This window comes from Hymenobacter qilianensis, from assembly GCF_014638675.1.
Taxonomy (GTDB): Bacteria; Bacteroidota; Bacteroidia; order Cytophagales; family Hymenobacteraceae; genus Hymenobacter; species Hymenobacter qilianensis.
Genome location: NZ_BMFN01000006.1, coordinates 1 through 55,876, shown reverse-complemented (window position 1 = coordinate 55,876; position 55,876 = coordinate 1). Strand labels below are relative to the sequence as shown.

Genomic DNA, 55,876 nt, shown 5'->3' with positions numbered 1-55,876 from the left:
GGTCAGCTGCTCTTTCATGGCCGGCGTGATCTCCTTGCCTAGAATCTGCTCGGGAATGACTAGTTGCTGTTTGGGCAAATCAAATTGCAGGCTAGGCGCGCCCGCCGCGTCGCGCCGCATGATCAGCTTGGCGGCAAAGGGTACGGGTTCCCCGTGCGCATCGTGCAGGGAGAAGGACGAGAGTAGGTCGGTTTTCTGCCCACTCAGCAGCTTCTGCAACTGCCCTGACTGCTCCAACTCCTCTACCTTCACCCCCATTTTCTCCAGCAGCGGCAGCGGTAAATCCTCCCTCGTGAAACCTGCCCGGACAGGAGCCATTCCTAGCTGGTTTTCCTGGTAGAGGGCCTTAGCTTTTTGCAGGACTTCCGGCGCGAGTAGCGAGGTAGGCTTTGCCGCTGGCGACTGCTCTCCGGCCGCGGGCTTAGCCGTGGGTACCGGTATCTGAGCTGGGGCCGGCTGCTGCGCTCCAGCAGCGGCAGTGAGAGACGGCCGTACTAGGTTTACAGGGGGCCTCTCGCCGGGCTTCCCTACGGCCTTCTGGGCCTGGCTGAAGTTGTCGGCAAAGTTGCTGACGAAGCTCACGATTACGCCATCGCGAAGGGTGATGCTGAGCAGCCCCGCCCCGGCCAGCGCCAGGCCCGCCTTCCGCAGGTTCTGGGCCTGGGGCAGCTTCTGCAATGTAGGGTCTTTGTCCATAACGTCCCAGATGTTCTGGAGTACCTGGCTTACTGATTCGCCCTTCAGGGCATCGCCCGGGGTGGCCTGCCGCGGGGCCCCGACGGCTAGGGCAATCACGTGGGCGGCCTGCTCGAGCTGGGTGGCCTCGGCTTCTTTGCCCCGCTGCCGGAGGGCAGCGGCCACGGGCTGGGCGTTTTTGATGAATTCATCCCGCGTTTCCTCGACGTTGAGAACGGCGGGTTTTTTCGGGACCGCTGCTGGCCCTACGGCTTGGGGAACGGGCTGCTCTCCAGCACCGGACTTTGGTTCGGCTTGCTCAGACATATCGCTGTTTGTTAATGAGTTACACCACCTGACGCCACCCTGGGGCCAGCCTTAGCAAATATAACAATTCACGCCTGCGATATTGGTATTTTAGATATTGCTTTCTAAAATAACTGATTATCTTACTAAAGCAAAGTTACAAGTCGCTACGCTTCCAGCGCCTTAAACGCCGTATCTATCTCTCTCTCAATCGATTGACGTAAATACTGGAATTGATTTGCCACACTTCGCATATCAACGGTTTTGACATCCTCTTCCAGACGCTTTTTGGAGACACTCGCATTATCGGGCAGAATGATCCAGTTGAGGTTATAGCCCCGGCGGTAGAAGAAAAGTAGATACGAAATGAAGATTTCAATGCCTCCGGCCCCGCTACGCTCCATCTGGCCGACCATATTCTGGGTCAAACCGGTTTCCTCGGCCACCATCGCGATCGTCCACTTCTTCTCCCCTGGACCCGCGATCTCGTCCCGCAGGGCAGCCAGCCTTCTACCAATTAATTTTTTATTCATGCTTTTGCCTTCGCCTTTTTGGTGTGGAGTAAGTGCTGCAAGTTGGGATCACTGGCAATCCTTTCCAATTCCGTCTTCACAATGGCCGCAATGTCGTCCTTGATGGCCTTATAATTCGCCCGGATAACCTGCTCCGTGGTATCCTCCCCCGTCGTCGGGTCGACGAAGCTGGTGATGTCGGGAATGTCGGCATAGGCCGCTTCCTGTTGCTTTGTTTTCGCTACATCGACCAGAATTTTGGCGTGAAACACCTTCTGGTTTATCTCTTCGCCGAAATTGTCGGCCACGGCGCCCACGAAGGTGCCTTGGCTCAGGCCGGCAATCGTGCTGGCGGGAATCATGCTATCGAGCTGGGTGGCCAGGGTGTAACTCGTGTCGCGGCTGTTGCTGGTCAGCGACTGCCGCTGCTGCACGATACGGCCGAAACGCTTGCTCAGGGCCTCGGCACTCTCCCCCGTAACCTGGCCCGAGAGCACGTTGCCGATGGTATTTTGAATCACGGAAGATTCGGCCTTGCCGTAATCGCGGTCCAGCTGGCTCTTATCCTGAATGCCCAGGCAAGTAGAAACCTTGTTACTACGGGCCGTGGCGATCAGCTTATCCAATCCTTTGAAGTAGATGGTAGGCAGCTCGTCAATGATTAGGGAGGCTTTAAGCTTGCCCTTCTGGTTAACCAGCTTGACGAGGCGCGCATTATACAGCCCCAGGGCAGCGCCGTAAATGACTTCCCGGTTCGGGTTGTTGCCCACGCACAAGACCTTGGGCTCGGCGGGGTTGTTGATATCCAGGGTGAAATCGTTGCCACTCATCACCCAGTAGAGCTGGGGCGAGGCCAGCCGCGAAAGCGGGATGCGCGCTGAGGCAATTTGGCCCTCCAACTGCTCCATCGCGTCGCCCTGGTAGGCACTGATAAAAGGTCGCACGTAGTTTTCGATCTCGGGATACGAGGCCAGAATCGGGAACATTTCCTGGTACTCGCGGCCCAGAAACTCGATCACGTGGGGGAACGTGCAGTACTTGCCATTTTCATAGAGCTTGAGAAACCAGATGATGGCCGCCACAAAGTTGATGGGTGACTCGACGAAGAACTCGCCCTGCTTCTCAATCCACTTTTTGTTTAGGTTAAGCATGATGGTAGCGGCACTCTCGTAGGCATCCACGATGTCGGTCATCATCGCGGGTAAGAGGGGATTGCAGCGGTGGCTTTTGCGCGGGTCATCGAAGTTGATCACGTAGAAGCGCACCGGTTGCTTGTACTTGTCCTGGTGCTTGAGCAGCTCATTATACACGATGCGGCTCAGATCATCGAACTTGAAATCATACACGTACATCGCAAAGCCCTTCGATAGGTGCTGCTTGATGAACTGGTTGATAATGGCGAAGGACTTCCCCGAGCCGGGTGTGCCATACACCACCGTCCCGCGAAACGGATTCACGATATTGACCCAGCCCTGGTGCTGCTTGCCCTTCAGTTGGTACGACGTGGGCAGGTTCACGGAAAACTCGTTCTCCAGCTTTCTTTCTTCCTGGGGGAACGTCTCGTTTTCCGAGTTGAAAATATCCCGCATCAGGTTCATCTTCAGGAGGCGACTAATCAAGTTGCCGGCCCGGAGTAGGAGCAGAAAGCCGACGGCCGTGGTGCTACTATACAGGGCCGTGAGCACCGCCGGTGAGTAGGCCAGCTCCAAGAGCAGCCCACTCCCAAAGAATAGCGCCGCCCCCACCACTAAGCTACCCACAATGGGCGTCCAGGTGTGGCCCTCTTTGGGCCGACCACGCGTACCCAGGCACGAAAGGGCCAAGAATACTGCGGCCGCCAGCTTCGTCACGTAGGGGGCGTGAAACAGGGCCGTTTTCGTGCTGAACCGGGTCAGTAGCTGACCCGACCAGGCGGCCGTCAGGTGCTGCTCGGCAAAGAAGCCGTAGCAGTAGTAGTAGACGTGCATCAGCACGAGCAGCACGCTGAGCAGGCGCATGAAGTCCATGATCTTCCGAAGGCCTCTTTCGTCTTCCATGATGGGTTAAGATTAGTAGGTAATAGGGAGAAAAGCAGGTAGCGATAAGGCTTAATAACTTGACTGTTAGTTTTTCATCCACTTGGACGAAAACCCTACAGCTTGGGTCGCCGACGGCGGCGGCGTGTTTCGTTCTCGTTGCGCTCGGCATCATCGATGGTGGGGCCACCGATGGCGGGGCCGGACTCGTCACTTACCCGGATGAGGTTACCTGCTATCTCATCTTTTGACGTGGTCAGGGCTAGGCCCACTCTCTGGCCACTAGTGAAGTCCACCGCCTGGTTACGAGTGCGCAAAGCCTCGGACCCGAAGGGGCGAAAGTGGTCGCGCAGCTGTTTGGCTTTGATGCCCACTTCTGTACCCTTCACGCTGCTTTCCTGATAGTGGAAGCTGGTGCCTACCAAGACGCCCTTGGCGTCGCGCTTGAGCACCACCGCTATCTGCTGCGCTTGCAGTCGGGCTACTAACTGGTCAATCGTGCGGATGCTGGCGTACAGCAGAGCGGCCATCAGCTGCTCGCGCACGTAGCCGCGGGCTTCTTCCTTCCGTGGATCCACGTCTTTGGTCGTGACCCGGCGCTCGGGTAAGGGCTTCATGCCCAGCTGCTCCCGGATCTGGCGCGTGGCCTTCACATTGCGGGCATAGTTCTGGGCTGTGTCAAGGGCGGCCCCACCATCGGTGGGCACTCGGTTGATATAAATATGAACGTGTGGGTGGTCCTTATCCTTGTGCTCGTAGACCGCGACCTGGTGCCGTTCCAGGCTGGCCCCCATCAACTCACAGTAGAGCGCGGCAGCCTGCAACTTTTGCTCCTGGTTTACCTTCTCCCCGGGCGCCCATGATAAGACCGTATGCCAGACTGGCTTCTGCGTGCGAGCGCTCAAGGCGGCCACCTTCTGCATTTCGGCGGCGATACCGGCCGCGTCATGGCTACCAATATTAGCCACGCTGATCAGTTCCGCTTGCTTATTGGTCCGGTCCGAGCGCAGGCCTGCGCCATACTCCAGCGCGCCGCTAAAGTCATTTCCGGTAACTGTCTTGGCGATCATTTGAGCGTTTCCAGTAACCGGGTGAGGAGCTCATTCAGTGTTTCGACGCTGGCACCACCGAGCTTGCCCGCGTTGGCTAGGCGGGTAAGCTGATTCAAATTGTTGCCGGCTGTGCTGATTTGGCGGCGCAAATCGGGTGGAATCAATTCTACTATGGGCTTATCCAATGCAGCCCGGCGGCAGTATTCGGAGAAGGACAAGCCAGCCTTCGCCGCCTTCTTTTCAATCGCTTTCACTTCGGCCGTCGTGACCCGGAAGCGTTTCACCTTCTCCTTATTGGCCCGTGTTTCCAGCGGATTCTGCTCTAACTCTTCCATGGTTTCAGACTATGGTGGACGCTGGTGGCACGACAAGGAGAAATAGCTTGCGTCAAATTCTCCGGTTGACTTTGGAGGTACTTACCCGCAGGGTTTGTGGCTACAAAGTCATGGCTTGCTGACCAACATTGAACATATAGGAAAGCTAATTTTATGAGAAAAGTCCCTCTTGGAAAAACAACAAATTTCTACCTAGCTGAACCCAGCTGAATCAGCAGTCCATAGGCACTACCAGACCGGATTTTGATTGCCTGTTACCCCTATTGATAGTTTGATAGTCTGATAAATATTTGGTTTGATAGTTTGAAAAATAACTAGTCTGATAAGTCAATAGTCTGATAACTAATTACACTGATAGTTGAACATTCAGTTTGATAGCTATCCATCTACCTAGTGATTTAACCCACTAGCATCCTATGCCTATAGCTGCGCAACTATTTCCAAAACCAACAAATCGAATATACTATAAAATCGTTTTTTACAATTTTAAATAAATATTTGTTGGTTTATTCAACTACAATTATAAATTTGTAAACAGCGAAGGAATTACATGCTTTCTTCGCTAAGTGCTGCCGGTTGTCGCGTCCCTTCTCCCCCTACTCTTCCTTGTCTACAATGAGCACGACCAAGTTCATATCGATCTCATCCCAGAAGGGGGGTGTGGGCAAAACAACGGTCAACATCCTGGCCGCCTCCCTCTTTCACTTCCTGGGGAAGGAGAAAGTAGCCGTCATTGACTGCGACTATCCGCAGCATTCCCTGGAGGGGCTACGCGAGAAAGAGCTAGCCCAACTGCAGGCCAATCCGACGAAAGCTACTGATTTTCAGGCCCTGGGTATTCAGGCGTACCCTATCGTGGGCTGTCAGGTACTTGAGGCCCTGGACGTGGCAAAGGAAATGGAGGGGCAATTCGACCTGGTATTCATCGACACGCCGGGCACCATCAACGTGCCGGGCTTGGTGGAGCTGTGGCAGCAGCTGGACTACGTGTTCATGCCCCTGGAAGCCGACGTGTTGAGTGTCGAGGCCACTCTGCCCTTTGCCGCGGCCCTGGAGGCCTTCGCTAAGGGCCAGCCCGGCAGCCGGCTGAAGCAATACTATGCCTTCTGGAACAAGCACGTGAAGAGCGAGAAGCAGGAGTTCTACCGGCGCACGGAAGAGCTGTTTGCCCAGCAGAATATTCCCTTCCTGACTACCCGTCTGGAGCAAAGCGTTAACTATAAAAAGGAGGGCATGCGCTCGACTATGTTCCCCTTGTCCAAGGAGTTTATGCACTTGGGTATCAGCGGTCTGATTCAGGAAATGGCGCAGATCATCTTTGCCGCCGAAGCCCCGGCAAAGGCTACCCTAGCACCGAGGCAAGCAAGGCCCGTTAATTTTTAACTTCTATGGCCAAGTCTGCTGCCCCCGACGTGAACGCCTTTGTCAGTTCGTTTGCCCGCCACCGTCAACCCGCCGCGCCTGAAACCGATTCCGCTCCCGAGTCCGAACCTGCTATGCAAGCTCTACCCGCGCCCGACAGTGCCCCTGAAATAGCCCCTGCTGCCTCCAGCCTGAAGGTGGAGCGCCCGGAAGAGGCAGAACGAAAGGGGAGAAAAGAGCTGCCCCCGGCTGAGCAAGCCGGCCGGGCTGACTACCCCGAAAGCTTTCTTTATCGGGGCCGCGAGAAGAAGAATAAGGCGGTGTATATCACCGAGGATGCTCATCGCACCCTGAGCGCGATCAGCCAGGCCAGCGATAATATCCCGCTGGCTGATTTGCTCGCCAATATCATCACTCACCACTTTGAAACCTTTGGTCCGGACATTCGCGCCTTCCTGGCGGAGCAGGAAAAGAAGAATAGGAAGCGCCTGCTGATCTAACCTCCCCCCTGACCTATTGCTTAAGTTACTGATTTACATACCCCTAAAACAGGGGTGCTAGCCACCGCTTTGCCCCTATTTATTCTATATCGCTACCGCTATGTTTAAAATGATCACGTGGTCCCAGTTCTTCGGGACAATGGCCGTCCTGCTCGTCGTGTACTACGCGTACGTGGCACTGGTCTATTACCGGGCAGAAGTACTAGACCTGTTCACGGGCCAAAAGGACAAAGCAGCCGGCGCCCAGGCGTTGCCTACGCCCCCTGCCTCGCTGCTCAACCGGGGGCCCTTACTTCCGAAAGCGGCCGTCGTGCTTCCCACTCCCGCTGACCTCGCTCCCGCCAACGAAGAGGCCCCACCAGCTACGGAAGCGGTCACCGATGAGCCAGGCGAAGAGTTGGGAGAAGAAACCGTGGTGAAGGTGTCGGCTTTGGCTCCCGACCAGGCCGAAGATGAAGCTCAACAAGAGATCAACGAAGCAACCGACGAAGAGCCCCAGCAAAATCAAGGAAATGATTATGGCAATAAAGAAAATTCTATTATTAGAAATTCCATTAATCTTGCAGAAGCCGAATCGGACGATTTAGCCCCTCCCTTGCCAGTGGGAGTGCAAGGGACGGTGGAAGTGTTTGAAGAGAATTTTACGGTCAGTGTGAGCCAGCTCAACAACGTTTTTGAGCGCGCCGCGGCCGGAGAGGTCACCCAGCAGCAGCTGACGAAGGAAGTACCCGCGCTGGCGGGCACCCAGGTCCTCGAAGCTTTCTACCAACGGAGTAAAAAGAGCGCCCAGCAACTTACCGCTGCAACCTATATCGAGGTGGCGGAGCCCGCTTAGAACTAACGTTTTTAGTAGCCTTGTTCGTCTTTTCTTTCCCTCATTTCACCCTCTACTCTTACCACCATGATTACCAAACCCTCCCTCTTTCAATCCCGCCGTTCTCTCCTTGCGAAGGTCCAGGCGCTCGGTACCGCGCTGCTCGTCCTGGCCATGGCTACCAGCTCGCTCGCCCAGGGCAATGGGGCGGCCGGTATCCAGGAAGCCACGGCCCAGGTCACGAGCTACTTTGAGCCTGCTACGACGTTGATCTACGCCATCGGCGCCGTGGTAGGCCTGGTGGGCGCCGTCAAGGTGTTCAGCAAGTGGAACTCGGGCGACCAGGACACGCAGAAGGTGGCCACCTCCTGGTTCGGCAGCTGCATCTTCCTGGTGGTGGTGGCCACGGTGCTGCGCGCCTTCTTCTTATAGGGCCATGGGCCACTACCCGCTGAATAAGGGCGTCAACAAGCCCGTCGAATTCAAGGGCCTGGTGGGCAGCCGCTACATTTTACTGCTGCTCGGCGGGCTCGGCGGCGTGTTTCTGGGCTTCATTGCCCTGCACGTGGCCGGCCTGAGCTCTTACCTGACCCTGCCCCTGGCCATGGGGGGCGGGTTTGCGTGGGTAACCCGGGTGTTTGCCCTGAGTGCCCGGTACGGCGAGCACGGGGCCATGAAGCAGCAGGCCAAAAGCCGGCAGCCCCTGCGCATTGTGAATCGCAACCCGCGCCATTTTAAAGAGTTATCGCGCCCATGAGCCATCTCCTGCTTCCCTCGGCGACGCTGGAGCAGAAGCAGCCCATCTACAAAGTAGAATCGGGCTGCCTGATCAGCAAGAACGCCGACGTCACGGTGGCCTACCGGCTGGAGCTACCCGAAATCTTTACGCTCTCACCGAGTGAGTACGAGGCACTGCACGCCGTATTCGTGAAGGCTATTCGCTTGCTGCCCCTCCATACGGTCGTGCACAAGCAGGATTGGTTTGTCGAGGACCAGTATGCTCCGGGCTTTGGGGAGGAACGCTCGCTCCTGTCCCGTTCCTACGAGCGGCACTTTTTCGAGCGACCCTTCCTCCATCACACCTGCTTTCTGTTCCTGACTAAAACGGCCAGCGGCCGGGAAAACTGGAATAGCCTCTCCACCCTGCTCTCGCGGTCGAAAATCGTCCCCAAAGAAATGATGGAGGAGAAGCGGCTGACCACCTTCTTCAACGCCGTTAGCCAGTTCGTGCGTCTGCTAGCGGACGCCGGTATCTCGTTTACCCAGCTGACGGATGCGGACCTTTGCGGTACGGAAACCACCACCGGCCTGCTGGAAAAGTATCTCGCGCTGGATCTGCGCGACGTGGCACCCCTGGTCGATCTCGACTTCAGTGAGGGCCTACACGTGGGCAGCAAGGTTTGTCAGTGCTACTCGCTGGGCAACCTGGATGATTTGCCCCAGCACCTGGAAACGGATGTGCGGTACGAGAAGCTCAGCACCGACCGCACCCCCTTTGCCGTGGGCTTTGCCGCGCCGGTCGGGCTGCTGCTGGGCTGCAATCACATTTACAACCAGTACCTGTTTGTCGATGATCACCACAAGACGCTGAAGACCTTCGAGAAGAAGCGCGACAACCTCAACGCGCTCGCGCTGTATTCGCGCCAGAATGCCATCCACAAGGAGTTTTATGACTTGTACCTGAACCAGGCGGTGTCGGAACAAAAGCTCTCCGTGCGGGCCCACGCCAATGTGCTGGTATGGTGCGAGCAGGAAGGGGACCCGAAGCAGTTGCGCGACCTGACCAGCTCGGCCATTGCCCAGATGAACTGCAAGCCGCGCGAAAACACGGTCGATATCGGCGCCCTGTTCTGGGCCGGCATTCCGGGTAACGCCGGGGACTTCCCCAGCGAGGAGACCTTCTACACGTTTGCCGAGCAAGCCTGCTGCTTGTGGAACGTGGAAACCAACTACCGCAGCTCCCCCAGCCCCTTCGGCATCAAGCTCTCGGACCGCATCAGTGGGAAGCCCGTGCACGTGGACTTGTCGGATGCCCCCATGAAAACGGGCCTGATCACCAACCGCAACAAGTTCGTGCTGGGCCCCTCGGGCTCGGGCAAGTCGTTCTTCACCAACGGCCTGGTGCGCCAGTACCACGAGCAGGGCACCCATGTGCTCTTGGTCGATACCGGCAATTCTTACAAGGGACTATGTGAACTGAAGAAGGGGGTCTACTTCACCTACGAGGAACACAACCCGATCAGCTTCAACCCCTTTTATGTCGTGGGCAAGCCCGACGTGGAAAAGCGCGAGAGCCTGAAAACGCTGCTCGTCACGCTCTGGAAGCGGGAGGATGAGCGGGTGAGTCAGTCGGAGTATGTTTCGCTCTCCACCGCCCTCACCCACTACTACCTTCTGCTGAGCACCACGCCCCGCGTACGGGCCAGCTTCAACACGTTTTACGAATTCCTGCAGCAGGAATTCAAAGCCTACCTGGCCACCGAGAAGGTGCGCGAAAAGGACTTCGACCTCGATAACTTCCTCTACGTGCTGCGGCCCTTCTACCGTGGTGGGGAATACGATTACCTGCTCAACTCGGACAAGGACCTAAACCTAATTCAGGAAAGCTTCATCGTCTTCGAGTTGGATAACATCAAGGACCATCCGATCCTGTTTCCGGTGGTGACGCTCATCATCATGGATACGTTCCTGGCTAAGATGCGACAGCTCAAGGGGGTGCGTAAGATGATCCTGATCGAGGAAGCGTGGAAAGCCATTGCCAAAGCGGGCATGGCCGAGTACATCAAGTACCTGTTCAAGACCGTCCGCAAGTTCTTCGGCGAGGCCATCGTGGTGACCCAGGAGGTCGATGATATTATCGGCAACCCGATTGTGAAGGACACCATCCTCAACAATTCGGACTGTAAGATTCTGCTCGACCAGCGCAAGTTTCTCAACCGCTTTGATGACATTCAACAACTGATGGGCCTGACCGAGAAGGAAAAGGCCCAGGTGCTGAGCATCAACCTCGACAACCGGCCGGGCGCCAAGTACAAGGAAGTGTTTATCAGCCTGGGCGGGCGCGTCTCGAAAGTGTACGGGGTGGAAGTATCGCTCGAGGAGTATGTGACCTATACGACGGAGGAAACTGAGAAAATGCGCCTCTTCCAAAAGGTTGACTCTGGTTTGGACATGCCCTCGGCTATCCGGTCTACTGCCCAGGAGCTGCGCGAGGCCGGCTAAAACCAACGGTCCGAAAAAGTACGCCATTTTATAACCCACCCCTTATGAAAGCAACCTATCTGATCGCTCTATCCAGCCTACTGTTATTCCCTAGCTGCGGGCAAGATGCCGCCTCGAAGGAAGCCGAGGCCCGCGTTGTCGCCTCCATTCAGCAGACCCTGGGCACCACGAATACCAGCTACGTCAAGGAGGTGCATACCTGGTACCAAAGTGATGTACCCAATCTGATCAAGCTTAATCCCAAGACGGAGACTATCTATCAGACGCATGCAGCCATCCTGCAGGAGGTCGCTACGCAGGAGCCCAAGCTAACGGCTAATAAGATCCTGACCCCCGAACAGGCAGAAGGCATTCGGGCTAAGTACAAACAACTTTCGGAAGAAAGCGCGGCCCGGGTGCAGGAGCTCTCGGCCCTGGCCACCAGCAAAACCACGATGAGCGAAGCCGACCAACTGAAGTACGTATCGGAACTGGCCGACAAGCAGACCCGGCACCTGGCCTTGGTGCGGTACTACACGAAAAGGACAGCCAACACGATTGCCCAAAAGGAGCGCCAGGCGACGACGAAGCGCCTGATGATGCAAGAGTTCGGGCACTACTAATCGACTCTAACCTACACAGTTTCTAACACTAGTCAGGGTATGAAAAAGACACAGATACTGCTGTGCGTGGCCGCGCTTTGCCTGTTGGGCACGCCCGCCGCGCACGCCCAGGCCGTCGTATCGGCCCCCATTCTGGAGGGTACCAACTTCATCCAGACGGGCCTTCAAGCCACCCTTAAAGCCTTGAGCACGAGAGCGAATACGCTCGTCAACAACGGCGTGGTGGAGCAGGTGCTGACCAAAGGCTTTACCGAAAAGAACATGCTACTGGCTAAGCAGTGGTACGATGGCTTGCTGCAGGTCAGCCAGACGGTGCGCACCTACCGGCGGGTGCAGCACATCTTCGAGCGGCAGGCGGCCATCATCACCATCTACTCCAACTACATCGGGCGTTTCAAGGCAGATCCGAACCTGACCCCGGCGCAGGTAGCCGGCATGGTCCGCGGCTATACCACCTTGATTCAGGAATCGGCCGGCTACCTGGATGAGCTGACGGCCATTGTCTCTCCTCTCCAGGCCAAGATGACTGACGCGGAACGTCTGGAACTGATTGATGCCCTTGACGACAAGGTGACCCACCAGTATGAGCTGGTCAGCTACTTCACCCGCCGCAACCTGGCTATCTCGATGCAGCAGGGCCAGGCCCAGCAGGATCGGCAGATCCTCAAACAACTTTACGGCCTGGCCAACTAAGCAGCATGAGAAAGCTCTTTACGCTTCTGGCCTTGGGGGGCCTGACCCTACTCACGCGGCCGGCGCAGGCGCAGTTCGTGGTCACCATGCCCATTGCCGAAAAGCAGGCCACTAAGCAGGCGACTCATCAAGGGTTTATCACCACCCTGCGGGGTATTGGGAATACCATCGTCAAGAAAGGCACCAGCACCCAGGCCGTCATCAAGCAGCTCACGGATCAGACGGCCGCCATGCACGAGGAATGGTACGACGGGTTACTGAAGATCAATTCGGTGGTGCGCGACTATCAGCGCGTGCAAACAATCTGGTCCTATCAGGAGCGTATTCTGACGCTCTACACGCAGAATATGACCCAGCTGCGGCAGAACCCCTATCTGACGCCGGCCCAGGTGCAGGGCATGGCGCGGGGATATACTGTGCTCATGAGCGAGAACGTGGCCCTGCTCGACGATCTGACCGTCATTCTTACCCCCGACGCGGCGAAGATGACGGATGCCCAGCGCCTGAAGTTCATCAACAAGCTCTCGGATAAGGTAGTCCACCAGTATCAGCTGGTTTCCTATTTCACGGCCCGCAATCAGGCTATTGCTGCCCAGCAAAGTCGTGCGGCCAAAGACACGCAAGTACTCAAGAAGCTCTACGGGCTCCCCAACTAACAATGGTTATGTATCTGCTCTCTATCCTGCTCCAGGTATCCATACCAGTTGAATCACTCAACCAGCTGCTCGACAACCTGTACAATGAAATGCTGCCCCTGTGCGCCGACCTGATCAACGTGGGCCGGGCACTGGGGGGCTTGGGGGCCCTGGTGTACATTGCCAGCAAAGTGTGGCGTAGTATCGCGGAGGCCGAGCCCATCGACGTTTTTCCCCTGCTGCGGCCCTTCGCTATTGGTCTCGTAATTACGTTTTTCCCGACGATGCTGGGCGCGCTCAACGGGGTACTGGGTGGCATTTCTTCGGCCACCAATGCGGTGGTGCGGGGGCAGAACCAAAGCATCATCCAGTTGCAGGAGCGAAAGGAAGCGCTGCTCGCCGCCCACCCCGAGAATGCGGCGTATGCCTCCGATGAGGCCTTCGAGAAGGAACTGGGGGCCAAGGAGGTGTTGGACTTTGGCGGCAAGGCGGCGCTCTACTTCGACCGCTTATCCTACGATGTGCAGAAGAACTTCCGCGAGTGGATGCGCAACGCCTTGGAGCTTCTCCATGATTCGGCGGCGCTCATCATCAACACCATACGCACCTTCTTTCTGATTATCCTATCCATCATCGGCCCGATCAGCTTCGGCTTCGCCATCTGGCCCGGCTTTGAGGGTACGCTGACCAACTGGTTTTCGCGCTACATCAATACTTTTCTGTGGCTGCCCGTGGCCAACATCTTTGGGGCCATCACGGCCAAGATTCAGGTGATGATGCTCAACTCGGATATTGCCCGCCTTCAGAGCGGGGGCGATCTGGAGAAGGCGGATTACGGCTACATGATTTTCCTGGTGATTGCCATTTGCGGCTACCTCACCGTGCCCTCGGTAGCCAACTGGATTGTGGCCGCCAGTGGCATGACCAATATTACCCGCTTTGCCACGCGGGGGGGCGGTATGATCGCCAGTGTTGGGGGTAGCATCGCCGGAGCAACCTCCGGCCAGGTGGCTGGGCGAGCCGCAGCCGTCGGGCGGGCCATGGGCACGGTCCCTACTGCTCCCTCAGTGGCCAATTCCACGGGTTATAAAAACACGAATGCCTAACCACCCTTAGCCTCTACGACTATGTTCCGCTCCCTGAAGAATATTGATTCGGCCTACCAGCAGACCAAGACGCTGGCTTTGCTGTTCATGCTGCTCTGCTTCTCCGTGTCGGCCTACGCCATCTACGCGGCCCGCCAAACGGCCCTTGAAGCCCAAGGCCGCATCTACGTGCTCGACCAGGGCTCCCTGCTGGCCGCCGTTTCTCATAATGTCAAAGACAACCGCCCCGTCGAAGCCAAAGACCACGTCAAGCGCTTCCACGAGCTCTTTTTCACCCTCGACCCCGACCCCAAGGCCATCGAGTATAACGTCAAGCAGGCGCTGTTCCTGGCCGACGCGAGCGCCCAGCGCGCCTACGCTAACCTGCGGGAGAGCAGCTACTACAATAACCTGATCCAGGCCAATATCAGCCAGGATATCCGCGTCGATAGCGTGGCCCTGCAAACCAGTGTCTACCCCTACTACGTCCGCTGCTACGCCCAGCAGCGCATCATCCGCGCCTCGACCGTGACCACCCGCCGCTTCGTCTCGGAGTGTTACCTGCGCGACGTCTCGCGCTCGGCGAATAATCCGCACGGCTTTCTGATGGAACGCTGGCGGGCCGTGGAAAACATCGACCTGCGCACCGAGCGCCGCTAAACCCCTACCCTACCGCTCTATGACAACCCCTCCAAAACCCACGCAAGCCTTTCTTCAAAAGCGGCGCTTGCTGCTTTTTATCCCCGTACCCAGCCTTGTCTGCCTGGTCGCGCTCTTCTACCTGGGTGGCGGGGGCCAGGGCGTGCCTTCTGCCGCTGCTGAAGCGGGATCAGGGGACAGTGGCCTCAACCTGTCGCTGCCCTCGGCTGGCCCTAGCAGCTTGTTCGAGGATAAGCTAGCGGCCGCGAAAGCCCCGACGGATAGCTTCCACCGCAACAACCTGACCTTCGCCCCAGTAGAGGAAATAGCGGCGGCCGCTGCCTCCCCGGATGGGCTGAACTACGCCGTAGAACCGGGTCAGTCCGCCCGACGCTACGATCCGAACCACGACCCGAACGTGACGGCCGTGCACAGCCGCATGCAACACTTGCAGCAACAAACCGCCCACGAAGCAGGGTACACTTCCTACACGCAGCGTACGGCGGAACCTTCGCGCTCGGTTGGCGCCGCCAGCTATGCTCCAGCCAGCCCGCGGGATGAGCAGCTAGAGCAAAGCGTACGTGAGCTGGAGCAGCTCAAGCGCGAATACGAGCAGCGCTTACAGGCCCTTAACACGCCGGCCGCCGCGCCGGCTGCCAAGGCTGCCCCCAGTAAATCCAAGCCCCAGCCGTCCGTTGTAGCGGCCGCCCCGGTCTCGGTCGTCAACCGATTAGATAACACTCCGCAGTCCGCGACCCAGGGCAACAGCTTCCATAGCCTGGGGGGCAGCAGTGCTCGCCCTAGCGCAGTGGCCACGGTCAATGCCGTGCCGGCTGTCGTGCATTCGGATCAGGTGGTCGTGCCGGGGCAAACCGTGAAGCTGCGGCTACTCTCGGATGTGCAGCTCGAAGGCCGCGTGATTCCGCAAAACACCGTGGTATATGGCGTCTGCCAGCTCAGTGGCCAGCGCCTGACCATCCAGGTGAGCTCGATTCAATACGAGAACAGCGTGGTGCCCGTGAGCCTGTCAGCCTACGATCTGGACGGCGGGGAGGGGCTCAGCATTCCTGGATCCGTGGACCGGGATATGGCCAAGCAAGGCCTGGCGGCGGGCGCCAGCAGCGCCGATCTGCTGACCATGTCCCCCAGCCTGGGCGCGCAAGCCGCGGGTATTGCCATTCAAACGGGCAAAGCATTATCCAGCCGCAAGATCCGGCTGGTCAAAATCAACCTGAAAGCGAACTATAAACTCCTGCTTCACTAATGAGAAAGTCCCTTTTATCCCTCGCCCTGTTCGCTCTTCTCGGCTCGTCTACCCTGGCCGTAGCCCAGCAAAAACCTAGCGTAGCCCCGCTAAAGCCGCTGATGTACCTGGCCATTGAATCCGAGCACCTGATTGCCTCCTATCACCTGGGCGTGGGTTTCCAGAAAACCACCCACCTGATCTTCCCCACGGCCGTGACCTACGTGGATCTGGGCAGTGGGAGCATCATTGCCGATAAGGCCCAGGGGGCGGAAAACATCGTCAAGGTCAAAGCTAACGCGGCCGGCTTCGCCCAGACCAACATGACCGTGCTCACCTCGGATGGGAAGCTCTACTCCTTCCTAGTCGACTACGAGAAGGACCCGAAGATTATCAATCTCAACTTCGCGGGGGCGGCAGGCAATGGCGCCGGTGGGGCGGCCGTGGGCCTGGCCAGCCAGGCGTCGGCTCCTCGCCATTCCGTGGAAGCGACGGCGGCCGAAGTGAGCGGCAAAAAGCGGACGCTGCGCCGGCGCCGCATGGCCAAAGATGATATGATGCTCAGCTTGCACGGGCTGTATACCGCCGATGATCTGTTCTACTTCCAGTTATCGATGCTGAACAAGTCAAACATCGGCTACGATATCGACTTCCTCAAATTCACCGTGCGCGACAAGAAACAAGTGAAGCGCACGGCCATGCAGGAATCGGAGTTAGCCCCGCGTTACGTGTACAATAGTCAGCTGAGCGGGATACCGGGTACCAGGCAACTGGAGCGGGTGTACGTGGTGCCCAAGTTCACCATTCCCGACGACAAGGTGCTGATCGTGGAGCTATTCGAGAAAGGGGGCGGGCGGCACTTGTCGCTCACGATTACGAATCAGGATATCCTGCGGGCGCGGGTGCTCCCCGCCTCGCCAGCAACGGTGGCCACGCGGTAGCCTTGCTCGGTACTACGTGCGACCATCTGCCGCCAAATGCGTATGTTTAGGTATCGCTACCTTCTCTACTGGCACCGATGAGAAAGTTTCTGTTTTTCCTCGCCCTGGCCATTTTCCTCTACAGCCCATACGGTCCCAGCTGGGGGCAGTTCGCGGTGAACATGAGCCTTATTGTGGCCTTTTTTAGTTTCATGAGCAAAGCTATTCCCCCGCGGCGTCACTACGACGAAGAGGAGGAATACAACTAACGGCCCATGCTCTCCACCTTCGACCCCTTTGTTTTTGCCGCTATCACAGCCGGCTCGTTCGTGCTGAGCTACTTGGGGTGTGCTATCCTGCAGCAGGTTTTTGGCTACCAGATCGGCCGTCGTAAAGACAAAGAATAGCGATGTAATTGTGCATCTACTGTATACAGAAGCCCTAATGCACAGCGCATTGGGGCTTTTTCGATGCTGTACTACTACCTCCACGGTGCTAGCTGCTCTTCAGCCACGTGCGGCAGCTCATGCACCGGGTGCACCGCATCCGTAGTTCCGTTACGGTTTCCGATTTACTGAGCACTTCCTCGTGGGTGTGCAGGGTGGTATCGGCACAGCTTGCGCAGTCGAGCAGCTCGGCATTGTCCAGCATTTCTTCCATAAAGGCGCGCTCGTCCGCATCCATGCTGGTACCGGGTTAGTTGTCATTTCGGGTGACAAGATAAGCAGCGAGAGCTGCGCCCCAGGGTGCAGGCCTATTTCCCCTATTCCAGGCTGTTCGACGACACCCTATGATGAACATAAATCCTTGCGCTGTGGCGCGGCCTTCCGCCGCATGATCTACTTCTACTTTATTGCCCGGAGAACTACGCGTACGAAAAGGGTAATTGCTGCGCGCAATTTCACTGGTGCGGGTTGATTGCCCACCCTTAAAATCACCTAAAAGCTATTGGCTATTCGCGTTGCCAGCGGTTGTTGTGGTTCTATTCTTACCCTCCTTCTCTCCTACTTTTAGCAATGGGTGAACGAAAACCTACATTGGCGGAGAATGAAATCTAATAGTCAACAAAGGCACAAAAAACCGCTTCGCAAACAACGAAACTCATATAACTAACTCATCTATTAATAGTTAGTTTGAAGCTTATGTAAAATGTGTGGCTTCCCTGCGGCTATTATGTTGACCCGATCCCTAAGCTATCGCCGATATAATTACTCTTATTACCATAATTAGCTGCATTCTCATAACTTTATTAATAGTCATATTATTCAGAGTTATAATGATTCTCTACATACTAATAACTCTTGTTATTCTCAGAATTCTGAGAATAACAAGAGTTATTAGTATGTAGAGAATCATAGCTTTGGTAACTATTACAGTAATCCGTAGTATTACGGGTATTCCAAAAATTCACTATGCAAATTATTTCCTTTGCCAACCACAAAGGGGGGGTAGGTAAGACGACCTCGACCCTGGCTGTTGCCCAGTGCTTAGCGAGTCAGGGCAAGCAAGTGCTGCTGCTGGATTGTGACGCGCAGTGCAATCTCTCCATGTCTTTCTCGACCACCCATGATAAGCACCTAGGGCACTTGCTGACTGGTCAAAGCAGTTTAGACCAAGTGGTGCAGCAGGTAGGAGCAGGGCTGTACCTAGTTTCTTCCATGCCCAAGCTCCATGATTTGGAGCGTGATCTAGCCGGACAGCCGGGAAGCGACTTTGTGCTGCGAGAGGTGCTGGAATCAGTGGAGGGTATCGACTACTGTTTGATAGATACCCCCCCTAATCTGTACACCCTGACGCATGCTGCGCTTACCGCCAGCAATGCGGTCTTCATTCCTACGCAACCGGAATATTATTCCTTTGAAGGACTCGCCACGCTGCTGGAAACCTGCACGATGATCCGCAAGCGGGTAAACCCTAAGCTCATCTTGGGGGGCGTTTTTTTCACCAAATACTCGCCTACCTATCGCAAAAAGCTTCACCATGACATGGTGGGCGTCATGCAGCAACACCCTGAACTAGGGAAGCTGTTGATGCAAACATCGATTCGGGAAAACGTCTCCCTAGCGGAAGCACAAATTCAAAAGGAAAGTGTGTATGACTACGCGCCCAGCAGCAACGGGGCCCGCGATTACTTCTCGCTCACTACTGAAATTCTCTCCCGACTATGAACAAGCCCAAATTCGGCAGCAATTTGCTGTCCGTAAATGAGAAGTTGCGAAGCCTGCAGCCCGAAGAACCAACACCAGCCCCAGAACCAGTGCTAGACCCAGCGCCAGCGTTGGCGGGCGAAGGGGAGAAAGAGCAGGATCCTTGGGTTTCCTTTACCGTGCATATCAAGCGGTCCACCTACATGCAGATCAAGCAGGCGGAATTCTGGGTGTCTGGCTTTGGCGAGATGCGCGAGCATGCGGACATTGCGTGGCAGGAGTATCTGCTGAAGCTGCCGGAATCGCAGAAAGAACTCCCGGAAAAAGTATTGGATAAGTTACTAAAAACCAGCAAAAAACTTCAGCAATAATAGTATTAAAAAGTAATAAAATGCGTTAAAAATTCACGCGCAATATACTTTTTTATACTATTCAAAGCTCACCTTATTTACCGATTAACCTTTGCCAATGCCAAAAACGCTTTGGCGACCTTTTGCAAAACATACTTTACGGGCGTCGGAAATTCTTTAAACAATGTACCTACACGAATCGCCCATTTTAGTTAGTTAGCTGAGCCGACGCCTTTGAGATATTAATTGTAGGAGACCGTTACCTTGGTGAGATAGCTTTTCAAATAGGAAGCCGTTACCTTTTGAGATAGTTTTTTATCTCACTTACCATTCTTAAAAAGCCTGAGACTTATTCCAACTTTTTATATTAGTATTTATTATACTATTAAGGCAGGCATAAGCAATTGATTATAAATTAGTTACAGGCTCCAAACGGGAGGCCGTTACCCTTGAGATAGGAAGCCGTTACCTCTGAGATAGGAGGCCATTACCTCTGAGATAGGAAGCCGTTACCTCTGAGATAGGAGGCCGTTACCTCTGAGATAGGAGATGAGATAATTGTTATTACTATCTAAAATTCCTATTTTAGCCGCTGGTTATCTCCTCAACTTATGGCTAAGAATCAGTATCCGGGTACCACGTTCGAAAAAAGCCGGAATCGTTGGAAGGCGCAAGTGCGCATCAACGGCAAAACCAAGAGCGTAGGCTACTTTGATACGCAGCCCGAAGCCTACGCGGCGGTCGTGGCGGCGAAGCGGGATACGGCCGCGGCCGTCGAACCCGAGCAGCTGCAGCAACCCGAGAGCGCCACCTATCGCTTAGAAATTCAGGACAATCGGCGCACGACCACCGTGGCCCAGAGCAATGTACTGATTGAGCACCCCTGGGCGATGACCCTCCTGGAGGCCCGCATCTTCGTGCTCTTACTGCGCGGACTGCGCCGGGATGAGGCCGACAGCAAACGCATCGTTATCCCCTTATCGGACTTGGTGGGCGATCAGGCTATCGGTGGGCGCGGCTACCAGTACCTGCACGTAGCCATGGATGGGCTGGATGCCATTCGCATCGACCTGCCCATGCCGAATCGCAAGAAAGACTATCACAAAGTGCCCCTGGTACACTCGCTCAAACTCGATAGCGGGCAGGGGACCATTTCTGGTTACTTCTCCAACGATGTTATCCCCTACCTGACCAACCTGACCGAGAACTTCACCCTGGGCCAGGTGGCGGATTTGCTCAGCATCAAGAGCCCGAACACCCACAAGTTCTATTGGATTATGCAAATGTGGAAGTTCAAGAGTCCGCACACGGTGGCGGTCGAAACGCTCCGGGACCTGACCACCGGGGAGGCCTATCCCCAGTTTGCGGATTACCGCAAATATGTACTCAAGCCGTCGCTGGAAGAGCTCAATACCCTCAATTTCGACATCTCTTACATCGAGAAAAAGAAGGGTCGTAGCGTGGACTCCATTGAGTTTCATATTCAGTACAACGGACCTAGCAAGCTCCAGCCCAAACAGCTGCAACTGCAGCTCGGCGACGCGACGCTAGCCGCTTTGCCCCCCCCCGAACAATCCCAGCCCGTACCAGTCCTAGCCGACTTTCGCGGCCGGGTGGCTGGCCGCATGCGCAAGTTCAAGCTGGAAGAGTATCAGATTGAGCGCATTCTGACGCTCACGGACAGCGAATTACAGAAGCTCATGAAAGAGACGCATGTACTTCTGAAGGAATACGAAGCGGGCGCCAAAGTATTTGATAATATTGCGGCCACGGCCATGAGCAAAATCAACAACTTATTTCCGCGCCTCTATCCTAAGACCAAGCTAAAGGAGTAGCCTGCACGAGAGCGATGCAAAAAGGTAAGAACGAACTTTCTTTTGCCGCCTAGACGATTAATCAGTGGCTAGGCTCCAATACGGCCCACATTGCTGACACTCGTGGGGGGACCGACAGCTAGTAGAGTCCAAGTAGATTTTTTCTACATTTGTCCTGCGAATACTTTCATTTGACGGGGGCCCTTGGTTGCACAGGGGCTCCCGTTTTGGTTTGTGCTTGTCGAAAAGTAGCCGTTTTATGCTGTTTGTTCCTATCGGGCAACAAGCGAAGGCGTCGGGGCTGGGTTAGGCGCCTGAGGGGGGACGGCGGTGATACTTGCGGCCAGCCACCTGCTCCACCGCTGCGGCCCGCTGCTGGGTCGCCTCATCATTGCGGGCCACTTCCGCCAGCACCACCTTCATTACCTCCGCAATCGGGCGCCCGATCAGCGTAGCCAGGCGCAGCAACTCCCCCACGGTGAACAGCGAAGGATCGAGCTCCCGTCGCTTCAGGGCGGGGTGACCGATGTTGAGCACCTTCATGATATCACGGTCAGTAAAGCGGTCGCCCTCGCGGAGCAGGTGGCTGAAAGTGGGGGGTGAATCGGGTTTCATATCCGGCGAAAGTAGCGCAAGGGCGTGAGTCGTGAAGATAATGGCCGACCTGCGAAAACTAACGAAATGGAAATGGCAGGGTACACTAGCCCGCCCAACAGGGCTGGGTGGGCTAGGGGATGGGCCCGCTTATTTATCTTCCTTCTTCCAGGCCTGCCAATCCAGCTCTCCGTTTTCTTTTCTACGCAGAAATACGGTTTGCTCATCCTTCTGCGTCTTGCCGAAGGTCACGTCCCCGCGACAGTTGAGGCATTTAACACTGGTGTACTTGAACTTGTCCTGGGCCACGCGGGAAGCTAGGTCAAGGTTGTCGGAGCCGCACAGGCCGCAGGCGGGCACATCCGGAAAGCTTAGACGGTCGTACTCGGCGATGGTGTCGTGAAAGCTGGTGCCTTGTACCTTGAAGTGAAATTGGCGGCGGCCGACTCGTTTGGTGGTGGTTAGCTCAAGCATGGGTAAAAACGTAAAATGGTGAGAGAGAATAAGAAAAACCAAAGGGAGAAAAAGGGCGGCCCTACCTACCCCCGGGCTGCACAATTCAGCCCGGGGGTAGGTAGTTTAGGCCGCTCCTGCTGCTGGCTGGACCGGCGCTGCCTTGGCTTCGGAGCCGGAGCAGAGGGGCAGCCCTAAAATCAGGTTGGCAGCCTTCTGGGCGTGGCTGGCGGCTTTGATGAGCAGCGTCTTATCTTCCTGGAGCTTGCCGAGCCAGAATTGCAGATAGGCCGCGCTGTTCTCGTCGGTGGCGGCGGGGCTCAGACCAGCGGCCCCACAGAGGAAAGCGGCCCCCATTTCGGCGGTCAGCTCCTCGCGGGCGTACCCGGCGGCTCCTTTAACCACCATGTTTTCGGCTAGGTCGGGGCGATTCAGCCGGGCGCGGTGGCCGGTGCTGTGGGTCAGCTCGTGGAATAGGGTCTGGTAATACTGCTCAGCGGCGCGGAAGCTGCTCAGGGCCGGCATATTCACGTAGTCCAGGGCCGGCACGTAGTAGGCCTCCTGCTTGAGGTGGACTAGGCGGGGGCGCTCGGCCCAACTCCTGACGATGGCTTCAGCCGCGGCTATCGGCTCGTGCTGGGTGGCCGGTGCTTCGGGCAAGTCCAGGTCAATGCCTTCCACGTCGGCCACATTGAACACGGTCGAGTAGTTGAGAAAGGGCAGCTTTTCAGTTTTGCCTTCCTCGCCTTCCTTTTCTACCAGGTTGTAGTAGATGATGGGGAAGCCCTTGGCCCCTTTGCGGATAGAGCCGCCTTTCTGCTTGGCTTGGTGGAAGGTCATAAACAGGGGCAGGCCCTCGCTCAGGAAGTGCAGTAAAAAGGCATTGACGCCGGTGTACACGTGGCCGCTGGCATAGTTGCGGGGCGCGCCCAGCGTGTGCCAGGGTTTCTGCCACGGAATCTGACCGCCTTCCATCCTGGCCAGAATGCGGTCGGTAATGACTTGGTAAGCGTCGGCTTTTGCAGTGCCGGTGCTAGGGGTGGAAGTAGTGCGAGTACTTTTCATGGGACTAGGGCTGTAGAAAGGAGCTTTGTTGCTCTTTCTATACCCTTAAGATAGCTACTTTGTTGCTATATAGCAACAAAGTAAGCAAATATTTTTGTGTGTTTTTAACAAAAAACCAGCCCCTATCTTCTGCAATCGCCTTTTTCTTCCCTTTCGTTTGCTGTGCTGTGGCACCTGTAAGCCTTGACTGGTCAGGTTGTTACTGTCCAAGCCTGAGCGGGCGTAGGTGTTACGGGCCGGCCCCGCGCTGGTAAGCAGCGGCCTTTCTGTAGTTTAGTGCCCCTTAATTTTCATTTTTGCCTAGTACCTAATGCTCTTTATCGACCAAGTCAGGGCCCAAGATGCCTTGCTTAGCCCTGAGTTTGAACGGCTATTTTCGTTGGCAGTAGAAAACCAATCACACCCCGGCGATTTATTGCTGGTATTAGAAAACGGGGCTTACCAACCCGAAGTATTAGACTTTCCAGGCGAAAACCTTAGCCCCTATGTGATCGGCCCTGGAGCAGATGGGTTAGCCTATAATACCCATTACCAGTTTATTAACCTCTACCGGCAGCGGGTTTATGCGACAACCCATAGTGAGTATTTAGCCGAAATTGAAGCACTCGTACAGGCTCAGAACTGGCCTGAGCGTGATAAGCTTGAAGAAGCGGAAGCGATATCGGTGCAACTGGAAACGTTGATTTATTTAAAAGTATGGGAATCCGACTTTGTCATCAAGCGATTATATGAGTTCGTACGCGTACTCTTTGGCGAATCGTTCGAGTGGCGTTTCAAGGTTAGCGAAAGCGCCAGAGACCGAGATGCGACGGGTGTTCGACACGAGATTATTCGACTCCAAATCAGGGATAAAGTGCGCCCTATTTCGGAGATACTGTACACCAGCATAGTCACCGCTTATAAAACGCAAATACGAAACTCTATTGCTCATTCAAATTATTCGATAATGAGCAGAAATATTCATCCTAACAACTACGTGGCCACTGACCCAGCTTCACAGTTGTATAATCTGCCGTTTGATGACTGGATAGACATGTTTCATACTACGCTGGCTGTGTACAACGAACTTATTGGTCTGGGCAATAAGATTCGACGTCATTACGCAACGCTGGCTGCTATTCAGAATAATGAAATACAGGTACTGGTGCCCGATAGAAACGGCCAACTCCAGAGTAGGATAATTATGTACCGACCGGAGTGGGATGATTTTACATACAGGCACTAACAAAAACGCGAAAAGCCTCCAAGTGAAGTAAGCACGGTAGCGAGTACACCACTACATAGGGCAAGACATGCCGCCCCTTACCGTTGCTGTCTCATGTGTCTTGTCCGTTTATTAAAAGGACCTTAACTGCCAGAAGTCTATGAGTAAGGATTCGTTGGATGTGCCGCAGGCGGATAACGCTGATGCAGCACACTTAGTAGCCACTTCCCTAATAGGATTAATACCCTTCGTGGGCGGCACTGATCTCTTCAAATTTATTGTTTCGCCTTCGCTAGAGAAGCGAAAGGAGAGGTGGATGCAGCTGGTGGCCAATGCTATTAGAGAGCTTCAGTCACAGCCGGGGTTTTCTATTGAGTTACTGCGTGATAACGAAGAGTTCACGACGTTACTGATGCAGACTACCCAAGCTGCATATAAAACTCACTTGGAGGAAAAGCATGTGCTTCTCAAAGAAGGTCTGCGCAATGCATACTTGCTGGATGCAGCTTTTGATATCAAGCATATTTACCTGAATCTGCTAGACAGGTTCAACCCAGTGCACATAGCCACACTTTTAGTGGTCGAGGATTAAAGGAGGCTTCTCAAGAGTGTAATTCAGGGGGAGAGTTTTATGATAAGCTAGTAGACTTGCGAATGCCTATTGCACTATCCACTGATGGGGTACTATTCTTAGCCATATTGGAAGACCTGCATCAAGCCGGCCTCATAGTAGTAAGTTCAGAGTTTATTATTACAGACGGTGATGTGAAGCAATCGGGTGGATATCTAGTAGTCGGGGCTGAACCGGCAGACATACAGAAGATTAATCTGACTGATTTAGGCAGCCAGTTCCTGCACTTCATTAACAGCAAATGACTGCTGCCTTCTATGCACTCGTCATAAGATGAGCTGTCTCACAATACGAAGCTTACCCTCTACAAGTACTTATGCCATCGTAAGGTCGTCATTCACGCGCACCGAAAGCCAGCCCCGGCCAACCCACCCGTTTAGCCCTTGTACCAAACTTTTAACCAAGGCCATCCCTGCTGCGGCCAGCGGTACTGTTCCCGAGTCGCGGTTGTGGTAGCGCCGGGCCGGGCGGGTGGCTGGCGACCACGCGCCCGGCTTGGGCGGGCGCACAAAGGGGGTTGTTGAACAAAAAGGAAACCGCCGGCTCGGAAGACAACGAGCGGGAAGGCTTGTAAGACGGCGCAGATGTACCATAAGGTCAGCGAAGTAGGATGGGTCTACCTGTCCCTCACCCAGGCTGTGTAAATCGAGGCGACAGCGGTTCCGACAGCGATTACGCTTGGGTCGCTTCCGCTACCCTCCGCTCTTCGTCTGAGCCAGGAATTAGCTACGGGGCCAGTACAGGATGACGCCCACGCCGGCCAGGACGATGAGCCCGCCAATCAGGTCGAGTCGGTCGGGCTTAAAACCGTCGAAATACCAGGCCCAGGCGATGGACATGACGACGAAAATGGCACCGTAAACCGCGTACGTTTTGCCGAACGACGTGAGTTGCCAGGTGGCCACGATGCCGTAGAGCACGAGGAGAATGGCTCCTACCACGCCCCACCATAGGGACTTACCTGAGCGCAGCCATTGCCACACTAGGTAGCCACCGCCGATTTCAAACAGGCCCGCCAGCACAAACAGCCCCAGGGCTTTGAAGATGGAAATCATAGAAGGAGAAGCTAATGATTACGCAAGGTATCGATTTACTATTTTAGCGTTTGCTTAAATACGAAAACACTACCTTTGTATAAATATTAGTTATGACTGCTTCTTCCTGCATCCGGGTGTTTGCCGACACCGCCCACATTGAACAGTGCCAGCAGCGCCTGTCAGCCGTGGCGCCAGAGCTGGCCGCGCTGGCCACGGTGCTGAGTTTGGCCGGCAACGAAGTGCGCCTGAAGATGCTGTTTCTGCTGGCCCAGGAGCAGCAGCTGTGCGTGTGCGACTTGGCCGACGTGCTGCAGATGAACGTGTCGGCCATCTCCCAGCACCTGCGCAAGCTCAAGGACGGGGGCGTGATTCAGGCCCGCAAAGTGGGCCAAACCGTGTTTTATTCGCTGACCCCCGCGCAGCTGCCCCTGGTGCAATCGCTGCTGGCCGCATCCTCTCTTGCTGAAACTATCCCCGCCCCATGAACCCCACACCTTCCTCCCCCGCCAAGCCTCTGGTCGGGGCGGGCCTGCTGGCCGCCTTGGCAGCCTCCCTTTGCTGCATCACGCCCCTGCTAGCCATCGTCGGGGGCCTGAGCGGCGTAGCCACTACGTTTTCCTGGCTGGAGCCCCTACGTCCTTTTCTGGTGGCCCTGACCGTAGGGGTGCTGGGCTTTGCCTGGTATCAGCAATTGCGGCCCCTAGTGGCCAAGGCCGACGACTGTGGCTGCCCGGTGCCGGGCAAACCCTCCCTGATGCAGTCGCGCGGATTTCTGGCGAGTGTGACCATGCTGGCCGGGCTGCTGCTCACTTTTCCCTATTACAGTGCCCGTTTCTACCGGTCGGAGGCACCCAAACCGGTGGCAGCTACCAGCTCAACTTTAGTATGGCAAACGAGTTCCTATCGCATTGGGGGCATGACGTGCGAGGCCTGTGCCCGCCACGTCGAGCATGATGTGCAGCAACTGCCGGGTGTGCTGAGCGTGCAGGTGTCCTATGACCAGGGCACCGCCCAGGTACGCTTTAACCCAAAAGTGACGCCTGCTGCCCAGGTAGAGAAAGCCATCAACGGCACCGGCTATTCGGTGCTAAATCCCACCCCTTCCCGCTAATCGTCCCGGCCATGATTCCCTTGAGGTCCGCCACTGCTACGCCATCCGTCACGCTGACCTCGGTGCTCACCTGCCCGGTGTGCCAGCACGTCCAAGCCGAGCAGATGCCCACTGATGCCTGCCAGTGGTTTTACGAATGCACCGCCTGCCACACCGTGCTCAAGCCCCTGGCCGGCGACTGCTGCGTTTTCTGTTCCTACGGCACGGTGCCCTGCCCGCCCATTCAGCAGCAGGGCAAAGGGGCCTGCGGCTGCTGCTAATCTCCCCCGCCCCTTCATTGTGCTCTCTGATGGGTAATTAAATGCCATGGATGGACTCGTAGGCCACCTCGGCTTAGCCCTGCTGACCTTCGCCGTTACCAACGTCGACGACTTGCTCTTGCTGGGTTTGTTTTTCAGCAACCCCCGCTATCCAGCTCGCTCGGTCGTAATCGGCCAGTTTCTGGGCGTCGCTTTTTTGGTGGGGATAAGCCTTGTAGGGCTGGTGCTGGGAAAGTTTGGTCAGCCGCAATGGATAGGCTGGTTGGGTTTAGTGCCCATTTTAATCGGTTTACGTGCGGCCTGGCGCCTGCGGGACAACTCGGTAGTGGAGGTGGCGCCGCAGGCGGTGAGTACGGGTTCCACCGTGCTGCAAGTGGCGGCGATTACGATTGCCAACGGGGCCGATAACGTTAGCGTGTATGTCCCCTTGTTTGCGACGTTGCCGGCCGTGGTCGTTGGCTTGTACTGCGGGGTATTTGCCGCGATGGTGGGCGTGTGGTGCCTGGTGAGCTATTATCTGGTTCAATACCCCGGGCTATCCCGGCTGTTGACCCGGTACGGCCACGTCATCCTGCCGTTCTTTCTCATGGCCCTAGGCGGCTGGATACTCTATGAGACCAAAGCTTACACGCTGGTGCTGCGCTAAGACCTGCATCGAGCCGCTGACTACATTTTGATGCTGGGGTCCATGCCAGCCATGGGGTCGGTACCCTGGTACAAGGCGTACTCGCTTTCCAGCAGGTAAGCCCCGCCGACCACGACTAGCGCGCCCGCGGGTACGCCGCCGGTAATGGCCACGGTCTCGTCGGTTTCGGCGCCCGTAGTAACCTTGAGGCGGCGGAAGCGGCCGGCCGTGCCCACCTGCTCCCAGACGTAGCTGCCGCGGCTGTCGCGCAGCACCGCGTCCTGGGGTAGGGTCAGAGATTGGACCGTTGCGGTGGGGCCCCGACTGGGCAGGCGCACGTTGGCCTGCATGCCCGGCTGCAGCCGTCCGCCGGCGTTGGCCAGCTGCACGCGCAGCAGCGTCACCTTGCTGTTGGCCTCCCGCTCGGGGCTCAGAAAGACCACCCGGCCGGAGTAGGCATCGGGCAGACCAGCGACCTGTACCTGCACGGACTGGCCCATCTCGACGCCGGCCACTTCTTCGGGGTAAAGCTGGGCTTCCACCCAGACCAAGGAAAGGTTGGTGAGCGATACCAGTAAAGTGCCCTCGCCCACGTACTGCCCTTCCGTCACGCCCACGGCCTGCACCAAGCCCGCCTGCGGGCTGTAAAAGGTCAGCGACGATGTCGGCCGGCCCGTGGCGGCCAGGGTGCGCAGTTGCCCCTCACTCATCCCTAGCAGCCGCAGCTTCTGGCGGGCGCTGGCCACCAGGCGGCCATACTGGTTACCACTCGTGCCCATGGCCCGCTGCTGGGCCAAGCTCAGCACGTATTCCTGCTGCAGGGCCTGCAGCTGCTCGCTGTAAATGGATACCAGCGGGGCCCCCGCGCGGATGGTCGCGCCGGTCTGGCGCACGAACAGGCGCTCCACGCGCCCGGCTACCCGGCTGCTCACCGTGCGGGTCTGGTTGGCGTTGGCCGTGATGGTGCCCGTGAGCACGGTAGTGCCCGCGGCGCTACTGGCGGTGCTAGCGGCACCCCCCAGCGCAGCCACGCGGATGCCCGCCAGCTGCCGCTGTTGCGCGCTCAGCAGTACTTCCGGCGCGGCGGCTGGCCCGCCAGCCGTGGCCGGCGCAGCTTTGGCCGCTTTCACGAGGTCCATGCCGCAAATGGGGCATTTGCCGGGCTGCTTCCGGCTAATCTGTGGGTGCATCGGGCACGTGTAGTGCGTCAGCGCGGCTGCCGGCGCGACGGCCGTAGCGGGTGTAGCCGCCCCCCCCTGTTTGGTGGCTTTTACCAGGTCCATGGAGCAGACGGGGCACTTGCCGGGCTCGGCGCGCACAATCTGCGGGTGCATGGGGCAGGTGAAGTAGGTGCTGGCGCCGTCGTGGGCATGGGCGTCCTCGGGCGGGGCTTGCTGGCAGGCACCGACCCCCAAGGTCAGCAGGCCAGCCAGCAGCGCGCAGGCCAGCAAGCGGCCCTGAGTCCAGCGGGCGGGCAGGTAAAGGGGCTTATTCATCGCGGTAGTCGGTTTTGGCTGGGGTGGAGGCGGCAGGCTGAGCGGCCGTCGTGGTTTGAGGCGTTTGCACAAACCCTTCGCTGTCCACCAAAAATTGAGCGTTGGTGGCCACGGCATCCTGCGCGCTTACGCCTTGCAGGATTTGCACCTGCTCGGCGCTGCGGCGGCCAGTTTGCACCAACACGGCTTGAAAGGCGCCGCTGCGGCGCACAAACGCCACCTCGCGATTGCCCAGGTCCACCACCGCGGCCCGGGGCAGCCACAGCCCGCCCGCGACCGGCACGCGGACGATGCCCGTGAGCAGGGCGCCGCTGCGCAGCCGCTCGTCGGCATTATTCAGGTGCACCCGCACGGCCCCGGTGCGGGCGCCTTCGCGGAAGAAGGGCTCGATGAGGTCGATGCGCGCCTGCACTGCCCGTGCCGGGTTGTTTTCGGGCAGCACCCGGATGGTTTGCCCCACCTGCAGGGCCGCCAGCTCATCGGGGCGGGGCTCGAACACGCCCCACACCTGCTGGGTGTTGACCACCCGAAACAGGGCTTGGCCCGTCGTCACGTACGCGCCTTCGGTGAGCGTGAGCCCGGCTTCGGCGGGCATGGTTGCGGCCGCCGGGACGCTGGCGGCGGCCCCGCCCCCCATGGGGGTACCCCCGCCGCCGCTCATGCCCCCGGCTTCTGGAGTCGGGGGCGGCGGCAGGCCGGCCCCGGGCTGGGCGGACTGCTCGACCACGTAGCCGGAGTAGGGGCTGTAGAGGGCCACGCTGTAGGTGGGCTTGCGGGTGGCGATGGTTCGATTGATTTGCGCGTCGGTCAAGCCCAGCAGGCGCAGCTTCTGGCGGGCGCCCCGCAGCAGGGTCCGGTTCTCAGCGTCTTGGGTGAGAATGAAAATCAGCTCCTGCTGGGCCGTCACCAGCTCGGGGCTGTAGACTTCGAGCAGCTTCTGACCTTTAATCACAGGCTGATAGTTGTAGCGCACGAGCAGCTTTTCTACCCGCCCACCGAAGCGGGCGGCGATGACTTCGGTGCGGCGCGTGTCGTACTCCACCCGGCCGGTCAGGGTGAGTGAGAGGTCGGGGGCGCCTGTCGACGGGTACACCGTGGCCTGGGTAGAGACCACCGTGGCGTCGGGTGACTTGAGCAGGTTTTGCAGGCTGGCGCTGGGCTGGGCCTGCGCCCCGCCGCCCTTGCTCTTTTTCACGAGGTCCATGCCGCAGATGGGGCACTTGCCGGGCTTATCCCGAATAATTTGCGGGTGCATGGGGCAGGTGTATAAATCCCCGGCGGCTTCGTGGTTGTGCGCGTCAGCGACGCTGGCCTCCGGGGAGTTGGTGGCTCCCGAAGGCTTTTTATCCGACTGGCAGGCGCTCAGCAGTAAAGCCAACGGCAGGGCCATCAGCACGAGCCGGGCCCGCCAGGGGCTATTGTTCCAGCTCTTTTTCATATGCGATTTGCTGGGTGAGTTGTTGTTGCAGGTTGTCGAGGTATTCGAGCCGGGTGCGCTTGAGCGTGGTCCAGGCTTCGAGCACCTGAAAGAGCTGGCCGGTGTTCTGCTCGTAGGCCAGCATGGTGGCCTGGTAGCTGCGGCGCAGGGCCGGCAGGATGCGGCGCTCGAAGGCCCGGGTCTGTTCGCCACGCAGCGTCAGGTCGTTTTGCAGGCCAGCCAGCCGGCCACTGGCTTCGTTGAGCACGGCCTCGCGCTGCTTGCGCAGGGCCTGGGCTTCGAAGCCCAGGGCAGCGGTGTTGGCGCGGTACTCCCGCGAAGCCCAGGGCGCGAGCGGCAGGCTCACGGAGCCCATCAAGGTAAACTGGTTGGCCCCCGCGCCCAGGAAGGGCATGTGGTCGAACTGCACGCCGAAGTCAGGCAGGCGGCGGCTGGCTTCCAGGTTCTGGCTTAGGCGCACCGTCGTCAGGGCCCGGTCCAGGCTGCGGATGTCGCTGCGGCGACCAGCCAGCGCGGCCGTGTCGGCCGGGGCTGTAGTGAGCGTGGTTGCCGACAAGACCGTGGTGTCCACGGCAAAGGCCTCGGCGCGGGGCCGGTTCATGAGCGTGTTGAGCATAATCAGGTTTTGCGCGGCCAGGGCATCGGCCTGCCGGTGGTCGTTGAGGTGCATCTCCAGCCGGGCCTTGGCATCGTAGATGCTCGGCAGCGTGGCCTGGTTGTAGGGGTAGCGCGCCTCGGCCAGCTTGATGAGGAAGCGCAGCAGCTCCTCGTTTTCGTCCAGCACGGCCAGTTTTTTGGTGAGCACGGCCTGCTCGACGTACAGCGTTTTGGCCTGGGCCCGCAGCTGCACCAGCCGGAACTGGCGGTCGGCCAGCACCGAGGCCGACTGCGAACTCAGGTACTCGCGCCGGGCCCGCTGCTTGGCCGGGTTAGGTATCATCTGCTCCACCGATAGGATGGCCTGCCCCTGCAACTGATTGTTGCCGGCGCCGCCGCTGCCCATGCCGCTCAACTCGCGGGCCTTGCGTTGGTTGTAGGGCGTCATCCACAGGCCGGCGCTGACCTTGGGCGCTTCCCAGCTGTTGTAGCCGGCCGCCGCGGCTTCTTTGGCCTGGGCCTGGTAGGCGTACTGCTGCACGGCCGGGTTGCGGCGCTCCACACGCTGCAGCACCGAATCGAGCGGCAGCACGGGGCCACTAGGGGCCGCCAGGTGCATGTCCTTGTTCATCTTTTGGCCGTGGGCCAGCTGCGGGCCCGCCGCCAGCAGGGAGGCGACCAGTAATAGATTAAGCCAGTAGTTCATGGGGCGACGATTAATGCGAAACTTCGAGCACATCGATTTTTCCGAATTTGCGCAGCTCGTACTCCTTGGTGTAGAGGAAGATGAGCGGCGTGACGAGCAGAATGTGGGTGGCCGATGTGAACACCCCGCCTATCATGGGCAGCACGATGGGCAGCATCACGTCCGAGCCCGTGCCCGAAGCCCAGAGCACCGGCACCAGGCCGAAGAGCGACACCGAAACGGTCATCAGCTTGGGCCGCAGGCGCTTGGCCGCGCCGTGAAACACGGCCTCCTGCAAATCCTCTTGGGTGATGGTCTCCGCCGAGTTGCCCTTCAGCGCCACCAGCTTCAGCATGGCGTCGTTGAGGTAGATGACCATGATGACGCCCGTTTCCACCGCCAGCCCGAACAGGGCAATGAAGCCCACCGCCACCGCTACCGACAAATTCACGCCGTAGAAATACACCAGGTAGGCCCCGCCAATCAAGGCAAAGGGGATGGTGATGAGGCTCATAAAGGCCTCCCGCACGGAGTGAAAGGCGAAGTACAGCGCGCCGAAAATAACGATGAGCACCAGCGGCAGAATCAGCTTGAGCGTGCGCTGCGAGCTAATCAGGTTTTCGTACTGCCCGCTCCACTCCAGGTAGTAGCCCTGAGGCAGCTGCTTCTCCAGGCTCTGCAGCTTCTGCATGGCGTCGTCCACGGTGCTGCCCAAATCGCGGCCCCGCACGTTGAAGAGCACGGCCCCGCGCAGCTGGGCGTTTTCCGAGTTTATCATCGGCGGCCCCTCGGTGTAGCGGATGCTGGTCACGGCCGAGAGGGGCACGGGCCCAAAGCTGGCCGTTTGGATGGGGATGCGCTTGAGGTCGGCCAGGCTGTTGCGGTAGTCCTGGGCCAGGCGCACGTTGATGGCGAAGCGGCGCCGGCCCTCCACGGTGCTGGCGATGGGGGCCCCGCCGATGGCCGACTCCACCACCTCGTTTACCTGGTCCACGGTCAGGCCGTAGCGGGCCAGCTCGGGGCGGTTCATGTCAATTTCCAGGTACTTGCCGCCCGTCACGGGCTCCACGTACAAATCTTCCACGCCGGGCACGCCCTTGAGGGCAGCGTTGACTTGGTTGGACACCTGGTTGATGGTGCTCAGGTTCTGGCCGTACACCTTCACGCCCACGTCGGTGCGGATGCCGGTGCTCAGCATGTTGATGCGGTTGATGATGGGCTGGGTCCAACCGTTGACCACGCCCGGAATCTGCAGCTTGCCGTTCATCTCCTCAATGAGCTTCGCTTTGGTCATGCCCTCGCGCCACTGGTCGCGGGGCTTGAGCAGGATGATGGTTTCAATCATGTTGATGGGCGAGTTGTCGGTAGCCGTACTGGCCCGCCCCGCCTTGCCGAGCACGCTGAGCACCTCGGGGACCTGCATGATGATTTTGTCCTGCACCTGCAGGATGCGCTTCATCTCCGTGTTCGACACGTCGGGCTGGGCCACGGGCATGAACAGGATGGAGCCCTCGTTGAGCGGGGGCATGAACTCGGTGCCCAGACTCATCACCAATGGGATACTGACCAGCAAAGCCAGGATGTTGATGGCCAGCGTGGTTTTGCGCCAGCGCATCACCCAGTGGAGCATCGGCGAGTAGATGCGCTCTAGGAAGCGGTTGAGCGGGTTTTGGTCCTCGGTTTTGAACTTGCCCTTTAAAAAAAAGGAGATGAGCACCGGGGCCAGCGTCACGGCCAGGATGGCGTCGATAATCAGAATGAAGCTCTTGGTCCAGGCCAGCGGGTGAAAGAGCTTGCCCTCCTGCCCGGTGAGCAGGAACACCGGAAAAAAGGAGGTGACGATGATGATGGTGGAGAAGAAGATGCCCCGCGACACCTGCTTGCTGGAGGACTCGATGATTTCGAGTCGTTTGGTGTTGTCCATATTAGGTCGGAGTTGAGGTGGAAGGGGCACTGGCCGAAGGCGATGGGCAGGCGGGGCCAGGGGCCGGAGAGTCGGTGCCCGAGGGGCCGCTCGCCGCCTCCCCGGCCTGGTACTCGGCCAGGTTGCGGTAGGCGTTTTCAGTCATCACGATGCCGTTGTCGACGATGACGCCGATGGCCAGGGCAATGCCGGTGAGCGACATGATGTTGGAGGAGATGTCGAAGGCGTTGAGCAGAATGAAGCTCGTGGCAATGGTAATCGGAATCTGAATCAGGATGCTCAGCGCGCTGCGCCAGTGAAACAGAAACAGCAGCACGACCAGCGATACCACTACCATCTCTTCAATGAGCGTGTGCTTGATGGAGTCCACCGAGTCCTGAATAAGCCCGCTGCGGTCGTACACCAGCTGAAACGAGACGCCGGGGGGCAGGCCGGCGCGGATTTGCTCCATCTTGGCCTTCACCCGCGTGATCATGGCGTCGGCGTTTTCGCCGTAGCGCATCACCACAATGCCGCCCACGGCCTCGCCCTCGCCATTCAGGTCCATAATGCCCAGGCGGGCCTCGCCCGTCATCTGCACCGTGGCCACGTCCTTGATGCGCACCGGCGTCGTGCCTTTGGTAATAACCGGCACGTTTTCCAGCGTGGCCATACCCTGGATGTAGCCCGTGGTTTTAATGATGTAGCCCACGCCCGCCTGCTCGAATTTGCGGCCCCCGGCCTCGTTGTTGTTGCTGCGCACGGCGGCCAGCACCTGCGGCAACGTGAGGCCGTAGTAAGTCATCTTAGTGGGGTCCACCGTGACTTGGTACTGCTTCTGGAAGCCGCCGAAGGAGGCCACCTCGCTCACGCCGGGCACGTTTTGCAGGCCAAACTTGACGTACCAGTCCTGCAGGGCGCGCTGCTCGCCCAAATCTAGGCCGGGCGCTTTCAAAGTGTACCAGAGCACGTGGCCTACGCCGGTGCCGTCGGGGCCCAGCGTGGGCGTGACGCCGGCGGGCAGCAGGCGCTGGGCGTAGTTGAGGCGCTCGAGCACCTGCTGACGAGCCCAGTAGATGTCGGCGGCGTCCTCGAAGATCAGGAACACGAAGCTCATGCCGAACATGGACGTGCCACGCACCGACTTGACCTTAGGCAGGCCCTGCATATTGGTCACCAGCGGGTAGGTCACCTGGTCCTCCATGATTTGGGGGCTGCGGCCCATCCATTCGGTGAAGACAATGACCTGGTTTTCGGACAGGTCGGGGATGGCGTCGATTTTGCTTTCGCGCACCGAGTACGCCCCCCATACGAACAACCCAGCGGCGAGCAGCAGCACGAGGTAGCGGTTCCGCAGGGATAGGGAAATGAGTCGCTCAATCATAATCTGATTAGCAGCAAGAAGGATGGGTGGGCACGGCCGCGCCGGAAACCCCGGGTGGGGACATCAGCGGGCCAGACAGCCGGGATAGGGGCCCAGCCGCTCTACCACGGGCAAGCCCAAAAGCCCCGCAGCCAACTGGCCGGGGGAAGCGAGTAGCAACCCGAACGCTAAATCAAAAAGGCGTGCCCGCGCACGTAGGCGGGGCACTCGGGCGGGGGCGCGGCGTGCGCCAGCAGGCGGGTGGCCGGCTCATCGACGGGGTACGCTAGCTGGGTTAGCTGCCAGACCACTGGCAACAGGGCCGGGGTGGGGGCCACCTCGGGCGCCTGCAGCTGGAAATGGGTCGCCGTCAGCTGCAGGTCCTGGGCCGCGCTGACGACTTCCTGATCGTGGCAGCAGCCGCAGTCCGGCGCGCCGGTATCTTGGCAGCAGCAGTGCTTATCCGCGTCGGGGGTGACCGTTACCGCCGTCAGGGCCTGCCCACAGAAGTGCATGCTGTAGACCAGCCCAGGGCTGGACAGCAGGTAGCTAAAGAGCAGAAACAGGCTGACGTAGCGTTTCACAAAGAGAGCAGACTGGGATGGTCCCGGCGTATCCGCAAAGTTACGGGCTGGGTAAGCGGGGAGTTTTATAGAATCCGGTTTAGAACTTATACAATTTCGTAACCATGCTCCCCATAGATTAGGCCCCCATGAGCAGGTAATATGTCACCTGTGTCGTGGGGTGCTTAACAGTACATTTAGTAGAACGCCAGCTGAGTCACAAGCTTAACCAACCAGTAGAAAGTCTTCCAGTCGGGTGGTATACTGCGGCGTGCGCCACTGCGCTTGCCCGGCCCAGGGAGCGACGTGCTGGCCGGGCGCTAGGGCCGTGGCGGCGAGCTGCACCGTGCCTTGGCCAAAGCGGCGGTTCAGAGCGTCCAGCTCGGCCATCAGGCGAAGGCGCTTTTCCGAGACGGGTGCGGCCTCAAACAAGGTCAGTTGGGTTTGCCCGGCGGGCTCCAGCCCGTCGAGGATTACGCCGGCCTTGGTGTAGCGCATCCCCGGCTGCCAGAGTTTTTTCAGCGCGGCCCGGGCGTAGCGCACCAACTCCACCGTGTCGTTGGTCGCCACCGGCAGCGTGAACAGGGTGGAGCAGGAATAGGGTGGGGGCTCGGTTCCAAAGCGGCTCTTACTCAGGAACACCGTCATGGTATGCGCGGCATCGCCTTGCCGGCGTAGCTTCTCGGCTGCCCGGGAAGCAAACGCACTCACGGCTCCCAATACGTCGGGAAACGCACTTAGCGGCTTGCCGAACGTGCGCGAGCAGCACAGGCTGCGGCGCGCGAGCGTGCCGTCTTCGCTCGGGGCCAAGCCCAGGCAGGGATAGCCCTGCAACTCCCGCACGAGGCGGGCGCCGACGACTCCCCCCAGGTGCTGGCGGGCGAAAGCCTCGGAGCAGCCAGCCAGACCCGCCGCCGTGGTGATGCCGGCCGCGTAGAGCTTTTGGGCGTATTGGCGGCCGATGCCCCACACGTCCTCTACCGCTACCTGGGCCAGGGCCCAGCGCTGGCGCTCGTCGGTGTCGAGGTAGCACACGCCACCCATGTCCGGGTTCTTCTTGGCTAGGCGGTTGGCCAGCTTAGCCAGGGTCTTGGTGGGGGCCACGCCCACGCAGGTGGGGATGCCCGTGCGGGCCAGCACGTTCGCCCGGATGGTGCGGGCGAACGACTCCAGGCTGTCGACCACAAAGCGCTCCAGCCCTTGCAGGTCCAGGAAAGCCTCGTCGATGGAGTAGATCTCCACCTCGGGCACCACCTGACCTAGATACCACATCACCCGCCGGGACATATCCCCGTAGAGGGCATAGTTGGAGGAGAAGACGGCCACGTCGTGCTGCAGCAGCAGGGGCTTGACCTGGAAGTAAGGGTCGCCCATCTGCAGGCCCAGGGCCTTGGCCTCCGAACTGCGTGAAATAAGGCACCCGTCGTTGTTGGATAAGACCACCACGGGCCGGCCCTCCAGGCGGGGCTGGAAGACCCGCTCGCAGGACACGTAAAAGTTGTTGCAGTCGACCAATCCGAACATACGCTAGTCGCGGGTGCGCAGTAAGGCCGACAATTTGCCCGGCACCAGCTCGTGCAAGACGTGGGTGACCACGCCCCAGATTTGCACCTGGTCCGCGTCGTGAATCTGCCAGGGTTCATAGGCCGGGTTCTCGGGCTTAAGCCACCAGGTGCCGTGCTCGCACACTAAGCGCTTGACCGTGCATTCGCCCTCCACCACGGCCACCACGATGTGGTTATGGTCGGCTTCGAGCTGCTTGTCCACGGCCAGCAGATCCCCGGCGTGGATCTCGGCCCCGCTCATGCTCTCCCCGATCACGCGCACCAGGTACGTCGCGTCGGGGTGGCGCAGCAAGAGGCGGTTCAGATCAAAGGTCTCGTCCACGTGGTCCGAGGCCGGGGAGGGGAAGCCCGCCGAGACCTGGCAGCTGAACAGGGGTAGCAGAAACGAGGTGTCCGAGTCGGGGACGGGCAGCAGTTCAACAGCACGCATAGGGGGAGGAGGGAAGAGCACGGCCCCTAAGATACGTATTACTAATAGGATTAGTATAAAAATTGCTAAAAAATGTAGTGAAAGAAGTTACATAAGCAGGGCCAAATCACCAGTCCATGCCTCGGTCACCCTATAAAAGGACCGTTTCCGTAGACTCAAATAACGATCGGGTAGGATTCGTAAAATGGCTATCAAGGCCGATAAAAAGTCTCGAATTGTTGTCTCATGAATCAATGTGTCAGCATCTTAGGATTTACTGACTTTTTAAGACTAAGCCATGATTTGAGGCTACGCGCGGGTGTCCACTCAGCAGCAACAGCTGCACCTACAACTCGATGCCCTCCGTGCCTACGGTAATAGGTCGAGTCGGTACTTGCGCACGAATAAATGCTCTGACAGTCTGAACATGATATAGCCCGCCAGTGTATAATTTTTCTGTATGCTTTGACTAGTTACGCTTCAAACTCGCAGCTTACCTGCAGCAGCCTGAAAGGTAGCCACGTAATCGCTATTTAGCCTATTAAGCTCTTCTAATATAGATGACTTACTAAAGTCCTGTCTGTTGCGCGAAACAAATAGCTTTGGGGCATCGGCCGGTAGCTCACGCATTGCGGCTAATACACAAGCATAAATGAGCGCGTCTTGTACTTGCAACCCGTGTCGTTCGGCTAACTCCTGCGCTTCTGCTACACTAGTTGGCGTAAGGGCCGGACCGGGAGCTTCTTCTATAAGTTCGGCTACTATTGAGTAGAGCCGTTGTGTTTGAGTACGCGTACGTTCAGCCAGCAATGTGGTTAGTGTCCGTTTAAACGCATCCATTGCATCGGCATCGCTGTCATCTTCCCGTAGATGCTGCTCAATCTGTGTAAGCACATATTGCTCATACTGGGCTCGCTCACTTTTCAACGGTCGTAATCGCTGAAAAGCCTCACTTAACGCGTAGTGAGGCACATAAAGCGTATAAGGTGGTGGAGTGCTTCGTGCCTGTTGTCGGATGCGCTCGCAATAGTTGTACTCCTGCTGGCGCAGTGCCAACTCCAGTACGAAGTTAGTCTCCAGAAAAACGTGCATTATCCTACTTCTGCCTCCAAGTGAATATACCCCTTATAGATTAGGGGATGCAACCCTGTTGTTACCAACCACTGTTGCCCAGGCATTTCTAACAAGGTAGTGGCAGGCTTAAAGATGATCGAGCTGAGCCAAGAATAAATCAGCAACTCAAACTCGCGACCACCAAGGGTAATCAGTGGCACTTTAGTTAAGTCGACATACCGCTCCAGCAGGGTGGCAGTGTCGCCTTCATAGGTTGGCTCCATCGCAAGCGGAGGCCACAGCCAGAACTTTTGCGTGCTAATGAATAAGAAGTAGCTACTGGAAACAGTAGCTGTCACTTGCTCCCTTATCACTTGAGCCACGCCAACTATATCAGCCCTACTGGACTTTTTGGCTTCAATGATTAGCTGTGTAGTACCATCCTCAGACTTCACAAGCAAATCCGCCCGCAAGCGAGAAGTTGAAGTATACATAGACTATAAAGCAAGCCAAGCGTAGACTGAAAGTGACTGTTTTCACAAATATACGTGCTTGATATACTACGGGGTCAGTTGTTTTGGGTTGATACACTCAGTCTGTGTCATTTTTGTAAGGCTCAATTACCAGCCGTTGAAGGCTGGATGAGGTATCTGCGATTCAGGTATTATGCTAGGTTTATTACTGATGATATTTAATGGCTTTAGGCTACTAGCTGCAGCATTTGTACGCCTTAATCCATTTACTATTAGGAGTAGTACAAGCATAGCTGAACAGATAGATCTGTCTTAAACAATTTAACAATTAAGCTAAAATTGTAATTAGCTAAGTGATTTATCGTCGCTTTAACGGCTATCTTGTGTATTATATGCATGCTCAAATACTTAGTAGATGCCAAAGACCGTACTTGCTTCGCACATTGTGGGAGAACGAGGCGTCAATGCCTTCGAGAATTATTGTAATCGCCATCAGCCCTATATAATCTGGCGCGAGACGACTAAAAACGACTTTGGCATTGATGGTGAAGTCGAGCTGACGGAAATCACCGCTGATGGTAAGACCCGTCCCATTTCACAGACGCTGAAGGTCCAGATTAAATCAACCCAATCGGAAAAAAGCTACATGCAGGATGAGACTGCAGAAAGCTTTTCATTCTACCCGAAGGATGCAGATTTAGACTACTGGCGCAGCTACCGACAATATGGGTACGAGGTGCTATTGGTCGTATTTGACGGGCGTAAAGGAGAAGAAAAACTGTATTGCAAGCTAGTAAGCGGGGTAGACGAGGTCCGCTTGCAAAAGATGGGAAAACGCAAGACTAATCCTATCGTGTTCTCCAAAACCGACAACTTGTTGGTGGCTGGCCAACATGGGTTTGATGTGAAGTACCGCGCTTCGTTTGCCGGCCGGGTCGATTACACGGCGACGGAAGTCCTAGATACGAATATGTGGCCCTTCCGCTCAGTGCCCCGCCAGCTGTTTACGTATCCAACCCACTACAAAAGCAAGAAGGATATCTTCAAGAACATCACCAACGACGAAGCTCCTTATTTTATCATCAATAATTCGCTGGTCTATACTTTTGTGCCATTGGAAAAGACGTTCCAGAAGTTCTTCGTGCACGTAATTTCCGAGGGGCAGAAGCGCACCGAGTATCTGTTCCGAGATGTGGTGGATTCGGCCGTGCTACGTAGTCACTATGTGGAGCTGCTCAACGAGTACATCCGCGACTTTATGGGCAAGCGCGGGTTGAAGTTTCAGCGGGACTTTCGGCGCTATTACTTCACACTGCGTGAGCCTGAAGTGGAACGAATGGCCAGTTACACCTCGCGCGTACACCGTAAGAAGATTGAAAAAACAGTGGTGAAATACTATGAATACGCTGCTGATAAATTCTACCGCCACGCAGCCGTCAGCTTACAGCCGCTCTTTGTAGAGGACCGAGTGTTGCTCGTGGTGAGCCCTAAGTACCTTTTTACTTTGGACCGCACGACGCCACTCCCGGGCGACAAAATCACGCGCTATACCAATTATCTCAACGCACGAGTGTGGAACGATGGCGTGCTGAGTCAACTGCATTTCTGGCACGATTTCCTGGCTCGTAGCGGCAGTGAAATCACGATTTTCGACGGGACGGCTGTCAATCAGGCTTCAATTACCCTAGGCAACGCAGTCAACTTCGATGTGCCGTTTGGCATTCCGCTCGAAGGGGAGAAAATGTCGCTCCGCCAGAAGGGGCGCCCGGCGGCTACCCCTCGCCCCCAGCTAACCTTACCCGGCTTATTCGACTAACTATGCTGCCCAAACCTGAACTACTGAGCGAACCTCTGTTAGAATTTGGCGACGACCGCCAGAGCCAAGACCCCAAGCAAGGCATTACTATTGGTGGCTTTTTCTCGACTAGCAACAAAACCCATCGCTCTGAAATTCACTATGCGTTGCTAGGTACACAGCACGGCATTGAGAAGGCACAGGAGTGGATTAAGCAATTTGAGGGCACTATAGAAGCCTCGGACAGCCCCGTAAAAATCAAGTTGGGCGGCAAAATTACGGATGGGCAGGTTGTCGATTATGATGACGACGAGAGTTTGCTATTCGGAAAAAATCCGCTGGGGGATGAGTTGGCAGATGAGGAAGAAATAAAGGACGATGAGGGGAGCGAGTCAACAGAAGCCGAGGAAGTTTTTAAGAACAAGCGCTTAAACCCTGACTTTCCTGGTTTTAATAAAGAGTCAGTTTTTCAGTGTGCGTTCATCAACGATGAAGCCAACAATAAGGCCGTACGGGAAACCCGCATTCAGGAGATACTGACGGAGCCAGACCGGACCCTATTTGATCGGACCGTAGCTATTTGTGATCTCTACCGTGAGGCGTATGTTGACCTGTTAGAAAACAGCCTGTCACTTCCCAACATCTGCTTTATTGTCATCCCCTCTACAGTATTTAAGAAGCTGTCCTCCATTCCTTTCAAAGGCAATCTATTTTTTAACCTGCGTCGGTATCTGAAGGCCCAGTTGATTTCGCTGCCTAACGCCATTCCGGTACAAATCATCCTGGAAGATACTATTCTGGGCAAGAAAAAGTCGATGCAAGACCTGTCAATGCAGGCCTGGAATTTCGTAGTGGCCAACTACTACAAAAATGTTGGTACGCCTTGGACGCTAACTTTAAAAGACAAGCATACATGCTTTATTGGCATTAGCTTCCACAAGGTGCTGAACGCGGAGAACAACCTAGTCCGGTCCAGCATTGCCCAAGCGTTTAACTACGAGGGAAAAGGTATCGTCTTTATTGGTAAGATGTTCAAGTGGGATGCCGACGAACATAACACGCCAGCCCCACACCTAAGTTACGACTACGCTAAGGAGCTGATTCAGGACATTGTGCAGAAGTACAAGAAGTTCAATCAGAATGTGGCCCCTAATCGGGTAGTGATTCACAAAACCACGGACTTCTGGAATTCAGCTACGCATCCCGATTATGCCGAAGTAGAGGGGCTAAAAGATGGTATTCGGGCTGCTTTGGATGAGCACGTCAATATTGACCTCGTGACAGTAAAAAGCTCCTCGATAAAACTGCTCCGCCGGCGCGGCAAGTACCCGGTAATGCGCGGCACCCTACTGCCTCTAGACCGTCAAACGGGTGTATTATACACCACCGGCTACGTGCCTTACTATGAAACCTTTCCGGGCCAGCATATACCGCACCCACTGGAAATATCCATCTTTGAGGGTGAGTCCACTTTGCGCCGTGTGGCTGACGAAATTATGGCGCTTACAAAGCTTAACTTCAACAACTGCAATTTTTTCGATAGTCTGCCTATCACGCTTCGTTTTGCACAAAAAGTAGGCGAAATTATTCAGTATGCTGAAGAAGATGCAACCTTGCCTGATAAATACTATTTCTATATGTAGCTATAGTTAGGAGACAGCAATTGTTATGATGGCTGATTATTAACCACCAAGTTGTTTCACGGGTGGACAAGGTTGCTACTCTTACTACATTACCCGATTAACTTCGCTTCGATCCATTTTAGAGTTTTAGGCGTTCCATACTATTTCGTCAATCGTTAACTGATTCTATGGCTTCATTGAAAGCCATAGAATGGGCCAGCCCATCTTTGGCTTAATCTGATCACTGAGGATTTACCGTTTTACTGCTTAAGGGCAAGGCTACCTAAAGTAGTTTGACTTGCCGCTGTTAGGCAATGCATTTACATTGGCGGCCCCAGCCCCGTAGTCGCGGCAGCTGCTCCTTGCCTAATTGCGTGCAGGTCTTGTATTTGGCGCACCAGCCGGTTACTAAGAGGACTGGGCCTCGAAATACCTGTTCATTCCAGCAAATAAGTAGTCGTTAGTACGCATCTCTTCGAGCTGCTGTAATACTTCTGCTTTTAGCGTTTCATCCGAAAGGTTTGGAAGCGAGCGTTTTAACACCCGATAGATTTTGTAGGTCTTATAGCGGTAGTTTCTGAGTTCGACCCTGTTCAGGCCATAATAGTCCTCGGCTGCTTTCACATGCTCCGCATATTCTGCTTTGGCGGGAACAACCTTAACTTCTCTGGTGAGCTCATCTGCCTCGTAGGCAAAGTACTCCCGCGGATCATCGAAGTAAGGGTTGAGTAAGAAAGCTTTCTCCCTCTGATGTTCAGCCAGATACGATGCTAGGGTATACTCGGCGTCCACGGCGAGGGGATCCGGAGATAGACGGCCGGCCAACTGCTCAATTTCCGCGTCCGTGGTCGTCGCGGAAATGGCGGGGCCCGGAAAAAGAGCATTCCCAGCAATAGGGAAGTTATCACTCTTGTAAACCTGATTGCAGATCTGGCAGGCGTACAAGTAGTTGTCGTAGGTATACGCCAGCCACCAGTATACACTCTTGGGCCGGTAGTGTTCCACGTCCCCGTGGGCAACAATTTCCGTGTTCGCTTCGCAGTACGCGCATTTCCCCCCACTCTCTTTTTTGAGCTGCGTCTTGGCCGTTTTCCAGAAGGCCGACTGGAAGGTAAGCTCCGTAATCGCCCCCCGCAGCAGATCACGGTACGCCAGCAGCAGCTCCTTATCCTTTAACCCTTTTTTGGGCGCGCGAAATTTCGGACTAACGGCCTGCGCACTCCGTTCCCGTTGGAGGGGGATCATGCTTGCTGGGCCTTCAAATTCTGCTCAATCCGCTGCAAGAGATCCATTTCCGGATCGCTTACCAGTGGAGTATTGCGCTGGGGCAGCTCCTGTACGAGTTTTTCCTTCACTTTCGTGAGTTGCTTTTTCTCGGGAGCCGTTAAGCTGCGCCCTTTGGCTTTCAAGCGGGCGTACTGGTCTTTAGTTGCCTCTACTTCCAGGCTCTCGTCCGTTGTTAACCCAAACATAGGCGACATGAGCAGTTGGTTGACCAACAAGGTTTTGGGTGAGCCAATGAAAGGTATCAGTTCAACGATCTGCTGCGCATTTCGCTTCAAGGCATATAGCTCGCCTTCCCCAGCCTGTTGCGCGGTGAGGGGGGAATGGGTCGTGGCGATGACTTGAAAATTAGGCAGCTTCTCACTGATGAAGTCGTAGAGATTCCGTTGCCACTTCGGGTGCAGGTGCAGATCAATTTCATCAATGAGCAGCAGCCCCCGAGCATGTAACGGGTTTTTGCGGTCCTTGAAGGTCTCCGTAATCCGGTAGAGCAAGTCGCCAATCCAGGCGGCCATATTCTGATAGCCGTCACTGAGTTGCTCCAGCGGGATCAGGCCATCGATGGTTTTGAAGATGACCTGCTTTTTGTTTTTGTCAATGGCGTGAAATGTGATGCCCGGTAAAAAGCCATTCAGTGCTTCTTTGATCACGGCCAGGCCACTTTCTCCCGCCCGGTAATCGAGGTCCAGCACCCAGGACGTTAAGGGGTTTAACGCCGCGCCCCCATCAAAGAGATTGCGAATGTTTCCGGAGCGGTTCCCGTAACTACTGGCTTGGGAGCTGTTAGTAAAGGAGTCACTGGATAGCCGCCGGCTGGCCCCATACGCGACCACAAAGTAGTTCCGTTCGGCATTCTCAATGGCCCCATCAATGAGATGCAGGTCTTCCAAGTTATTGGCGATCAGGTTCGTTAAGGTATCACCCCGTTTGATCTTCAGGGATATCTCTCTCTCCTCGCCCTTTTTAGTGGTCAGCCAAGCCGTAATACTGCAGTTGGGTTGCTGCAGCGTGATCCAGCTATCCGTGTTGCCGACGATCTCGCCCAAGGCGTTGCTGCCACAAGTGATTAAGGCAATCGCTTTCAGTAGATTGCTTTTTCCCGTGCCGTTCTCTCCCAACACAAGGGTCCATTGTCGATTGCTGGCCTTCTTCGTCTCAAAGGAGATTTCGAAGTCCGACAGGCACTTGAAGTTCTTAAGTACTAGCTTTTTGAGGAACATGATAGCAGTGGGCGAGGAATGCCTGGAATGAGCCAATAGACCCTAGTGCAATCAAGTATGATGCACCTAAAGGCAACTGAATGGGACAGGAGGCCTTTACCTAACCTTGTAGCCTTTCAACGAATATACACGATTGATCGATGCGCGTTGCGTTTGGTGCAGCAGGGAAGGCGAGCGTAGCAAAGAGTGAAAGGGAGCCTTTATACGCTCAGGGTATGTACCTTTTACCCATTAATAATCAAAGGAGAGCAAATCTTACTACATGCCTAAGCGCTTAGTTATTTTGTGTGATGGAACGTGGAACCGGGCGGAGAACATGGACCGGCGCAAACGGAAGCCAACTAACATCATGAAGCTGGTCCGGGCCATCAAGCCGCTAGCGGAAGATGGGACTGTACAAGTAACCTACTATGATAAAGGGGTGGGTAACCATTGGGGAGTCGACCGCTTTTTAGGGGGTGGTTTAGGCCTCGGGCTGTCCGATAATGTAATTGAAGCGTATCGCTTCCTAGTCTATAACTATGAGCCGGGAGATGCGATCTTTCTCTTTGGCTTTAGTAGAGGCGCCTATACGGTACGCAGCTTAGCCGGTCTGATTCAACACCTGGGTTTACTGCCCAAGCAAGAAGACTTCTTTGTTCCCGAAGCCTATGCGCTCTATCGTCAGCGTCCGGAGAATGGGAAGCGCCAGGAAGAGTGGCAGCGGGAAGCAGCTGATTTCAAAATGAGGCATACGACCCGGTTAATTAACATTCATTTTATTGGGGTTTGGGATACCGTCGGGGCTCTGGGAGTGCCGCTGAGCCTGTTCAGCGTTTTCAATCGTCGCCACTATCGGTTTCATGACCACAGCCTGTGCCCCTGTATCCAGCACGCGTATCAAGCCTTGGCAGTGGACGAGCACAGAAAAACCTTTCGGCCGACGCTATGGGAAAATGTTGTCGCTGGTCAAATTCTGGAGCAACGCTGGTTCAGCGGGGTCCATACTAATGTGGGGGGAGGGTACGAAAAAGATGGCTTAGCGAACATTACGCTCCATTGGTTGAAGTCGAAGGCCGGAGACCTCGGCCTAGAGATAGATGAAGCCTTCCTGAAGTATTATAAACCTTGGTTCGGGGATGAGCTTCGGACGTCGATGACTTGGTACTACCGATTGTTGGGTAAACACGTTCGACCCATTGGCCTAGGAGCAGGCAGTAATGAGATGATCGATGACAGCGTCCTCAAGCGAATGCAGCATCTGTCAGGCTATAAGCCAGTAAATGTGCTGGAGGCGTTGAGTAGGTCAACAGCTAATCGATAGCGTTTAGCAGGAGTTTACCCGTCGTAGCGGTCATTAGCTAGCAGCTTAGTGCTAAGCAGACAATTACAGATGGCTGTATAGGTGGTGTTTTTAAAGCTTGATTAACAAAATGGCATGTTCAATTTCGAGAACCTAGATCAAAAAACGCGGCAGTATATGCTCCTTGAAGCGCAGGAAGCGATCCGAACCAGTCAACTTAATTACAGCCAGCGATTTACTGAGCAGGGTATTGAACGATATCCTCAGCTACTGTTGGAAGCCATCCAGAGTGGCAATGAGCGGACCTTGGCAGCTGCTTTGAAACAGCAGGAGTGCTTCAACTCGCACGAAAAACACGGGGCGGTAGTGCGGAAGGTGCCCGAAAACGCGGAATTAACCTTTGCGGAAGGAGAATTCAATAACTTTTACATGCGGGGGGTTTGTCACCGGGCCTTTGGGGAAGGACATATGGTGGAGATATATAGGGCCAAAGCAGCGAGCTCTCCTCGCGTCGCCTCAAACTTGATAGAAGGCAATCTCGAAGATCCTCGACGAGTTTTGTTGCTCATCAAGAACAGCTTGGATGGCAGTAAAAGAGGAAGTGGTATGCCTGCTGGGTCCAACTCTGGCCTCAGTGTCCGTTTAACTGTAGTCCCAGTGCAGAAGTGATGTTTCAAGTAATTATAGCTCATTTATGATCAATTGAGGCCTTAAGTAATCACTACCGATAAGTAAGCACTTCAGTGTGATCGCCATTAAAGGTTAAGCTTACTAAATAAGCTTCATCAGTAAAGGGTTTATGGCTCAGCACTTCAAATGAAATTCTTATGAGCTTAGCCTATTTTACATCACCCGAACTATAATCTAGCAATCAAGAAGGACTACTGGATTAAACAAATACTGCCTTAACGCCATCAGCAGTGGCATGAAGGGTACATAGTCGTCCAGGTATTCCATCGTTTTCAAGTTTACGCATAAAGTAACGAGCCTGAGCAGAATCATGTGTCGCCAACATCACTTGAAATTTCTTCTCAGCAATATAATCTCTGAGAAGGTCAAAGACGCCGGAAGCATGAACTAAGTCATGATGCTGAGTAGGATCGTCAAGTAGCAATGCAGGCCATGGCATCCATTTATAATGCTGAGCAAGAGCCAACAAAAAAGTTAATTGCAAATCAGTAATTTGAGCTTCACTTGCAACGTGAGTCACACGAGTATTTTTTCCATGAAGGTTCACATTTACATCCGCATATTGCTTTTTATAATGACTATAACTATCTAAACTTGTATCGGAGAAACGTGGATCTACAACTATTCGCTTTAAAAGGCTGTTCCAAATAGGATTGATAGATTTAATTAGTTCATTGACTCTATCTAATTCGTGTGACAGCCGATTCGCAAAACTATTTAAAGTGGCTATTTTTTCATTAATTAACCCAAGTTTATCAACTAATTCATCTTTTATATTATTTAATCGAACGGTATACTCTGCTTCAATAAAATCTCCTTTTATAGTTTTTATACTCGATACAATACTCAAGTACTCCTCATAAGCACCCCACCTAGCTATTTCCCCATCAACATAGTTTAGGGTGTCAAAATATTCTTGAAATTTTGCCGCTCGGGTATCACAATCTGCAATTGCCTGATTAAGGCCATTATGATTTGGCTCACCTTTTAGTTGCAATGAAAACCAAATTGCCTTATACTCGCTGAGAGTAGTAGTAATATTCAATATTGTTTTTTCTGAAAAAACAATATTGCTAGCAGCTTCATAAAGCACATCTTGCTCCTCTTTTATTTCCTTCTTAATATATGCAATGTTAAGCTTAGCCTTCTCCACATCTAATGCACTAGCTTCAAGCTTACCGGATATCTCCTCATAGTATTCTAATGACACTTCAATAATCTCTACATCGTTCGCATTTACTAATTTAGTAAGCTGTTCTGTTAGAGAATGCAACCGATTAACATGGCTAGCCTTTTGTGTTTCTAAGGCTTCCCAGCGGCTTTCAAGTTTTGCTATTTGCTCAACTGAAGGCTCAGGCAGTGTATCAACTCTTTCGCGCTCTAGTGTTGCGATAGCATTCTCATTATCATTAATAGCATCTTGTAGTTGTTTTTCCGCAAGTTCAAGCGAACTAACACCTGGAAATACATTAGCTATTATATACTCAATATTATGAACAGATAATACAATGTTATCTTCAACATTTTTTAATAAAGTGCTTGCCTTAATGTATTCATTATTAGAATCATTAATATCCTTTGATATATTATTAATTTGGCTTTTTAGTTTGTCAATTTTACTAGCACTCTTTTGTAACTCAGGGTTGATAGAAGTCAATGCATTGTCCATCCGTCGGCGCAACTCTGTTGGCTCATAAACTTGCTCACAAACAGGGCACTGGCCTTTGTCAGAAGGTAAATTAGTAACTATTATACCTACGGCAGAACGAATAGAATCAACGGCTGAGTTTAAAGAATTAAAAACACGCTGTGCTTCCTCCAGTAAACTTTGCTGCTTCTCTTTTTTCTTAATAAATTCTCTTACAATATCTAATTTCGCATTATGGTCTGCAACTAGGCTTGGCCTTATATCACCTTTGAGTGTAGCGATGGTTTTATCATATTCTTTCCATTTCTCTAAAGAAGATTTTTGGTGCGATAATGAATTTTTCTTTTCAGCTAATGCAACACTCATCTTGAAAAAAGACTCATGTAGCGAATATAGATCAGAAAGTTTTTTGTACTCAATAAAGGCCAGTTTTACCTTTTCATTAGCTTCATCAATTGACCTTTTGACGTCTTCTACTTCCCATGTTGTATTATCAAGTTCAGCCCTTAAACTGAACACATATTGGCAATGCTCCCATCGATTGAGAGCATGATTATATGCCTGTTCTGCCAAACCTAGAAGTTCTGAAGCAGAACTTTGGCGTATTTTAAGCCTGTTAATAGTGCTATCTAATCTGTCTTTTGCTTCTACAAGAGATAGTGTTTCGCGCTTAATTGTTAATAAACTTTTAGTCAGCCTAAGATACTCATCAACCGTAGGTCGTAATGCGCTCAAAGAAATAGTTAAACTTTTATTATTTTCAACAACTCTATTCAATAAAGCAAGTACTTCATTTTTCTGGCTTTTCAACAAAAGTAAGTCATCAACAAATGAAAAAGCCGCACCATTTAATTGGTTGTTAACGGAGGATATTTGGTTAAATAAATCAGACGAGGATCTAAGCCGCCTTAGCTTATCAACGTTAACAAGTGAATCACGCTTGCTTAAAAGACTCAGCCATTTACTCAAATCTTCTTTTGCGTCTTCAACATCACGTGCGATAGAGTCACGGAGGAGGGTTGAAGCACGTTTAGCGCTAATTACTACTTTATTGGCTTGAGTTGCTTCACGTCCAATTGAAAGATAATCTAGCTGTTCGCCAGCTGAAGTACTTTGGGATTGAACAAACCACCCCTCAGCTCGCTGACTAAGCAAATGCGTTAACCTCAACAGATAAGGAACGTTTTCGAACGGTGTTGATGGGAATAACTGAGTCTGGTTACCTGTGAGTACAGGAGCGGAATCTTTAGATAGTGTTACCTCGCAGTATTTACCGGAATGAAAATCCAAACGCACATAAGCCTCATCACAGTTATCACGGATCAAGGGGCTTAAATCCTTCCCAAGTCTTTTGACAGCACCTGTAAGTGCCAGTTCAATTGCCTCAAATATCGATGTTTTACCCGTACCATTAGGCGCATAGAATACTGTAGCACCTTCGCTAATATCTATATTAACATCATCTGCAAAGCGACGTATGTTTCGGATTTTAATATTCTTGAGCTGCTCCATATTCCTTAAGAAATTTTAAACAGCACCTCAATTAATTCATGACCTGATTTTCCTGATAGCAAAGCAGTTTTCCAACGCTCCTGTTCACTGGAATCAAACCACTGATGCTGTTGAGAAACCTTCTCTAAAGCCAAACTCAGTGGGTCGATTATGCTATCAGTACTTCCATTGCCTACGACTGGCTCAATGAATGTTCTGCTTAAAAATTCTGGCACTGTTTCTCCTGGGCGAAAAATATATTTCCTGCATATTCTATCACTTGATTCAATATTCGTGCATTGTTCTATGGATAGATTCTCATCTTTTATAACTACAAACATATACAAGTCGCCATTTTCTGGCTCTAATAACTCATCCTTGATTAGTGCCGCCCAGCGCAAAGCATCTTTGAATTCATTATAATTATTAAGCACAAGAACTAATATGGTTCTCACCCCACCTATACCATCTATGTTGCGCCTCAGTCTTAAGACTGCCTTATCTAACAGCTCTTTCGCTGAGTCGAACTCAAACATATTTTGTTCATCATTACCAAGAGTTAAGAACCTATCACTAGCTAACGCAGTTATATTTTTAACTAGTAATTGCGATGTTATTTCATTAAAATTCGAATCACTCATTTTCAGTAAGGTTTCTGGCCGCCAAGCTTTTTTTCAGTTTACCATTCAGATACTCTTTAATATCAGCAATAATGCCCTGCCTAATTAATCTATTAACTGTGGGGTTATTTGTGACAAGTAATATTGGTTGACGAGGGCTAGCCATGCTACCTGCAAAGTCAGTATCATCAATTAAACTCTCCTGTAGTACAGTACTTGATGACGCGTCAATTCTTGATAATACAAGAATTTTTGAAGGCTCCTTTCCTATTAAAGCCGAAACGCCATCTTCTGTGATTTTGCGTACACGCCGAGTCTGGCCAAAAGGTCCGCTCCAATGACTTAACGCCTTAACACTGATCGTTAACTGTGTGTCAATAGTATCCCAGTTACTGTCTTTGTCTCCTATACAGATAACCACTACCATCAATAGAAGTATGCCATCAGCAACCATTGAAGTTGTTTTAGGTCCAAATCGGAGCTCTGCAGAGATATCTTCACCTTCCGCCTTGGGATGCAACATCGATTGACATAGTAACTTTTGCTTGTCTATATCTTTATCAAGTTCATCCTTCCAAAGCTGCCACCTATCTTCTACTGCATCGCGTAGTTCAGAAGAAGGCAGCTTTTCCAACTTGCGTAAAATGTGATTACCTATTAGTTCCCAAGACTTTTTGTGCATTTCGATAGAAAGCAGTTCAGCCTCAGCTTCAGAATCTCTCAACTTTTCTAAGACACGTTTATCAGAAGAAACATAACAGTCACTATCGTCCTGCACATGCAAAGCTTCACAATCATCCTCGCTAATACCTAATGTCTCGCCGACCAAATTCTTCGCTACAATACTCCAAGCACTTTTGTCGCTTACATGTGCAACTGCAGCAGGTTGAATATGTAGTAGCAACCTAATAATTGCCTTTGGTAGTGGACCACTAGAATGGTCTTTAGAATAATATTTAAGTATGCCTGCACCTGGAGGGCCCCAAAGGGTCGGTACTATACTTGAAGGATGCTCAATAAAACCAAACCTCCTATCATGTATACCTGAAACATTCCAACCACCTTCATCCTTTCTAAACTGCGTCCATGATACAGTAGAAGGGAGTAAATAAGAAAGCAAATCGAAGAGCAATGGTCTTGGAGTTACCGCACTAGTAAAACTTGAGTTCTCATCAATAAAGCTAACCAGCACCCGTAGAACATCAGTCGGTTTACTAAAGCATGTAGAGAGCTCTCTTTTTGTATCGGCATCAATCTCGTTTTCACCAAAACACTGCCTTACTTCAAACACACGTAAAGCGTTTAGTATATGAGCATGATCAACAAACCCACACCATGTTCTGAGCCAATCAAATATTTTTTTTGCCGTAGGGCTCGCTTGTTCTAAAGCCTGTAAACCCGCTGATGTGGTTGTGACCTTTATTTGCGTTTGACAAAGCTCATATAATTCTTTTAATGATAATCCTTCTTTGATATCAATACGCAAATCAGGGATTAATATCGAAAAGCTGCGCTTTAGCCTCTGAGTTGCAACTGCTGGATCTAGTAAGTAAGCGCCCAGCTTATGCATTGATTCATCTAAAGGAGATAAGTCCCTTAACATTCCCTGTCTCGGTCCTGAAGTATAGTTATCTCTTACTGGCTTGAAACCAGGCGTACAAAAGGAAGAGTTTTGCCGCTTTATTTGAATGTGCTGATAATGATCAGTTGATAGCTCAATAACAAGGTCATCCCACTTCTCAACTCCACCTTGTTCACTACCAATACTCAGGGAATGAGATCTGCCGCTAACGAATGAGGTTAGCATAGTAGAAACCAGATTTGCCGCTATAGCAAGCTCATACTTTTTAGTTTGTTCTAATCTGAGCTTCTTAAGCATAATACATAAGTCTAAAAATCCCGAATTTCCTATAATGATACTGTCAAAATTGCACCAATCTATGAATACATAATCCTGTAAACAAGTTTGCTTTGATAAGTCACTTAGAATTAAATGGATGTGTATAATAATTTCAAGATCCCTACTAGCTAAAAAACATTCATGTTGTGATCTAGTATAACTAATTTATTAGTTTCAACTTAGAGAAAGCAGTACTAAAAGCGCAATTAATTACCGTAATCTGATGTAACTCAGTACTAATTTATAAATCAATAAAGCCATTGTTTTTTGCAACGAACCCAATTTCATCATGAAATATTTTTATATATAGTTTATTCTTAGCAAAGTGTAATTATTATGGGCAAGTGCTGAGCTGCTGTTGCAGTCAAAGCTACTTTATTGGTCATGGGCAATAATAAAAAGGCCCACTGTCATAGTAGGCCTCTACGCTCGGTGCTAAGTGGCACACACCTAGGAATTGATAACATGATACTGGTTTGTATTATGCAGTTACTTTCACACAGGTTCTCCGCTATCATTTGGAGTGATTTGAGGTGTCTTAATTATGCCTAAAATATCGAACCAGTAATAAAACCCTGCCTATTATCTTTTTTGTAATCCTCTGTTCTTAACAATCTTTTAATACTTCATTTAGGACTATAACCCCAGTTCCTTAGCCGAGTTGTGCTGGCGCACATTATCAAGGCGGGTATAGCGGCGAATCATGGCGCTGGTCTTGTGCTTGGTCTGGTTCATGACCTTGGAGTCGTCGGCCCCGTTGAGCTTGGAGACGGTCACGAACGAGGCCCGCAGGGAGTGGGCCGTATAGCCCGGGCCCAGGTACTGCTGGGCAATCAGGTTGATGTACTTGGTCGTCATCCGCCGGGAGGTGACCTGTTGGTTTTTGCGCAGCGAGACAAACACGGGTCCTTCCGACCGACTAAGTACCCGCAGCCAGGCCTGTAGGGAGCGAATGGGGCACAGCGCCGGGTCGGGCGAGTAGAAGATAGCCTTTTCTTCGGCCTGGCCTAGCTGGTTGGTCTTGCTTTTGTCGAGCGAGACGACCAAGCCTTCCTCGTCGAAGGCTAAATCTTCGAGGTTCAGTGCTTCAAGTTCCGACCGGCGAAAAGCTCCGGTAAAGCCGAGCAAGAGCAAAGCCCGGTTGCGCAGCCCCGTGGGCGTTGAGACGTCGATGCTTTTAATCGTGCGCTTGAACGAGGCCAGCGAAAAGGCCGCCGCCTGCTTGATGCGGGTCTTTTTCTCGCGGGCAATGCCCTTGAGCAGCACTTTGATCTTTTTGTCCGCCGTGGGCGAGTCCAGGCCCGCCAATTCGTGGGCTTTGGCGATGGCGGCGGCGTGGCGCTGGATCGTGGCCACTTTCTTGCCGGCGTCCGCCAGCTCGGTCAGAAACCCGGCCAGCGCCTCGGCCGGGGCGGGCAAGAATTCCATGCCGTGCAGGGCGCACCACGTCGTGAAACGCTGCCAGTCCCCGGCGTACGCGCGGATGGTGTTGGCCGCCCCGCGCAACCCACTTTCGACGTAGCGGTGGGTGGAGTCGATGAGGTGGGCCGGCACCTGGGCAGTGGGTGCAGACGGGACGACGGGCAGGTTGCTCACGGTAGCTATATACTATTAGGAGTAAAACACCCAAAAATGGATGAGCTTTCTGCGTGCAAGATAAGGACTGATAACTTAATCTTATCAGTCCTTATCGCGGGTAGTTGATCAGGGCGTACGCATCAAACCTAGCGAAGGGCCTTTGCGGCGCTAGTGCCGTTTTACCATCAGCTAGAGCATTCAGGTTTTCGAACGCAGTAGGCTCTCACAAGCTAGAAAAGAAGTCTAGAATTTTTGCTGCGTACGCCCTGGTCCATACACGGGGATAAGCCAGTATTGGTGCAGCAGCTGATACCCTACGCTGCACCGGTTGGGATCAACAATTGGATTGGCCAGCAGGTGGTCTAAGTCTAGCAGGATCCCTGCCAGCAGCAACAAGGTGGCTCGCTTGAATAGTGACTGATAGAACAACCACGCAATAGCCATTGGAACAACCACAGGCAGCACCATATGTAACAGGAAAGCGCCGCTCATGCCAGTACTTTTGCCTATCTAGGAAAGCAACGCTAACTGTTTGCCCTTGCCACCATACGTATTAGAAGTTCGTGCTTACTGGCAAGGAAACTTGGACTTTCTCCCAAGAAATGGTGATTGCTCCTTCTTCGGTAGTAGTAGCATGTATCTCGTACTTAAGTCTTTCCTGGTGTTGATCAAGCGTTTTCGGCTTTACCTTTACCCGCAGAACGTCTTTTTTCTGATCATAGTCATCTGCCAGGTGTTGCTCATAATCTTTGTTCAGGATGATGGTCCACTCTTCTCTCCCCGGTATAGTGAATAAGGCATACGTACCTGCTGCCACTTCCTTTCCGTCAATTGTTACTGCCTTATCCAACTTGACAGCAGTTGCTTTGTGTGCCCCGGTCACCCATACTTGGTCAAATGCTACTAGTCCGCCCCAGATTGTCCGATCTTTCACACCCGGTGAGTGATAGGTAATGTGCACGTTGGCCTTGCCTATCTTTCCGTTGGTTTCTGACGGAATACTTTTCTTGATGGTATCTGGCTGAGATTCCGTAGAGGCAGAGATTTGTTCCTTATCATCTGCTTTTGTAGTCAGCTTGGCCTGGGTTTCATCTTCGTGTTGGCTGGGATTGTTACAGCTGACAGCTGCTACAACTGCCAAAGCACCTGCCAAGAGGTTTAAATAGGTTGTCTTCATTATTTGTTGATGGTTACCAAAATATTCTCCAGGTGAATGTCTGAAAGTTTTTTAAGGCGCTCGGTTAGAAAAGCTTTGTCCAAGTGTTCCAGCGAAGCGGTGTCAGACAGGGGTTCAAAATTT

58 protein-coding genes (1 of these 58 cut by a window edge) are annotated in these 55,876 nt (G+C 54.2%); 29 read left to right on the top strand and 29 right to left on the bottom strand.

From position 1 onward, the window contains the following. From IEW06_RS19935 to IEW06_RS19915, 5 genes are all read right to left on the bottom strand, one after another. Positions 1-1,002: the 5' portion of a DUF3945 domain-containing protein gene (locus IEW06_RS19935; protein ID WP_188548835.1), read on the bottom strand. 360 nt of this gene lie to the left of the window's left edge; the window shows 1,002 of its 1,362 coding nt (coding positions 1-1,002); its start codon is at positions 1,000-1,002; the stop codon falls past the left edge of the window. 146 nt (positions 1,003-1,148) lie between these two features. Next, the gene (locus IEW06_RS19930) at positions 1,149-1,514 is read right to left on the bottom strand and encodes a hypothetical protein (RefSeq protein ID WP_187734598.1); all 366 of its coding nucleotides are present in this window, start codon (positions 1,512-1,514) and stop codon (positions 1,149-1,151) included. Further along, positions 1,511-3,529, bottom strand: coding sequence for a conjugal transfer protein MobC (gene mobC, locus IEW06_RS19925; RefSeq protein ID WP_188548834.1), 2,019 nt, complete (start codon positions 3,527-3,529; stop codon positions 1,511-1,513). Before mobC ends, IEW06_RS19930 begins: the two co-directional genes overlap by 4 nt. Positions 3,530-3,624: 95 nt before the next feature. Then, positions 3,625-4,578 carry a relaxase/mobilization nuclease domain-containing protein gene (locus IEW06_RS19920; RefSeq protein ID WP_187734597.1) on the bottom strand — a complete coding sequence of 318 codons (954 nt, stop codon included), beginning with the start codon at positions 4,576-4,578 and terminating at the stop codon, positions 3,625-3,627. Continuing rightward, positions 4,575-4,895, bottom strand: a complete 321-nt coding sequence (locus IEW06_RS19915; RefSeq protein WP_187734596.1) for a plasmid mobilization protein — start codon at positions 4,893-4,895, stop codon at positions 4,575-4,577. The genes IEW06_RS19920 and IEW06_RS19915 overlap by 4 nt, the downstream gene beginning before the upstream one ends. A gap of 615 nt (positions 4,896-5,510) precedes the next feature. Here IEW06_RS19915 and IEW06_RS19910 point away from each other — a divergent pair. From IEW06_RS19910 to IEW06_RS20890, 15 genes are all read left to right on the top strand, one after another. Beyond that, positions 5,511-6,278 carry a ParA family protein gene (locus IEW06_RS19910; protein WP_188548833.1) on the top strand — a complete coding sequence of 256 codons (768 nt, stop codon included), beginning with the start codon at positions 5,511-5,513 and terminating at the stop codon, positions 6,276-6,278. Positions 6,279-6,283: 5 nt separating this feature from the next. Beyond that, a complete protein-coding gene (locus IEW06_RS19905) occupies positions 6,284-6,757 on the top strand; it encodes a DUF3408 domain-containing protein (RefSeq protein ID WP_187734594.1) in 474 nt (157 codons plus the stop codon). Positions 6,758-6,866: 109 nt separating this feature from the next. Continuing rightward, entirely contained in the window at positions 6,867-7,592 is a 726-nt protein-coding gene (locus tag IEW06_RS19900; RefSeq protein ID WP_187734593.1) for a hypothetical protein, read from the top strand. Positions 7,593-7,658: 66 nt separating this feature from the next. After that, positions 7,659-8,003, top strand: coding sequence for a DUF4134 domain-containing protein (locus tag IEW06_RS19895; protein ID WP_187734592.1), 345 nt, complete (start codon positions 7,659-7,661; stop codon positions 8,001-8,003). Between the two features lie 4 nt (positions 8,004-8,007). Next, on the top strand, positions 8,008-8,328 hold the full coding sequence (locus IEW06_RS19890) for a DUF4133 domain-containing protein (protein ID WP_188548832.1): 321 nt from the start codon (positions 8,008-8,010) through the stop codon (positions 8,326-8,328). Beyond that, on the top strand, positions 8,325-10,793 hold the full coding sequence (locus tag IEW06_RS19885) for a TraG family conjugative transposon ATPase (RefSeq protein WP_188548831.1): 2,469 nt from the start codon (positions 8,325-8,327) through the stop codon (positions 10,791-10,793). Before IEW06_RS19890 ends, IEW06_RS19885 begins: the two co-directional genes overlap by 4 nt. 44 nt (positions 10,794-10,837) lie before the next feature. Next, the gene (locus IEW06_RS19880; RefSeq protein WP_188548830.1) at positions 10,838-11,395 is read left to right on the top strand and encodes a hypothetical protein; all 558 of its coding nucleotides are present in this window, start codon (positions 10,838-10,840) and stop codon (positions 11,393-11,395) included. Positions 11,396-11,434: 39 nt separating this feature from the next. Continuing rightward, positions 11,435-12,088, top strand: coding sequence for a hypothetical protein (locus tag IEW06_RS19875; RefSeq protein WP_187734588.1), 654 nt, complete (start codon positions 11,435-11,437; stop codon positions 12,086-12,088). 5 nt (positions 12,089-12,093) lie between these two features. Next, on the top strand, positions 12,094-12,744 hold the full coding sequence (locus IEW06_RS19870) for a hypothetical protein (RefSeq protein WP_188548829.1): 651 nt from the start codon (positions 12,094-12,096) through the stop codon (positions 12,742-12,744). A gap of 8 nt (positions 12,745-12,752) precedes the next feature. Further along, on the top strand, positions 12,753-13,829 hold the full coding sequence (gene traJ / locus IEW06_RS19865; protein ID WP_188548828.1) for a conjugative transposon protein TraJ: 1,077 nt from the start codon (positions 12,753-12,755) through the stop codon (positions 13,827-13,829). 21 nt (positions 13,830-13,850) lie between these two features. Continuing rightward, on the top strand, positions 13,851-14,468 hold the full coding sequence (gene traK / locus IEW06_RS19860; RefSeq protein ID WP_187734586.1) for a conjugative transposon protein TraK: 618 nt from the start codon (positions 13,851-13,853) through the stop codon (positions 14,466-14,468). 19 nt (positions 14,469-14,487) lie between these two features. Beyond that, a complete protein-coding gene (gene traM, locus IEW06_RS19855; RefSeq protein ID WP_187734585.1) occupies positions 14,488-15,711 on the top strand; it encodes a conjugative transposon protein TraM in 1,224 nt (407 codons plus the stop codon). Next, the gene (traN, locus tag IEW06_RS19850) at positions 15,711-16,631 is read left to right on the top strand and encodes a conjugative transposon protein TraN (protein ID WP_187734584.1); all 921 of its coding nucleotides are present in this window, start codon (positions 15,711-15,713) and stop codon (positions 16,629-16,631) included. The genes traM and traN overlap by 1 nt, the downstream gene beginning before the upstream one ends. 77 nt (positions 16,632-16,708) lie before the next feature. After that, entirely contained in the window at positions 16,709-16,879 is a 171-nt protein-coding gene (locus IEW06_RS19845) for a hypothetical protein (RefSeq protein ID WP_188548827.1), read from the top strand. Positions 16,880-16,885: 6 nt separating this feature from the next. Continuing rightward, complete coding sequence (locus tag IEW06_RS20890) at positions 16,886-17,017, top strand: hypothetical protein (protein ID WP_262891931.1); 132 nt, start codon at positions 16,886-16,888, stop codon at positions 17,015-17,017. A gap of 88 nt (positions 17,018-17,105) precedes the next feature. Here the strand turns inward: IEW06_RS20890 and IEW06_RS19840 are convergent, their stop codons facing one another. Beyond that, a complete protein-coding gene (locus tag IEW06_RS19840; protein ID WP_187734583.1) occupies positions 17,106-17,294 on the bottom strand; it encodes a hypothetical protein in 189 nt (62 codons plus the stop codon). Positions 17,295-18,022: 728 nt separating this feature from the next. Between IEW06_RS19840 and IEW06_RS19835 the strand changes: the two genes are divergently transcribed. From IEW06_RS19835 to IEW06_RS19825, 3 genes are all read left to right on the top strand, one after another. Next, positions 18,023-18,778 carry a ParA family protein gene (locus tag IEW06_RS19835; RefSeq protein ID WP_188548826.1) on the top strand — a complete coding sequence of 252 codons (756 nt, stop codon included), beginning with the start codon at positions 18,023-18,025 and terminating at the stop codon, positions 18,776-18,778. Then, the gene (locus IEW06_RS19830) at positions 18,775-19,128 is read left to right on the top strand and encodes a hypothetical protein (protein ID WP_187734581.1); all 354 of its coding nucleotides are present in this window, start codon (positions 18,775-18,777) and stop codon (positions 19,126-19,128) included. Before IEW06_RS19835 ends, IEW06_RS19830 begins: the two co-directional genes overlap by 4 nt. 590 nt (positions 19,129-19,718) lie before the next feature. Next, entirely contained in the window at positions 19,719-20,942 is a 1,224-nt protein-coding gene (locus IEW06_RS19825; protein WP_188548825.1) for a RepB family plasmid replication initiator protein, read from the top strand. 285 nt (positions 20,943-21,227) lie between these two features. On the opposite strand, the gene IEW06_RS19820 is transcribed toward IEW06_RS19825, so the two are convergent. The 3 genes from IEW06_RS19820 to IEW06_RS19810 form a co-directional block, all read right to left on the bottom strand. Beyond that, a complete protein-coding gene (locus IEW06_RS19820) occupies positions 21,228-21,536 on the bottom strand; it encodes a hypothetical protein (protein WP_187734578.1) in 309 nt (102 codons plus the stop codon). A 129-nt stretch (positions 21,537-21,665) separates the two neighbouring features. Then, the gene (locus IEW06_RS19815; RefSeq protein WP_187734577.1) at positions 21,666-21,989 is read right to left on the bottom strand and encodes a hypothetical protein; all 324 of its coding nucleotides are present in this window, start codon (positions 21,987-21,989) and stop codon (positions 21,666-21,668) included. Between the two features lie 105 nt (positions 21,990-22,094). Further along, positions 22,095-23,033, bottom strand: a complete 939-nt coding sequence (locus IEW06_RS19810) for an ArdC family protein (protein ID WP_187734576.1) — start codon at positions 23,031-23,033, stop codon at positions 22,095-22,097. Between the two features lie 310 nt (positions 23,034-23,343). On the opposite strand from IEW06_RS19810, the gene IEW06_RS19805 reads away from it, so the two are divergent. Further along, positions 23,344-24,258, top strand: coding sequence for a hypothetical protein (locus tag IEW06_RS19805; protein WP_187734575.1), 915 nt, complete (start codon positions 23,344-23,346; stop codon positions 24,256-24,258). Positions 24,259-24,397: 139 nt separating this feature from the next. Next, complete coding sequence (locus IEW06_RS19800) at positions 24,398-24,829, top strand: hypothetical protein (protein WP_187734574.1); 432 nt, start codon at positions 24,398-24,400, stop codon at positions 24,827-24,829. Between the two features lie 353 nt (positions 24,830-25,182). Here IEW06_RS19800 and IEW06_RS19795 read toward each other — a convergent pair whose 3' ends face one another. Together IEW06_RS19795 and IEW06_RS19790 are read right to left on the bottom strand one after the other, a co-directional pair. After that, positions 25,183-25,377, bottom strand: coding sequence for a hypothetical protein (locus IEW06_RS19795; protein ID WP_187734573.1), 195 nt, complete (start codon positions 25,375-25,377; stop codon positions 25,183-25,185). A 213-nt stretch (positions 25,378-25,590) separates the two neighbouring features. Further along, positions 25,591-25,923, bottom strand: a complete 333-nt coding sequence (locus IEW06_RS19790; RefSeq protein ID WP_229743190.1) for a YnfA family protein — start codon at positions 25,921-25,923, stop codon at positions 25,591-25,593. A gap of 92 nt (positions 25,924-26,015) precedes the next feature. Between IEW06_RS19790 and IEW06_RS19785 the strand changes: the two genes are divergently transcribed. Genes IEW06_RS19785 through IEW06_RS19770 form a run of 4 tightly spaced genes read left to right on the top strand, consistent with a single transcriptional unit; the run spans position 26,016 to position 27,922 of the window. After that, on the top strand, positions 26,016-26,390 hold the full coding sequence (locus tag IEW06_RS19785) for an ArsR/SmtB family transcription factor (protein ID WP_188548824.1): 375 nt from the start codon (positions 26,016-26,018) through the stop codon (positions 26,388-26,390). Then, positions 26,387-27,016, top strand: coding sequence for a mercuric transport protein MerTP (gene merTP, locus IEW06_RS19780; protein WP_188548823.1), 630 nt, complete (start codon positions 26,387-26,389; stop codon positions 27,014-27,016). The genes IEW06_RS19785 and merTP overlap by 4 nt, the downstream gene beginning before the upstream one ends. Before the next feature lie 11 nt (positions 27,017-27,027). Next, on the top strand, positions 27,028-27,276 hold the full coding sequence (locus IEW06_RS19775; protein ID WP_187734572.1) for a GDCCVxC domain-containing (seleno)protein: 249 nt from the start codon (positions 27,028-27,030) through the stop codon (positions 27,274-27,276). A 46-nt stretch (positions 27,277-27,322) separates the two neighbouring features. Next, positions 27,323-27,922 (top strand): cadmium resistance transporter, encoded by a 600-nt coding sequence (locus IEW06_RS19770; protein WP_187734571.1) that lies wholly within the window; start codon positions 27,323-27,325, stop codon positions 27,920-27,922. 20 nt (positions 27,923-27,942) lie between these two features. Here IEW06_RS19770 and IEW06_RS19765 read toward each other — a convergent pair whose 3' ends face one another. From IEW06_RS19765 to IEW06_RS19730, 8 genes are all read right to left on the bottom strand, one after another. Further along, on the bottom strand, positions 27,943-29,397 hold the full coding sequence (locus IEW06_RS19765; protein ID WP_188548822.1) for an efflux RND transporter periplasmic adaptor subunit: 1,455 nt from the start codon (positions 29,395-29,397) through the stop codon (positions 27,943-27,945). After that, positions 29,390-30,835, bottom strand: a complete 1,446-nt coding sequence (locus IEW06_RS19760; protein ID WP_188548821.1) for a heavy metal-binding domain-containing protein — start codon at positions 30,833-30,835, stop codon at positions 29,390-29,392. Before IEW06_RS19760 ends, IEW06_RS19765 begins: the two co-directional genes overlap by 8 nt. Next, positions 30,813-32,138 (bottom strand): TolC family protein, encoded by a 1,326-nt coding sequence (locus IEW06_RS19755; protein ID WP_187734566.1) that lies wholly within the window; start codon positions 32,136-32,138, stop codon positions 30,813-30,815. Before IEW06_RS19755 ends, IEW06_RS19760 begins: the two co-directional genes overlap by 23 nt. Positions 32,139-32,148: 10 nt before the next feature. Beyond that, positions 32,149-34,041 (bottom strand): efflux RND transporter permease subunit, encoded by a 1,893-nt coding sequence (locus IEW06_RS20885; RefSeq protein WP_188548820.1) that lies wholly within the window; start codon positions 34,039-34,041, stop codon positions 32,149-32,151. Between the two features lies 1 nt (position 34,042). Then, entirely contained in the window at positions 34,043-35,404 is a 1,362-nt protein-coding gene (locus tag IEW06_RS20880; protein ID WP_188548819.1) for an efflux RND transporter permease subunit, read from the bottom strand. Between the two features lie 167 nt (positions 35,405-35,571). Next, complete coding sequence (locus tag IEW06_RS19740; RefSeq protein WP_187734565.1) at positions 35,572-35,967, bottom strand: HYC_CC_PP family protein; 396 nt, start codon at positions 35,965-35,967, stop codon at positions 35,572-35,574. Between the two features lie 204 nt (positions 35,968-36,171). Further along, entirely contained in the window at positions 36,172-37,470 is a 1,299-nt protein-coding gene (locus IEW06_RS19735) for a Y-family DNA polymerase (protein ID WP_187734564.1), read from the bottom strand. A gap of 3 nt (positions 37,471-37,473) precedes the next feature. After that, a complete protein-coding gene (locus IEW06_RS19730; RefSeq protein ID WP_187734563.1) occupies positions 37,474-37,941 on the bottom strand; it encodes a LexA family protein in 468 nt (155 codons plus the stop codon). A 298-nt stretch (positions 37,942-38,239) separates the two neighbouring features. On the opposite strand from IEW06_RS19730, the gene IEW06_RS21050 reads away from it, so the two are divergent. Next, entirely contained in the window at positions 38,240-38,356 is a 117-nt protein-coding gene (locus IEW06_RS21050) for a hypothetical protein (RefSeq protein WP_373285391.1), read from the top strand. A 44-nt stretch (positions 38,357-38,400) separates the two neighbouring features. Here the strand turns inward: IEW06_RS21050 and IEW06_RS19725 are convergent, their stop codons facing one another. Together IEW06_RS19725 and IEW06_RS19720 are read right to left on the bottom strand one after the other, a co-directional pair. Next, entirely contained in the window at positions 38,401-39,012 is a 612-nt protein-coding gene (locus IEW06_RS19725) for a PIN domain-containing protein (protein ID WP_187734562.1), read from the bottom strand. Then, positions 39,012-39,467 (bottom strand): hypothetical protein, encoded by a 456-nt coding sequence (locus tag IEW06_RS19720; protein ID WP_187734561.1) that lies wholly within the window; start codon positions 39,465-39,467, stop codon positions 39,012-39,014. The genes IEW06_RS19725 and IEW06_RS19720 overlap by 1 nt, the downstream gene beginning before the upstream one ends. A gap of 394 nt (positions 39,468-39,861) precedes the next feature. Between IEW06_RS19720 and IEW06_RS19715 the strand changes: the two genes are divergently transcribed. Further along, positions 39,862-41,262 (top strand): DUF4365 domain-containing protein, encoded by a 1,401-nt coding sequence (locus tag IEW06_RS19715; protein ID WP_187734560.1) that lies wholly within the window; start codon positions 39,862-39,864, stop codon positions 41,260-41,262. Positions 41,263-41,264: 2 nt separating this feature from the next. Further along, positions 41,265-42,884, top strand: coding sequence for an argonaute/piwi family protein (locus IEW06_RS19710; protein WP_188548817.1), 1,620 nt, complete (start codon positions 41,265-41,267; stop codon positions 42,882-42,884). Positions 42,885-43,271: 387 nt separating this feature from the next. On the opposite strand, the gene IEW06_RS19705 is transcribed toward IEW06_RS19710, so the two are convergent. Both IEW06_RS19705 and IEW06_RS19700 read right to left on the bottom strand, forming a co-directional pair. After that, positions 43,272-44,108: an HNH endonuclease family protein gene (locus IEW06_RS19705; RefSeq protein ID WP_187734557.1), complete on the bottom strand. Its 837-nt coding sequence runs from the start codon at positions 44,106-44,108 to the stop codon at positions 43,272-43,274. Next, positions 44,105-45,367 carry an AAA family ATPase gene (locus tag IEW06_RS19700; protein ID WP_187734556.1) on the bottom strand — a complete coding sequence of 421 codons (1,263 nt, stop codon included), beginning with the start codon at positions 45,365-45,367 and terminating at the stop codon, positions 44,105-44,107. The genes IEW06_RS19705 and IEW06_RS19700 overlap by 4 nt, the downstream gene beginning before the upstream one ends. Before the next feature lie 262 nt (positions 45,368-45,629). Between IEW06_RS19700 and IEW06_RS19695 the strand changes: the two genes are divergently transcribed. Together IEW06_RS19695 and IEW06_RS19690 are read left to right on the top strand one after the other, a co-directional pair. Beyond that, positions 45,630-46,670: a T6SS phospholipase effector Tle1-like catalytic domain-containing protein gene (locus IEW06_RS19695; protein ID WP_187734555.1), complete on the top strand. Its 1,041-nt coding sequence runs from the start codon at positions 45,630-45,632 to the stop codon at positions 46,668-46,670. A gap of 114 nt (positions 46,671-46,784) precedes the next feature. After that, positions 46,785-47,318, top strand: a complete 534-nt coding sequence (locus IEW06_RS19690; RefSeq protein ID WP_187734554.1) for a hypothetical protein — start codon at positions 46,785-46,787, stop codon at positions 47,316-47,318. 220 nt (positions 47,319-47,538) lie between these two features. On the opposite strand, the gene IEW06_RS19685 is transcribed toward IEW06_RS19690, so the two are convergent. The 6 genes from IEW06_RS19685 to IEW06_RS19665 all read right to left on the bottom strand — a co-directional run bounded on the left by IEW06_RS19685 (position 47,539) and on the right by IEW06_RS19665 (position 55,753). Then, positions 47,539-50,499, bottom strand: coding sequence for an AAA family ATPase (locus tag IEW06_RS19685; RefSeq protein WP_187734553.1), 2,961 nt, complete (start codon positions 50,497-50,499; stop codon positions 47,539-47,541). Positions 50,500-50,504: 5 nt separating this feature from the next. Continuing rightward, on the bottom strand, positions 50,505-51,119 hold the full coding sequence (locus IEW06_RS19680; protein ID WP_187734552.1) for an ABC-three component system middle component 1: 615 nt from the start codon (positions 51,117-51,119) through the stop codon (positions 50,505-50,507). Next, complete coding sequence (locus tag IEW06_RS19675) at positions 51,112-52,977, bottom strand: ABC-three component system protein (protein WP_187734551.1); 1,866 nt, start codon at positions 52,975-52,977, stop codon at positions 51,112-51,114. The genes IEW06_RS19680 and IEW06_RS19675 overlap by 8 nt, the downstream gene beginning before the upstream one ends. Before the next feature lie 657 nt (positions 52,978-53,634). After that, the gene (locus IEW06_RS19670; protein WP_223285035.1) at positions 53,635-54,594 is read right to left on the bottom strand and encodes a tyrosine-type recombinase/integrase; all 960 of its coding nucleotides are present in this window, start codon (positions 54,592-54,594) and stop codon (positions 53,635-53,637) included. 225 nt (positions 54,595-54,819) lie between these two features. After that, positions 54,820-55,044, bottom strand: coding sequence for a DUF6122 family protein (locus IEW06_RS20825; protein ID WP_262891930.1), 225 nt, complete (start codon positions 55,042-55,044; stop codon positions 54,820-54,822). Positions 55,045-55,129: 85 nt separating this feature from the next. Next, entirely contained in the window at positions 55,130-55,753 is a 624-nt protein-coding gene (locus tag IEW06_RS19665) for a DUF2911 domain-containing protein (protein ID WP_187734549.1), read from the bottom strand. Between the last annotated feature and the right edge of the window lie 123 nt (positions 55,754-55,876).

What these genes read in the sequence shown, in the direction of transcription:
- IEW06_RS19885 (WP_188548831.1), top strand. Translation starts at nt 8,325, where the DNA reads ATGAGCCATCTCCTGCTTCCCTCGGCGACGCTGGAGCAGAAGCAGCCC.
- IEW06_RS19930 (WP_187734598.1), bottom strand. Translation starts at nt 1,514, where the DNA reads ATGAATAAAAAATTAATTGGTAGAAGGCTGGCTGCCCTGCGGGACGAG.
- IEW06_RS19915 (WP_187734596.1), bottom strand. Translation starts at nt 4,895, where the DNA reads ATGGAAGAGTTAGAGCAGAATCCGCTGGAAACACGGGCCAATAAGGAG.
- IEW06_RS19920 (WP_187734597.1), bottom strand. Translation starts at nt 4,578, where the DNA reads ATGATCGCCAAGACAGTTACCGGAAATGACTTTAGCGGCGCGCTGGAG.
- traK (WP_187734586.1), top strand. Translation starts at nt 13,851, where the DNA reads ATGTTCCGCTCCCTGAAGAATATTGATTCGGCCTACCAGCAGACCAAG.
- IEW06_RS20825 (WP_262891930.1), bottom strand. Translation starts at nt 55,044, where the DNA reads ATGGTGCTGCCTGTGGTTGTTCCAATGGCTATTGCGTGGTTGTTCTAT.
- IEW06_RS19870 (WP_188548829.1), top strand. Translation starts at nt 12,094, where the DNA reads ATGAGAAAGCTCTTTACGCTTCTGGCCTTGGGGGGCCTGACCCTACTC.
- mobC (WP_188548834.1), bottom strand. Translation starts at nt 3,529, where the DNA reads ATGGAAGACGAAAGAGGCCTTCGGAAGATCATGGACTTCATGCGCCTG.
- IEW06_RS19835 (WP_188548826.1), top strand. Translation starts at nt 18,023, where the DNA reads ATGCAAATTATTTCCTTTGCCAACCACAAAGGGGGGGTAGGTAAGACG.
- IEW06_RS19805 (WP_187734575.1), top strand. Translation starts at nt 23,344, where the DNA reads ATGCTCTTTATCGACCAAGTCAGGGCCCAAGATGCCTTGCTTAGCCCT.
- traM (WP_187734585.1), top strand. Translation starts at nt 14,488, where the DNA reads ATGACAACCCCTCCAAAACCCACGCAAGCCTTTCTTCAAAAGCGGCGC.
- IEW06_RS20880 (WP_188548819.1), bottom strand. Translation starts at nt 35,404, where the DNA reads ATGATTGAGCGACTCATTTCCCTATCCCTGCGGAACCGCTACCTCGTG.
- IEW06_RS19810 (WP_187734576.1), bottom strand. Translation starts at nt 23,033, where the DNA reads ATGAAAAGTACTCGCACTACTTCCACCCCTAGCACCGGCACTGCAAAA.
- IEW06_RS19905 (WP_187734594.1), top strand. Translation starts at nt 6,284, where the DNA reads ATGGCCAAGTCTGCTGCCCCCGACGTGAACGCCTTTGTCAGTTCGTTT.
- IEW06_RS19710 (WP_188548817.1), top strand. Translation starts at nt 41,265, where the DNA reads ATGCTGCCCAAACCTGAACTACTGAGCGAACCTCTGTTAGAATTTGGC.
- IEW06_RS19700 (WP_187734556.1), bottom strand. Translation starts at nt 45,367, where the DNA reads ATGTTCCTCAAAAAGCTAGTACTTAAGAACTTCAAGTGCCTGTCGGAC.
- IEW06_RS19720 (WP_187734561.1), bottom strand. Translation starts at nt 39,467, where the DNA reads ATGTATACTTCAACTTCTCGCTTGCGGGCGGATTTGCTTGTGAAGTCT.
- IEW06_RS19845 (WP_188548827.1), top strand. Translation starts at nt 16,709, where the DNA reads ATGAGAAAGTTTCTGTTTTTCCTCGCCCTGGCCATTTTCCTCTACAGC.
- IEW06_RS19705 (WP_187734557.1), bottom strand. Translation starts at nt 44,108, where the DNA reads ATGATCCCCCTCCAACGGGAACGGAGTGCGCAGGCCGTTAGTCCGAAA.
- IEW06_RS19690 (WP_187734554.1), top strand. Translation starts at nt 46,785, where the DNA reads ATGTTCAATTTCGAGAACCTAGATCAAAAAACGCGGCAGTATATGCTC.
- traJ (WP_188548828.1), top strand. Translation starts at nt 12,753, where the DNA reads ATGTATCTGCTCTCTATCCTGCTCCAGGTATCCATACCAGTTGAATCA.
- IEW06_RS19875 (WP_187734588.1), top strand. Translation starts at nt 11,435, where the DNA reads ATGAAAAAGACACAGATACTGCTGTGCGTGGCCGCGCTTTGCCTGTTG.
- IEW06_RS19680 (WP_187734552.1), bottom strand. Translation starts at nt 51,119, where the DNA reads ATGAGTGATTCGAATTTTAATGAAATAACATCGCAATTACTAGTTAAA.
- IEW06_RS19890 (WP_188548832.1), top strand. Translation starts at nt 8,008, where the DNA reads ATGGGCCACTACCCGCTGAATAAGGGCGTCAACAAGCCCGTCGAATTC.
- IEW06_RS19825 (WP_188548825.1), top strand. Translation starts at nt 19,719, where the DNA reads ATGGCTAAGAATCAGTATCCGGGTACCACGTTCGAAAAAAGCCGGAAT.
- IEW06_RS19830 (WP_187734581.1), top strand. Translation starts at nt 18,775, where the DNA reads ATGAACAAGCCCAAATTCGGCAGCAATTTGCTGTCCGTAAATGAGAAG.
- IEW06_RS19895 (WP_187734592.1), top strand. Translation starts at nt 7,659, where the DNA reads ATGATTACCAAACCCTCCCTCTTTCAATCCCGCCGTTCTCTCCTTGCG.
- IEW06_RS19675 (WP_187734551.1), bottom strand. Translation starts at nt 52,977, where the DNA reads ATGCTTAAGAAGCTCAGATTAGAACAAACTAAAAAGTATGAGCTTGCT.
- IEW06_RS19735 (WP_187734564.1), bottom strand. Translation starts at nt 37,470, where the DNA reads ATGTTCGGATTGGTCGACTGCAACAACTTTTACGTGTCCTGCGAGCGG.
- IEW06_RS19755 (WP_187734566.1), bottom strand. Translation starts at nt 32,138, where the DNA reads ATGAACTACTGGCTTAATCTATTACTGGTCGCCTCCCTGCTGGCGGCG.
- IEW06_RS19695 (WP_187734555.1), top strand. Translation starts at nt 45,630, where the DNA reads ATGCCTAAGCGCTTAGTTATTTTGTGTGATGGAACGTGGAACCGGGCG.
- IEW06_RS19800 (WP_187734574.1), top strand. Translation starts at nt 24,398, where the DNA reads ATGAGTAAGGATTCGTTGGATGTGCCGCAGGCGGATAACGCTGATGCA.
- IEW06_RS19770 (WP_187734571.1), top strand. Translation starts at nt 27,323, where the DNA reads ATGGATGGACTCGTAGGCCACCTCGGCTTAGCCCTGCTGACCTTCGCC.
- IEW06_RS19730 (WP_187734563.1), bottom strand. Translation starts at nt 37,941, where the DNA reads ATGCGTGCTGTTGAACTGCTGCCCGTCCCCGACTCGGACACCTCGTTT.
- IEW06_RS19760 (WP_188548821.1), bottom strand. Translation starts at nt 30,835, where the DNA reads ATGAAAAAGAGCTGGAACAATAGCCCCTGGCGGGCCCGGCTCGTGCTG.
- IEW06_RS20885 (WP_188548820.1), bottom strand. Translation starts at nt 34,041, where the DNA reads ATGGACAACACCAAACGACTCGAAATCATCGAGTCCTCCAGCAAGCAG.
- IEW06_RS19715 (WP_187734560.1), top strand. Translation starts at nt 39,862, where the DNA reads ATGCCAAAGACCGTACTTGCTTCGCACATTGTGGGAGAACGAGGCGTC.
- IEW06_RS19775 (WP_187734572.1), top strand. Translation starts at nt 27,028, where the DNA reads ATGATTCCCTTGAGGTCCGCCACTGCTACGCCATCCGTCACGCTGACC.
- IEW06_RS19910 (WP_188548833.1), top strand. Translation starts at nt 5,511, where the DNA reads ATGAGCACGACCAAGTTCATATCGATCTCATCCCAGAAGGGGGGTGTG.
- IEW06_RS19725 (WP_187734562.1), bottom strand. Translation starts at nt 39,012, where the DNA reads ATGCACGTTTTTCTGGAGACTAACTTCGTACTGGAGTTGGCACTGCGC.
- IEW06_RS19790 (WP_229743190.1), bottom strand. Translation starts at nt 25,923, where the DNA reads ATGATTTCCATCTTCAAAGCCCTGGGGCTGTTTGTGCTGGCGGGCCTG.
- IEW06_RS19815 (WP_187734577.1), bottom strand. Translation starts at nt 21,989, where the DNA reads ATGCTTGAGCTAACCACCACCAAACGAGTCGGCCGCCGCCAATTTCAC.
- merTP (WP_188548823.1), top strand. Translation starts at nt 26,387, where the DNA reads ATGAACCCCACACCTTCCTCCCCCGCCAAGCCTCTGGTCGGGGCGGGC.
- IEW06_RS19765 (WP_188548822.1), bottom strand. Translation starts at nt 29,397, where the DNA reads ATGAATAAGCCCCTTTACCTGCCCGCCCGCTGGACTCAGGGCCGCTTG.
- IEW06_RS19900 (WP_187734593.1), top strand. Translation starts at nt 6,867, where the DNA reads ATGATCACGTGGTCCCAGTTCTTCGGGACAATGGCCGTCCTGCTCGTC.
- IEW06_RS19785 (WP_188548824.1), top strand. Translation starts at nt 26,016, where the DNA reads ATGACTGCTTCTTCCTGCATCCGGGTGTTTGCCGACACCGCCCACATT.
- IEW06_RS19685 (WP_187734553.1), bottom strand. Translation starts at nt 50,499, where the DNA reads ATGGAGCAGCTCAAGAATATTAAAATCCGAAACATACGTCGCTTTGCA.
- IEW06_RS19840 (WP_187734583.1), bottom strand. Translation starts at nt 17,294, where the DNA reads ATGGATGCGGACGAGCGCGCCTTTATGGAAGAAATGCTGGACAATGCC.
- IEW06_RS19880 (WP_188548830.1), top strand. Translation starts at nt 10,838, where the DNA reads ATGAAAGCAACCTATCTGATCGCTCTATCCAGCCTACTGTTATTCCCT.
- traN (WP_187734584.1), top strand. Translation starts at nt 15,711, where the DNA reads ATGAGAAAGTCCCTTTTATCCCTCGCCCTGTTCGCTCTTCTCGGCTCG.
- IEW06_RS20890 (WP_262891931.1), top strand. Translation starts at nt 16,886, where the DNA reads ATGCTCTCCACCTTCGACCCCTTTGTTTTTGCCGCTATCACAGCCGGC.
- IEW06_RS19665 (WP_187734549.1), bottom strand. Translation starts at nt 55,753, where the DNA reads ATGAAGACAACCTATTTAAACCTCTTGGCAGGTGCTTTGGCAGTTGTA.
- IEW06_RS19820 (WP_187734578.1), bottom strand. Translation starts at nt 21,536, where the DNA reads ATGAAACCCGATTCACCCCCCACTTTCAGCCACCTGCTCCGCGAGGGC.